This is a genomic window from Microlunatus ginsengisoli, assembly GCF_039537205.1.
GTDB classification, from domain to species: Bacteria; Actinomycetota; Actinomycetes; order Propionibacteriales; family Propionibacteriaceae; genus Microlunatus; species Microlunatus ginsengisoli.
The window spans coordinates 57,672-114,755 of the sequence record NZ_BAABAB010000044.1 but is presented as its reverse complement, the minus strand read 5'-3'; the positions used below and the strand labels follow the sequence as shown (position 1 = coordinate 114,755).

The following is a 57,084-nucleotide window of genomic DNA, read 5'->3' as shown; positions in this document are numbered from 1 at the left end:
CGGCCTCCTCCTCGGCGGCCCGCCGCTCGGCTTCGATCCGCTCCGCCTCGATCCGCAGCGCCTCCGCGCGCTCCGCCTCCAGCCGCCGTCGCTCCGCCTCCTCGGCGGCCCGGCGCTCGGCCTGGCGCTGCTCGGCGTCCCGTCGCGCCAGATCGGCCGCTGCCGCGGCCTGTCGCGCCTCCTCCAGCCGGTGCGCCTCGGCCCGCTCGGCCGCGGCCCGAGCCTCGGCCTGACGCACCAGCTCCGCCTCCGCCTCCGCAGCGGACTGGGCCGCGACGCCCGCGGTCGACGCGGCTAGCGACCGGACCGCGTCGAGCGCGTCCCAGCCGGGCTCGGCCGCGCCTGGACGACGCCCGGGCCGAGCCGCGGACGTACCCAGCTCGCCGACCAGCGCGCGATCGCTCACCCGCGCCGCCTCGGCGCGCGCATCATCCTCGGCCAGCGTCGCCTCGCCCTCACGGCCGGCCAGCCGCAGATCGGTGCCCAGATCGTCCAGCGCCAGCGCCAGCTGAGCGATCGCCGGTTCACCCAGCCGCTTGGTGAGGGCGCGAAGCGAGTCCACGAGCGCGCGCCGGACCACCAGCCCGCGCTCCGGCTCGCCGCCGCCGACAAGCCGGTCCGCGACGACCCGGTTCAAGGCGAACAACGGCTCGGCCAGCCGCGCCAGCAGTGCCGGGCTCAGCCGGCCCGCGTTTGCGAGCCGGCCGTCGACGACCCGGACGTACGCCTCCCGGGCCAGCTCGTCGTGGGTCAGCGCCGCGCTCACCTGGCCACCGGACCAGCGGCAGTCCGCCACCAGCCGATGCACGTCCATCGCCAGGTACGCGTCCGGTGCCGCGGCGAGACCACCCTCCACCAGCCGGTCCAGGGCCGCGTCGGCGAACGCGTTCGCGGGCCCGACGGTGCCGGCGTCGAGCGCGGCCCGGGACTGCACCGACAGCGCCCGGACGGCTGTAGCCGGCGACAGGTGCTCGACGATGTCGAGATGCTTGCGCAGCTGGTCCTGCCACTCGATCGTCGACGTCATGGTCCGGCCGGCGGCGTCGTGCACCCCGACCCCGAGCTGCAGCGCGGCCAGCTGGACAGCGGCGGTGAAGTAGCGGACGGCGTCGGCGACCGGCGTATACGGCCCGATCGGCCCGTGCTCGGCCAGCAGCTTGCCGGCGAGCACCACCGACTCCTGCGCGTCCGCGGCCGCGTCGCCGTACGCGTGCCCCTGCAACCGGTGCGCGGTCAGCTCGACCAGCGCGTCCCCGAGCTCGGCCCCACGCGACGGATCCGAACCCACCCAGCCACGGATCCGCTGGACCGACGACACCAGCTGCTTGGTGCGCTGTGCGTACGGATCCTGCGGTTGCTTCTGGCCCTGCTGCTTCTGCGCCATCGGTCCCTCTCCGGGAAGGGGTCGGTCGCGCCTACTGTTCCACAGCTGGGCATCCCGATCGGCGCAGATCTCGGCCCGGGCGTCTCAGCAGGGCCGGTGGTCACTCTTCACCCCCGACCGAACGCGTAACCCACCGGGAGATCACATGTCCGCGACGCCAGACCTCACTCCGACCGAGATCGACGCCCTGATCGCGACGATGGACGAGGCGGCCGACGCCTACATAAGCGGCCGCGCCCGGGACTACTTCCGGCTGATCCGGCAGGCCGAGGACTTCACCCTGATGCCGCCCTACGGCGGGGAGACCCGGCGCTACGAACCGGTCACGGACGAGGGGATCGCCGACACGGAGCGCTACTTTCCGTCAGGTGAAGCGACACTCCAGGTCGAGCAGACGTACGCGTCCGGCGAGCTGGTCGTGATCGTCGCCGTCGAACGGCAGCACGGCGTGCTCGACGGCCGCCCGGACCAGGATCTGTCGCTGCGCGTCACCCTCGTCTTCCGGCGCATCGCCGACGGCTGGGAGCTCGCGCACCGGCATGCCGATCCCCTGGTCCGCCCGATCTCGATCGACCACCTCGCCGCACTCGCGCGCGGTCTGGACGAGTAGCGCCCCGGGTCAGCCGGCGCGGTCCGCGGGCGCACCCAGGGCCGAGAGCACCCGGCCGAGCACCTCGTCCACCGGTCCCAGTCCGTCGACCTCGCGGAGCAGCCCGCGATCACGATAGATCGCGATCAGCGGCTCGGTCTGCTCGGCGTATGTCCGCAGCCGGACCCGGATCGTCTCGGCCTTGTCATCGGCCCGGCCCTCGATCTCGGCCCGCTTCAGCAGCCGGGACACCACCTCCTCGGTGTCGGCGACCAGCGAGACGACCGCGTCCAGGCCGGTGCCGGACTCGGCGAGCAGGGCGTCCAGCGTCGCCACCTGGCCGGCCGTCCGGGGGTAGCCGTCGAGCAGGAAGCCGTCCGCACAGTCCGGCTCGGCGAGGCGGTCCGCGACGATCCGGTTGGTGATCTCGTCGCTGACGTAGCCGCCGGAGGCCATGATCTCGCGCACTTGCCGGGCCAGCGGCGTGTCAGCGGTCTTCATCGCCCGGAACATGTCACCGGTCGAGATGACCGAGATGCCGATCCGCTCGGCGATCAGCGTGGCCTGGGTTCCCTTGCCGGCGCCCGGCGGGCCGACGATCAGCAGGCGCATCAGCTCGCCCTCGCCAGCAGGTGGCGCTCGTCGGGCCCCTGATAGAGCGACAGCGGCCGGATCAAGGCGTTTGACTCCAGCTGCTCCAGGACGTGTGCGGTCCAGCCGGCGATCCGCGCGGCCACGAAGATCGGCGTGAAGGTCAGCGTGTCGAAACCCATCAGGTGATAGGCGGGTCCGGACGGGTAGTCCAGGTTGGGCTTGATGTCCTTGCGCCGGGTCATCGCCTGCTCGAGCCCCTGATAGAGCTCGAGCACGTCCGGCCGGTCGTAGTAGTCGATCAGCCTCAGCAGAGCTGCGTACATGGTCGGCACCCGCGAGTCACCGTTCTTGTAGACCCGGTGGCCGAAGCCCATGATCTTGCGCCGCTCGGCGAGTGCCCGGGCCAGCCAGTCCTCCGCCCTGGCCGCGGCGTCGTCGCCGAACCCGATCTCATCGAAGGTGTGCAGCACCGCCTCGTTGGCCCCACCGTGCAGGGGACCCTTCAATGCGCCGATCGCTCCCGTCACCGCGGAGTAGTAGTCCGACAGGGTCGAGCTGATCACCCGAGCGGTGAACGTCGAGGCGTTGAACGAGTGCTCGGCATACAAGATCAACGACACCCGGAATGCGTCCACGACGACCTCGTCGGGAACCTCGCCGAAGGTCATCCACAAGAAGTTGGCCGCGAAGTCCAGGTCGGCGCGGGGCGCGATCAGCCCTTCGCCGCGCCGGCGCCGCTGGTCATAGGCAACGATGCCGGGGGTCAGCGCGAACAGGCCGACCGCCTTGTCCAGGTTGGCCTCTCGCGACGAGTCGTCAGCCGTCGGGTCGAGCGCACCGTACGCGCTCACGGCCGTCCGCAGTACGTCCATCGGGTGCGCGTTCAGCGGCAGCTCGTCGATCACGATCTTGATCGCGTCGGGCATCGCACGCCCGGCCCGTTCCTGATCGCTGAAGTGGGCCAGCTGCGATGCCGTCGGCAGCTCGCCGTGCCAGAGCAGCCAGGTGACCTCCTCTACCGAGGCTGCGGCGGCGAGCTCCTGCACCGGATATCCGCGATAGAGCAGGGAGTTCGTCTCCGGGTTCACCTTGGAGATCGCGGTCGTGTCGACGACCACGCCGGCGAGGCCCTTGCGGATCTCCGGCACCGGCCGTACGTCGGTGGGGGTTTGGGTCATGTCGCTCCTTTGCGGGAATCGGTCGGGGGAATGATCAGGTGTTGATGTGATCGTCGAGGGTGAAGCTGAAGACGTCGGAGTCGAAGCGGGAGTAGCCCTCGTAGTCGAGCAGCTCGTACAGCTCGGCCCGGGTCTGCATCCGGGGGACCTCGGCCTTCAGCGAGCCGTCGGCGCGCAGGGTGTCGAGTGCCCGCATCGCTGCCCCCATGGCGATCCGGAGCAACGAGACCGGATAGATCACGAGGTTGACGCCGATCTCGCGGAGCTGGTCGGCACCGAACAGCTCGCTCTTGCCGAACTCGGTCATGTTCGCCAGCACGGGTACGTCGAGTGCGGCCCGGACAGCAGCGAACTCGGACAGATCGCGCATCGCCTCGGGAAAGATCGCGTCGGCCCCGGCATCGACCAGCTGCCGGGCCCGATCGATCGCAGCGTCCAGCCCCTCCACCGCCCTGATGTCGGTCCGGGCCATGATCACCAGATCCGGGTCCCGGCGCGCGTCGGCCGCGGCCCGGATCCGCTGCAGTGCGGTCCCGGTGTCGACCACGGACTTGCCGTCCAGATGCCCACATCGCTTGGGATTCACCTGGTCCTCGATGTGCAGCGCGGCGACGCCGGCATCCTCGAAGGTCTGCACGCTGCGAGCCACGTTCATCGACTCGCCGAAGCCGGTGTCCGCATCGACGAGCACCGGAAGGTCGGTCATCCGGGCGATCTGCGCCGCTCGGGCGGCGACCTCGGTCAGCGTGGTCAGCCCGATGTCGGGCAGGCCGAGCTCGGCCGAGAGCACGGCACCGGAGATGTAGACGCCGTCGAAGCCCTTGCGCTCGATCAGCCTTGCGGACAAGGGATTGAACGCACCCGGGAACTGGAGCAACTCGCCCGACGCCAGTGCGGCGCGCAGCCGGCTCCGCTTCTCCGGGGGTGTGATCGCGCTGTACAGCATCAGAACAGCCCGCTCGGCGCCGGCACCGCGTCCAGCACGCCCGGCGGTGCGGTGACGGTCAGCTCGGCGACACCGTGGGCGTCGAGTTCGGGCAACTGTTGCGCAAGGGCGAGGAAACGCTCGATCTCCGCCTCGGCCAGCACGCCGTCGGCCAGGCTGCGGAACTTGGCCACGTACTGCTCCCGGCCGAAGGGTCGCGCCCCGAGCGGATGCGCGTCGGCCACCGCGATCTCGTCGGTGAGCGTCGACCCGTCGGTGAAGGTGACCACCACCCGGCCGCCGAACGCCTTCTCGTCGGGGTCGATCGAGTGATAGCGGCGGGTCCACTCCGCGTCCTCCCGGGTGGTGATCTTGCACCACAGCAGGTGGGTGTCCGGTCGGGCAGCCCGGCCGGGAGCGTAACTGTCGACGTGATGCCATCGCCCGTCCTGCAGGGCGACCGCGAAGATGTAGGGGATGGAGTGGTCCAGGGTCTCGCGGGATGCGCTCGGATCGTACTTTTCCGGGTCACCGGAGCCGGAACCGATCACGTGGTGGGTGTGGTGCGAGGTGTGGATCACGATCGAGACGACCTGGGCCGGATCGGACACCCGCGGATCGGTGCGCCGCATCCGCCGGGCCAGATCGATCAGCGCCTGCGCCTGATACTCCGCGGAGTGCTCCTTGGTGTAGGTGTCGAGGATCGCCCGCTTGGCCTCGCCCGCGGACGGCAGCACGACCTCGTACGCCTCCTCGGGGCCGTCCAGCAGCCAGGCGATCACTCCGTCCTCGCCCTCGTAGATCGGTGACGGGCTGGTCTGACCGCGCATCGCGCGGTCGACCGCCTCGACGGCCAGCTTCCCGGCGAGCGCAGGCGCGGACGCCTTCCAGGTCGAGATCTCGCCCTTCCGCGACTGACGGGTGGCTGTCGTGGTGTGCAACGCCTGACCGATGGCCTGATAGATCACCTCGGTGTCCAGGCCGAGTAGCGTGCCGATCCCGGCCGCCGCCGACGGTCCCAGGTGAGCGACGTGGTCGATCTTGTGCTTGTGCAGGCTGATCGCCTTCACCAGGTCGACCTGGATCTCGTAGCCGGTCGCGATCCCCCGGACGACCTCCGCGCCGCCGCAGCCCAGGTGCTGGGCGACGGCCAGGATCGGCGGGATGTTGTCGCCGGGATGGGAGTACTCCGCGGCCAGGAAGGTGTCGTGGAAGTCCAGCTCACGGACGGCGGTGCCGTTCGCCCAGGCAGCCCACTCCGGCGACACGCGTACGTCGGCGCCGAGCCCGAAAACGGTCGCACCCCGGCCGCCGGTCGAGGGCGGGTGTGCCAGCGCCTGCGCGCGGGCGGCGACCACCGGATCGCGGCTCAGCGACGCGGTCGCCACCGCGGCGTTGTCGATCACCCGGTTGATCACCATCGCCGTCACCTCGTCGCTGACCGGCACCGGGTCGGCCGCGACCTCGGCGATCTGCCAGGCCAGCTGCTCCTTGCGGGGCAGGCCTTCGGCCGATGAGTGGACGCGAACGAGGTGGGTCTGCACGGTTGTTTCTCCTTCTGTCTTGGTGCTATCGGGTCGGGCTCAGGCGACCTGTCCGCCGCGGAGGTGGCGTTCCACCGTGGCGACGAAGTGGGTCTTGCTCTTGTGGAGGTGGACGTGGGTGGCGTGCGCCGCCAGGCCGGCGTCTCCGGCGGCGATCGCCTCGACGATCAGCAGGTGTTCGCGGGAGGCCTCGACCAGCCGGTCGGGGTCGTGCCGGGCCAGCCGCCGGATCCGGGCCAGGTGCGTCCGGACGTTGACCAGCGCTGCGGTGAGATAGGCGTTCTCGACCGCGTCGTCGATCGCCTCGTCGAACTCGGCCACCAAGTCGTAGTAGCGGGGCAGCCCGAGCTCGCCGAGCCGCACCAGCTCCGGCGCGGCCCGGAATCGCTCGGCGAGCGCCAGGAAGACCCGCTTGTTGCCCCGCAGCGCCGCCAGTCGCGCGGCCTGGTCCTCCAGAGCCAGCCGGAGCTCGTAGAGCTGGTTGACGCGGTCGACGGACAGCTCGGTGACCACCAGGCCGCGAGCAGTCTGTGCCACCACGAGGCCGTCGTTGACCAGCCGGCTGAACGCCTCGCGGACGGGGGTCCGGGAGACGCCGAGCCGTTCCGCCTGCTCGACCTCGGCCAGCACGGTGTTCGGCGCGAGCTCGCCGTCGAGGATCTCCTCGCGCAGCTGCCGATACGCCCGATCGCTCGCTCGCACTGGGACCTCCTCGATGACGCGGCGGGCATCAATGTATACATCCAGACAAGCTCCGCGCAATGTGACGAAGGTCCCTTGCCGATCTGGCGCCTCTGTGTATACATTCTCGGCCAACCTGTGAGGCACGGCACTCGACGAGGAGAACGACATGGTCCACAGTCCAGGCAGCTATCAGCGGACGTACCACGCCAGTCTGGAGGACCCGGAGGCGTTCTGGCTGGCCGCCGCGGAGGCCGTCGACTGGGACGTCTGCCCGTCCCGCGCCCTGGACGAGAGCCGCGCGCCGCTCTACTCCTGGTTCCCCGACGGCCGGCTGAACACCTGTGTCAACGCCGTCGACCGGCACGTTGCCGCCGGCCGCGGGCAGCAGCCGGCGGTCGTCTTCGACTCGGCCATGACCGGCGTCCGGGGACGCTGGACGTACGTCGAGCTGCTCGAGCGGGTGAGCCGCTTCGCCGGTGTGCTGCGCGCGGCGGGAGTCGAGCGGGGCGACCGGGTGGTGATCTATCTGCCGATGATTCCGGAAGCGATCGTCGCCATGCTCGGCTGCGCCCGGATCGGCGCCGTGCACTCGGTCGTCTTCGGCGGCTTCGCGGCGCGGGAGCTGGCGGCCCGGATGGAGGACGCGAGGCCGGTCGCGCTGATCACCGCCTCGGGCGGGATCGAGCCGACCCGGGCGGTGGAGTACCTGCCGATCGTGGCCGACGCGCTGGCGCTGACCACCGGCACGATCCGGACCGTGATCGTCAAGGATCGCCCCGAGGTGGCCGGCTCCGCGGCGGACTTCGCCGCCAGCGGCGACGTGGCCTGGTTGGACTGGGACGCGGCCTACGCCGACGCCGGCCCGGCCGAACCGGTCAGCCTTCGCGCGACCGACCCGCTGTACATCCTCTACACCTCCGGCACGACGGCGAATCCCAAGGGGATCGTCCGCGACAACGGCGGACACGCCGTCGCGCTCGCCTGGAGCATGGCCAACATCTACGACGTCGGCCCGGGCGAGGTGATGTGGGCGGCCTCCGACGTGGGCTGGGTCGTCGGCCACTCCTACATCGTGTACGCGCCGCTGCTGGCCGGGGCGACCACGGTCATCTACGAGGGCAAGCCGACCGGCACGCCGGACGCGGGTGCGTTCTGGCGGGTGGTCGACGAGCACCGGGTGAAGGTGCTGTTCACGGCGCCGACCGCGCTGCGTGCCATCCGCCGGGAGGATCCGGACCTGAGTCATCTGGCCGGCCACGACGTGAGCGGACTGGACGCGCTGTTCCTCGCCGGCGAACGACTCGATCCGGAGACCTTCGCGTGGGCCGATGCGGGCCTGCACTGCCCCATCGTGGACCACTGGTGGCAGACCGAGACGGGCTGGGCGATCGCGGCCAACCCGCGCGGGATCGAGCCACTACCGATCAAACCCGGCTCACCCAGCGTGCCCGTCCCCGGATACCGGGTAGAGGTCGTGGACAGCAAGGGTCGCCCACGACCGGCCGGCACCGAGGGCAACATCGTGATCCGGCTGCCGCTGCCCCCGGGTTCGCTGTCCGGCCTGTGGGCGGGCGATGACGCCTATCGCAACGCCTACCTGACTGCATTTCCGGGCTACTACGCCACCGGTGACTCCGGCCACCTCGACGAAGACGGCTACCTGTCGGTGATGGGCCGCACCGACGACGTGATCAACGTCGCCGGCCACCGGCTGTCCACCGGCCAGCTCGAGGAGGCCCTCGGACACCACCCGGCCGTCGCCGAGGCCGCCGTGATCGGGGTCAAGGACGCGCTCAAGGGGCAGCGGGCGAGCGGCTTCGTCACCCTCAAGCACGGCGTTCGGATCGACGAGACGATCCTGCGCGCCGAACTGGTGAAACTCGTGCGTGATCATGTCGGTCCGGTGGCCGCTTTCAAGGACGTCGTGGTGCTGCAGCGTTTGCCGAAGACGCGATCTGGCAAGATTCTCCGCAAGACCATGCGTCAGATCGTCGACGGCGAGCCCGTCAGAGTCCCCCCAACGATCGAGGAGCCGGCGGTCATCGACGATCTCGTCGCCGCTGTCCGACGTCAGCATCATGACCTGCCGGCCGGTGTGTAGCCAGGTCACGTCTCGTCCGTTCGTGTCAGCTCAGAACCGCATCGCCCAACCACGGCAAGGAGGCCGCGTGTCAGAGATCAGCTCCCCACCGAGCACCGGTGGGATCGACTACATCGCCGTCCAACGATCGAGCGAGTTCACCCACCTGCGGACCAAACGCCGCGGCTTCGTGCTGCCTGTGACCGCGGCCGCGCTTGCCTGGTTCGGGCTGTACGTGATCTTGGGGACCTACTTCTCCGACTTCATGGCCACCCCGGTCTTCGGCCACGTCAACATCGGGTTGCTGCTCGGCCTGGCCCAGTTCGCCACGACGTTCGCGGTCACGATGATCTACGTCCGCTACGCCAACCGGGTGCTCGATCCGCCGGCCACCGCGCTCCGTACCGAGCTGGAGGAGCAGGCCGGAACGTCGCAGGGAGGTGCGGCATGAGCGAGAACAACCCCGTCCTCAACATCGCGATCTTCGTCCTGTTCGTCGGGGTGACGCTCGTCGTCGTGCTACGGGCCAGCCGCAACAACAAGACGGCGGCCGACTACTACGCCGGCGGCCGGTCCTTCACCGGCGGTCAGAACGGCTCCGCGATCGCGGGCGACTACCTGTCGGCCGCGTCCTTCCTCGGTATCACCGGGGCGATCGCCGTCAACGGCTACGACGGCTTCCTGTACTCGATCGGGTTCCTGGTGGCCTGGATCGTCGCCCTGCTGCTGGTCGCCGAGCTGATGCGCAACACCGGCAAGTTCACCATGGCCGACGTGTTGTCCTTCCGGCTGCGGCAGCGCCCGGTCCGGATGGCCGCGGCGATCTCCACCCTGGCAGTCAGCTTCTTCTACCTGCTGGCCCAGATGGCCGGCGCCGGCGCGCTGGTCTCCCTCTTGCTCGGGGTCAGCGGCCGGGTCGGCCAGTCCATCGTCATCGTGGTGGTCGGTGCGCTGATGATCTTGTACGTCCTCGTCGGCGGGATGAAGGGCACCACCTGGGTGCAGATCATCAAGGCCGTGCTGTTGATCACCGGCGCCGGCGTGATGACCTTCTGGGTGCTGGCGCTGAACGGCTTCAGCCTGAACCAGCTGCTGGACCAGGCCGTCCAGGTCGCTGGTGCCGACGTGCTCAAGCCCGGCAAGCAGTACGGCGCCAACCCGCTCGACTTCATCTCGCTCGGCCTCGCGCTGGTGCTCGGCACGGCCGGGCTGCCGCACGTGCTGATGCGCTTCTACACCGTGCCCACCGCCAAGGAGGCGCGCAAGAGCGTGGTCTGGGCGATCTGGCTGATCGGGCTGTTCTATCTGTTCACCCTCGTGCTTGGGTACGGGGCGATCTCACTGGTCGGCAGCGACACCATCCTGGCCGCACCGGGCGGGGTGAACTCGGCCGCACCGCTGCTCGCGCTGAGGTTGGGCGGCCCGATCCTGCTCGGGATCATCTCGGCAGTGGCGTTCGCGACCATCCTGGCCGTGGTGGCCGGACTGACCATCACGGCTGCCGCCTCGTTCGCGCACGACATCTACGGCAGCGTGATCAAGAAGGGCAAGGCCGATCCGGCCATGGAGGTCAAGGTCGGCCGGATCACCGTCGTGGCCATCGGCGCGGGCGCCATCCTCGGCGGGGTCGGCGTGCAGGGGCAGAACGTCGCCTTTCTCGTCGCGCTCGCCTTCGCCGTGGCCGCGAGCGCGAACCTGCCGACGATCCTGTACTCGCTCTACTGGAAGCGGTTCACCACCCGGGGCGCGGTCGCCAGCATGTACGGCGGCCTGATCAGCGCGGTGCTGCTGATCGTCTTCTCGCCAGTGTTCTCCGGCAAGAAGACGTCCGTCTTCGGGCCCGACGTCGACTTCGCGATCTTCCCGCTGAACAATCCGGGCATCGTGTCGATCCCGCTGGCCTTCTTCCTCGGCTGGCTGTTCTCGATCATCCCGTCGAAGACACCGGAGAGCGCCGAGCTCGCCGCCGAGATGGAGGTCCGCTCGATGACCGGCTTCGGCGCCGAGAAGGCGGTCAGCCACTAGCGCCGCGTCAGCCGATCCCCGGAAGTGGGCGCAGACGACACGTCATGCCGCGTCAATCTGCGCCTGCGCCCACTATCCGGGCCGAGCGGTCCTCAGCGTGCGCTCGTCAGGCGAGACCCTTCTGCTTCAGCCAGTCCCCTGCCACCTGGTCGGGATCCTGGTGGTCGTCGATCACGGCCTTGTCCAGCGCCACCAGGTCGTCGGTGGTGAGCGCGGCCTGGACCGCGTTCATCGCGTCGACCGCGGTCTGGTTGGATGCCACCTCCGAGCGCACCAGCGGGACGACGTTCTGCGGCAGGATCAGCGACTTCGGATCCTCCAGCTTCACGTAGCCGTTGTCCGCGATCGCGCTGTCGGTGGTGAAGAACGTGGCGACCTGGATCTTGCCGGCGTTCAGGTCGGCGACCTTGACCGGCAACTTGTCGTAGGGCTGGAAGGCCTTGAACTTGACGCCGTACACCTTCTCCAGGCCGGTCGGCCCGTACGGCCGGTCTTCCAGCTCGGACGGACCGCCCAGCGTCGAGCTGGACGCGATCTTGGACAGGTCGGGGATTGAGGTGATCCCGTTCTTGGTCGACGTGTCCTTGGTCACCACGTAGACGTCCTGATCGACCGCGGCCGACTTGTTCAGGACCTTCAGGTCGCTCGGCAGCGCCTTCGGCAGCGCCGCCTCGACCTCTTCGGCGGTGCTCGCCGTCGCGTTCTTGTCGAAGTAGAGCAGCAGGTTGCCGGTGTATTCCGGGACCACCGAGATCGACTTGTCCTGCAACGCCTTGATGTAGACCTCGCGAGCGCCGATGGCGTGCTTGGTCGACACGTCGAGGCCCTTAGCCTTCATGGCCTGGGCGTACAGCTCCGCGATGATCTGCGACTCCTCGAACCCGGCGGAGCCGACCACGATCGGGCCTGACGACCCGGAAGCCGAGCCTCCGGCCGACGGGGAGCCGGACCCCTCGGCCAGCGGATTGGAGCCGCCGCCGCACGCTGCGGTGAGCAGGAGGGCGGCGAGGCCGATACCGACGCCCGCGAGGCGCTTGCTGAGTTTCATGACGACTCCCGTCTGGAGGGGCTAATCCCTAGTCGACGACCAGGTTAGGTAGGTTGCGGCTGCCTGCGCACCCGCGTCTTGGCTCGTGGATGGGTCTTGCGCGCGGCGAACCAGCCGAGCAGGCCGAGGGCGAGATCGAAGAAGATGGCGAGTGCTGCGACCAGCACGGCTCCGGCGAACATCTGTGAGTAGTTCTGGGTGGCCTGCCCGCTGATCAGTAGCTGGCCGAGGCCGCCACCGGCGGCGAACCCGGCAACGGTGGCCGTGGCCACCACCTGCAGGGTCGCGACGCGTAGGCCGGAGATCACCAGCGGGAGGGCCAGCGGCCACTCGACCTTGCCGACGATCTGGCCGCCGGTCATGCCAAGCGCTCGCGCTGCGTGCACCGCCTCGTGGTCGGCGTTCTGGATGCCGACGGCGGTTCCGGTGAGGATCGACGGGAGGGCGAGAATCGCCAACACCCCGATGATCGGCCCCGAGCTGGTGCCGAGGGCCAGCACGGCCAGCACCAGCAGACCCAGGCTGGGGATCGCCCGGGCGGAGTTGCTGACGCCGACGACCAGATACGAACCACGGCCGGTGTGACCGACCACGATGCCGACCGGGATGGCGATCACCGCGGCGATCAGGACGGCCGCGATCGTGTAGTAGAGGTGCTGGAGCAGGAGCTTGGTGATGATGCCGTTCGGACCCCAGTTGGCAGGATCCAGCAGATAGCTGAACAGGCTCATGCTGCCCGCCTTCCCCGCGCCCACGGCAGGGTGCCCCGCTGGATCAGCAGGATGATGCCGTCGGCGACCAGGGCGAGCAGCAGGCTGAGCACCAGGCCGACGATGATCGGGGTGTAGAAGTCGCTCGACAGGCCGCGATCGAACAGCTGGCCGAGCGCTCCGCTGCCGACCACCGCCGCCACGCTGACCAGCGCGATGTTGGAGACGGTGACGACCCGGAGACCGGCGAAGATCACCGGCATCGCGATCGGCAGCTCGACCCCGAACAGCCGGCGGAGCCAGCCGTAGCCCATCGCCGCGGCGGACTGGTTCACGGTGGCCGGAACCGAGCGCAACCCGTCGACCACGCTGCGCACCAGCAGCGCGCTGGAGTAGACGGCCAGGGCGGCGGCCACGTTGACGGGGTTCAGGATCTTGGTGCCGAGGATCAGCGGCATCGCCACGAACAGTGCGAGCGAGGGGATCGCATAGATGACGCCGATCAGGGCGAGCAGCACATTGGCGGCGCGGCCGGTCTTGTGCACCAGATAGCCCAGCGGCAACGACACGATGAACGCCAGCAGCACCGGAACGATGGACAGCACGATGTGCTGCCCCAGCAGACTGAGGATGAGGTCGGCGTTGCGTCGAATCCAGGCCCAGTCGAGATTCATCGTGCGTCCGGTTCGTCCGCCGCGCGCTCGTCGGCCTCGAGCAGCTGGTCGGCGGGCGCTCGCTCGACCTCGTCCGCGCCCTCGGGTGGTACGTCGGTGGTCGGGGCCGCCTCGTCGGACGGGCCGTCGCCCTCCAGCGGTTCGGCCGCCGTCCCGGTGGAGTTCGCAGCCTCCTCCGCCGTAGCCGTGTCGTGCACCGCGGGTGTCTCATCCGCCCGCGTCTCGTCGGCCGGTCTCTCGTCGGCCGGTCTCTCGTCCGCCGGAGTCTCGTCAACCGGAGCGTCGTCCGCCTGAGCCGCCTCCACCGGGGTCGCCCCCGCCGGGGTCGCCCCCTCCGGGGCCGCCGCCGCCGGGGTCCCGGTCGTCGGGTCGTCCAGCGCGGCACGCGCCTCGGTCACCTGGGCCAGGATGTCGTCGGCGCTGACGACCCCGACGTACCGCCCGGTGTCGCGGCTGACAGCGACCGCGAGCCCGACCGGGGAGGTGAGCGCGGAGTCCAGCGCCACCCGCAACGTGTCGACCTGCGGATCGAACAGAGCGCCCATCCGCAGCACATGACCGCCGCGGGCCGGGTCGATCCAGCCCTGCGGTGCAGCGTCGCCGTCGAGCAACAGCACCGGGCCCTCGTTGCCGGCGCCCGAGGCGTCGCGGACGACCCGGACCGAGCCGAGCTCGACCGCCGAGGCGGGCATGAAGGAGAGCGCGCGATAGCCGCGGTCCTTGCCGACGAAGCCCTCGACGAACGCGTCCGCCGGTCGCTCCAGCAGCTCCTGTGGCGCTCCGGCCTGGGCGAGTCGTCCGCCGACCCGCAGGATCGCCACCTGGTCCCCCAGCTTGATCGCCTCGTCGATGTCGTGGGTGATCAGGATGATGGTCTTGCTCAGCTGGCGCTGCAGGCCCAGGAAGAACTCGTGCAGCTCGCCGCGCACCACCGGGTCGACCGCGGAGAACGGCTCGTCCATCAGCATCACCAGCGGATCCGCGGCCAGTGCCCGGGCCACCCCGACGCGCTGCTGCTGGCCGCCGGACAGCTGGGCCGGATAGCGCTCGCCGAGCTTGCGATCGAGCCCGACGGCGTCCAGCAACTCCCTGCTACGGGAGCGGATCTTGGTCTTGTCCCAGCCGAGCAGGCCTGGCACGGTGCCGATGTTCTCCAGCACCGTCCGGTGCGGGAACAGACCTCCGGACTGGATCACATAGCCCATCTGGCGGCGCAGCGTGGTCCGCCGCCTGGACTTGAGCGGCTCGCCGTCCCAGACGATCCGGCCGGAGCTGGGCTCGAGCATCCGGTTGACCATCCGCAGCGTGGTGGTCTTGCCGCAGCCCGACGGTCCGACGAAGACGGTGATCTTGCCGGACGGCACGACCAGGCTGAGGTCCGACACGGCATGCGTGCCGTCCCGATAGGTCTTGCTCACGGATTCGAACTCGATCACGTGCCGTCCCCTGCACCTCGCGCCGGCGCATTCGGCGCCGACTCGTTCCCCACGACCCTAACCAGACATACAGACAGTTCACGGCGACTCCCCGTTTCAAACGGGCTGTCGGCGCCAGCGTCTAGGGTGTGAGCACGCCTGGCGGACAGACCACCGGGCGAGGAGGTCTGCCCGTGTTGGTCGTCCCCGTCGTGGTCGCGCTGGCCGTATCGGTGGTCGGTGTCGCCCTGTTCGCGCGCGCGGTCGCGGCGATCGTCGGCGTGGTCAGGCTGGGTCAGCCGCTGCCGGGCCGGCGTGACCGCCCGGGCGATCGCTGGAAGCACATGCTCGCCGAGACGCTCGCGCACACCCGGATGCGGCAGTGGAATGCGATCGGCATCGCCCACTGGTTCGTCTTCATCGCCTTCGGGGCGCTGTTCTTCACCCTGATCACGGCTTACGGGCAGCTGTTCGACCCGACCTTTGCGTTGCCGATCATCGGCCACTGGGTGGTGTACGAGTGGCTGGCCGAGCTGATCGCCTGGGCGGGTCTGGTCTGCATCCTGTTCCTGATGGTGACCCGGGCGCGAAAGGGCACCGCCCGGGCCTCCCGCTTCTTCGGCTCGCGCACCTGGCAGGCGGTCTACGTCGAGTTCACCATTCTCGGCATCGTGCTCTGCGTCCTGTTCCTCCGCGCGATGGAATATCAGCTGCTCGGGGACGAGACCAGCCGCTGGCACTTCCCGTTCACCTGGTTCCTGCTGCCGCAGGGGATCGCCGCGGCGAGCCTCGAGGCCGGCATCGTGGTGCTCGCCGCGGTGAAGATCGTCATCTCGATGGCCTGGTTCGCGGTGCTCGGGCTGAACCTGACCATGGGTGTGGCCTGGCACCGGTTCACCGTCTGGCCGAACATCTGGTTCAAGCGCGAGTCGTCGGGCCGCCCGGCGCTGGGTGCGCTGCAACCGATCACGGTCGACGGCCAGCCGCTCGACTTCGCCGAGATCGAGGACCTCGACGCCGACGCCGCGCTGGGCGTCGGCAAGCTGGAGGACTTCACCTGGAAGGGTCTGCTGGACTTCACCAGTTGCACCGAGTGCGGCCGTTGCCAGAGCCAGTGTCCCGCGTGGAACACCGACAAGCCGCTGTCACCGAAGCTGCTGGTGATGGGCCTGCGCGAGCACGCGTACGCCAAGGCGCCGTATCTGCAGGCGGCCGAGACGGCCCGGGCGACGCTGCCGCAGTCGGTTCGCGACGAGGCCGCTCGGCCGCTGGTCGGGCCGATCCAGGTGGAGAACGGGTCGGCGGGGGTGATCGACCCCGACGTCTTGTGGTCCTGTACGACCTGTGGCGCCTGCGTCCAGCAGTGCCCGGTCGACATCGAGCACGTCGATCACATCATGGACATGCGCCGGTTCCAGGTGCTGATGGAGTCGGAGTTCCCGTCGGAGCTGAACGGTTTGTTCAAAGGCCTGGAGAACAAGGGAAACCCGTGGAACTCCAACCCGCGGCAACGGCTGGACTGGGCGAAGTCGCTGACGTTCGACGTGCCCGTGGTCGGTGAGGACGTCGAGGACCTGAGCGAGGTCGAGTACCTGTTCTGGGTCGGCTGTGCCGGCGCCTACGAGGACCGCGCGAAGAAGACCACCCAGGCCGTCGCCGAACTGCTGCATACCGCTGGCGTCCGGTTCGCGGTGCTCGGCCGCGGCGAGACCTGTACGGGCGACCCGGCGAGACGCGCCGGCAACGAGTTCGTCTTCCAGCAGCTGGCGATGGAGAACGCCGAGACGCTCAAGGAGGCCGGCGCCACCAAGGTCGTGGTGACCTGCGCGCACTGCCTCAACGCGCTGAAGAACGAATACCCGCAGCTCGGCGTGGAACTGGAGGTGGTGCATCACACCCAGCTGCTGAACCGCCTGGTCAGGGACGGAAAGCTGACACCGGTGGCGGCACCCGACGCGGGCGTCGGCGGACGGACGATCACCTACCACGACCCGTGCTACCTGGGCCGGCACAACCAGGTGTACGACCCGCCGCGCGATCTGCTCGGCGCCCTGCCCGGCACTCGCCTCACCGAGATGCCGAGGCATCGCGAGCGCTCCTTCTGCTGCGGCGCGGGTGGGGCGCGGATGTGGATGGAGGAGCGGATCGGGACCCGGATCAACGCCAACCGCACCGACGAGGCGCTGGCCACCGGAGCCGACACCATCGCCACCGGTTGCCCGTTCTGCCGGGTGATGCTGTCCGACGGGCTGACCGCCAGGCAGGCCGACGGCAGCGCTGCCGAGACGACCGAGGTGCTCGATGTCGCCCAATTGCTGCTGGAGTCGGTGCGGCGCGGCTCGAGCTGACCCTCGCCCCACCCTCTCGCCGGCGGCAGCCGGGCCCGCGCCAACCCCGGGTCTCACGTGGCCCATGCACGCGGTGGCCGTGCACCCCTGTCCCGCGCACCCCGGTGCACGTCAGGCAGGGCAGCCACACCGCCCAACCGCTTCCGGCGGCCGAAGTCCCAGCGAGACGCCTAGCCCACGGCGGGCACCCAGCCCCGTGCACGTGGCCCAGCCCCCGTGCGTGGCCCAGCCCCCGTGCGGGCGACCAGCCCACGTGCGCGCCGCCCAGCCCACAACGCGACCGAAGCCGTACTTCGCGCATCCAACTGCGACTTCGCTCACCTCCGCCGGTGAGCGAAGTCGCGTTTCAGCGCGCGAAGTCGGAGACGGCGACGTCGGAGGCGGGCCCGCTATCGCTCGGCGGCGCGGCCGCATCGCGTACGAGACTGGGCTAGCTCGTGGCCGCCATGGTCGTTGGCGCCGCTCAGTGGGCGCCCCCATCCCTCACGTGAAACCAGCCGTTCCGCATGCCCACTTCGCGCATCGCGGCGCGACTTCGCTCGCCGTCGCCGATGAGCGAAGTCGCGTTTCGGCGCGCGAAGTCGCTGACCGGACGCGTCGGCAGGCGATCCATTGCGGTAGGCCCGCCATCGAACCAGGACAGTGGACCCCGGGGGCCCGCCCAACGTCTGCCTCCCACTTCGCGCGGCCCAGCGCTACTTCGCTCGCCGTCGAAGGCGAGCGAGGTCGCCGTTCGACGCGCGAGGTGGTGGTCTGTTCTGAAGGATCAAGTGTGTCGAGTCGCGCATCGAATCCGGAGGCCCGCCAGGAGCGATCAGCAAGCGGCCGGCTACTGCGCGAGCCAAGGTGGATCGACGACAACCCCGAGCGATTCCGACTTCTTCGACGCCGCAAATGGGCCCCGACGGTTCATCTACCGACATGGTGAAGAACGGGCGGCCAATCCCGGAACGCTGTCCCCGGCGACCAGCATCGAGGCCCAAAGAGGGGCGAGTGTGTCCCATCGGCAACCGATCAGTGCGCCGCTGCGGCGGCGACACGCGACAGCCCAATGCGCTACCTGAACAAATCTGACGCCACACAGTGTTGATACTGACGTCACGTGATGTCACACTGATGTCATGAACCTCGACAGCTACGTGGACACCGTCCGCAACGGAGTGACCAACGCCGCCGCGCTTGCCGACGAGCAGACCCAGTCGATCGCCGCGCGGCTCGGCGCGACCATCGACTCCTCCGCCCGCCTCGCCCTGATCGAGGCCCTGTCCGACGCGGCCGGCGTGATCAGCGCCGATCTCGCCCCGGGCTCGGTGGAGCTCCGGATGGCGGGCGCCGACCCGCAGTTCGTGGTCACCGCGGCACCGCTCAGCGGTGAGCCGACGATGCTGCTGCCCGATCAGGAGCAGGACGACATGCCGACCGAGTCGTTCCCCGAGTCGACCGAGGACGAGCCCGTGGCCCGGATCAGCCTCCGGCTGCCGGCGTCGGTGAAGACCCGGGTCGACGAACTCGCGGACGAGGCCGGCATTTCGACCAATGCGTGGCTGGTCAGGGCGATCACCAACGCAATCGAGTCCCCGCGCGACGGCGTGCCGCAGCCGCCGAACGCGCCGCGGCCGCCGGACTTCGGTGGCATCTTCGGTCCCAACGGGCCGTTCGGCCAGCACGGCGTGTTCGGCCCGAGCGGGCCGTTCGGCGACCGCCGCGGCCGCCAGCAGCGAGACGACGTTCGGCGGATGGCGCGCGAGCAGGGCTGGAAGTCGGCTCACGGCGTCCAGGGGTGGGTCAAGTGAGCGCGCACTCCTTCGTCTTCGAAGGTGTCCGCCGGATCAACCTGGTCAACTTCGGTGACGGTTCGATCGTCGTCGAGGCAGGTCCGAACGAGCAGGCCGTCGAGGGCACGATCAGCGCCGCGGAGGACGTGATCGACGCCGTGGAGATCCGGCAGGACAACGACCAGCTGCGGATCGAGGCGCCGGTGCGGGGCTGGCGCGCGCTGCCGGTCCACCTGCGGCTGGGCGTTCCGCCGGGGCTGGATTATGCGATCACCTCGGGCGGCGCCGACATCCGGATCGGCACCGAGGCGGGCCGGGTCCGGGCCAAGTCGGGGTCGGGCGACATCACGCTCGACGTCACCCACGACGTGCAGGTCACCAGCGGCAGCGGCGACATCTCCATCGCGGCCGTGCGCGGCGAGTCGGCCAGCGTCGGGAGCGGGTCGGGAGACGTCCAGATCGGTGAGGCATTCTGCCCGCTGATCGCCAAGTCCGGCTCGGGTGACGTCACCGTGCACACCCTGCACAGCACCCAGCTCCGGGCGAGTTCCGGCTCCGGCGACATCTCGGTTCCCTCCACCCGCGGGTCGCTGGACCTCCGGTCGGCCTCCGGGGCGATCGTGGTCGGTGTCGCCGACAAGCTGCCGGCCTGGCTGGATCTGCACTCGGTCAGCGGCGACGTACGGATCGCGATGGATGCGACCGACGCCCCGGGCCAGGGCGAGCCGTTCGTCTCGATCAAAGCACGGACCGCCTCCGGCGACATCGCCGTCTACCGGGCCTGACGAGAAGTCCCCGCCGCGTGCTCAGATCTGGGTGCGGTGGAAGTTCAGGTGGGACCGGCTCGGGGTCGGGCCGCGCTGACCCTGGTAGTGCGAGCCGTAGACCGCCGACCCGTACGGGTGCTCGGCCGGTGAGGACAGCCGGAAGAAGCAGAGCTGGCCGATCTTCATCCCCGGCCACAGCTTGATCGGCAGGGTGGCCACATTGGAGAGCTCCAGCGTGACGTGCCCCGAGAAGCCCGGATCGATGAAGCCGGCGGTGGCGTGGGTCAGCAGGCCGAGCCGCCCGAGGGAGGACTTGCCCTCCACCCGGGCGGCGACGTCGTCGGGAAGCGTGACGACCTCGTAGATCGACCCGAGGGCGAACTCGCCCGGATGCAGGATGAACGGCTCGTCGTCGCTCGGTTCCACCGGACGGGTGAGCTCGGACTGGTCCTCGGCGGGGTCGATGTGCGGATAGCGGTGGTTCTCGAAGACCCGGAAGTAGCGGTCCAGCCGTACGTCGATGCTGGACGGCTGGACCAGCTCGGGGGTGTACGGCTCCAGCCCGATCCGACCGGACTCCACCTCGCGCTTGATGTCGCGGTCCGAAAGGAGCATGGGGAGAATCTAGTGGGACTCCGCGCGGCCGGGTCAGGCCGGGATCGCCTCGGCCACGAGCGCCGCCTCGGCCGGCGTCGGGGAGAGCAGCCGGCGACGGTGCACGGCGAACAGGGAGAGACCGATGCCGAAGGTCAGCAGTTCACTGATCGTCATCGACCAGATCACCCCGGTCAGACCGAACACGGCGTTCCCGATCAGCAGCACGGGGATCAGCAGCAGACCCTGGGCCACCGCCATGATGGTCGCCGGGAGCGCCTGACCGGTCGCCTGGAACAGCGTGATGACCAGTCCGGTGAAGCCGTTGAACAGGGCGGACACCAGCATCGCGGTGAGGATCAAGACCCCGACGCCGCTGACATCGGGGCTGTCGGTGAACAGCGTGAAGACGCTGCCGCGGAAGAGGAACACCGGGGTGGCGAACACCGCCACGATGGCGGCGATCCACAACGCGCTCTGGCCGATTGCGCCGCGGAGCCGATCGGTCGCCCGGGCGCCGTACGAGGCCGCGAGCAGCGGCAATGCGCCCATGAACACGCCCATGGCGAGCATCTCGGGCAGCTGCACGATCCGCAGGGCGACACCGAACGCGGCGAGCACGCCGTCTCCGTAGGCCACGGCGACGTTGTTGAGAAGCAGCGAGCTCAGCACCAGGAAGCCGCTCATCAGCAGCTCGGAAAGGCCGACCCCGAAGACCTCCTTTGCGGTGGCGAGATCAGGTCGGAACCAGCGCACGCCGATTCGGATCACCGCGCTGCGCCGCCACAGGTGCCAGACGAAATAGCCGATGGTGACCAGGTTGGACGCCACGGTGGCGAGACCGGCTCCGGCGACACCCCAACCGAGCAGGAGGATGAAGAGCACGTCGAAGACCAGGTTGGCGACGGTCGAGGCGATGATGCCGATCATCGAGGCCTTGGTGGCGCCCTCGGCCCGGACCAGCTGCTCCATGGCGAACGCCAGCACCAGCACGGGCGCGCCGGCAAAGAGGAGCCCGACGTACAGGGCCGTTGGAGCGGCCGCGCTCGCATCCGCCCCGAGCAGGCCGACGATCGGCCCGAGGAACAGCAGACCGGCGGCGGCCACGGCGACCCCGGCGATGACCGAGCCCCAAACGGTGAACGCGCTGAGCCGCTTGATCCGGGCCCGGATCGGTTCGGCGCCGTTCGCATCGGTCGTCTCCAGCTCGCCGAGCAGCCGCGACACCGCGGTCCCGCCGCCGGTCCCGAAGACCCCGCCGACGGCCATCAGCAGCGCGAACACCGGCAGACCGAAGGTGAGCGCGGCCAGCAGCGCGGTGGAATGTAGCGAGCCGATGAAGCCGGCATTGACGATGTTGTAGCCGACGCCGACCGAGACGGCCGCCATCATCGGGATGCAGAGGTGGATCAGCGCGCGCCCGATCGGGGCGTGCTGGAGGTAGTAACGGTCGTCGTGTGCGGACATGGCGACCCTCCTTTCAGAGTCGGGGAGTCCTCGTCGGACTCGATTTCGGGCGCGCGACAGCCCCGGTCGGCGGTGGTGCGCATGAGTTGTCTGTCAGCGATATCGGGCGTACGAACGCCCGGCGGGTCAGGAGGACGCGGCCAGGTGCCGGTCCAGCCTGCTCAGCAGTGCGATCAGGGTGCGACGTTCCTCGTCGGTGAAGCAGTCGATCCTCGACTCGATCGCACCCCAGGTCCGCTGCTCGAAGCCCTTGACCAAGGCCCGCGCCTTGTCGGTCACGTGCAGGGTCTTGCGCCGCGAGTCGGACGGATCCGTCCGCCGTTCGAGCCAGCCGTCGCGTTCGAGTCCCTGCAGCAGGCTCGACACGCTCGCCGGCCTGGTGCCGGTGATCTCCGCTACGTCGCGCTGGATGATCCCCCGGTCCTCGTTGGCCTCGATGTAGCCGACGATCCGGGCTTGATGCGGCGTCAGGCCGCCGAAGTCGGTCTCGGTGCCGATCTCCATGGTCTGACGCAGTCTCACCGCGACCCGGCCCAGCAGCTCCGAGACCGTGGGCTGGCCACGTGACTCATCCATAGCTCGAGACTAGTAGTTAGGTATCTAACTGTCAAGGTTCTAACTGTTAGGAACCTCACCATCGTCGGGTCAGTCGCGGCGGATCTCCAGCCAGTGGTCGCCGAACGAGACGATGCTGCCGGGCTCGACCGTGATCGCCTCGCCGGGTGCGCACCGGCGGGACACTCCGCTGACCGTGGTGACGGTGGATCCGTTGGTCGAGCCGCGATCGACGACGTAGAGGCCGGCACTGCCGATCCCGAGCTCCAGGTGGGACTTCGAGACCGTACGCGTGGTGTCGGCGATCTTGATCAGGGCCGCGTGCTCCTCGCCGGGGCGCGGCTGCGGGTTGCGGCCGAGCAGCACGAGCCCCTCGATCTCCAGCTCGCGGCCGTCGTCCAGCACCGCACGCCAGCGCCAGCGCCCACCGCTCGCCTCCTGCGCACCGGCCGCGGCGCCGGTCGCGGGCGGCGCAGCGGACCCCTGTGACCACGGACGATCCGGCGACTGGATCGGTGGCTGCTTGCCGCCGCCGAGAGGTGCGGCGGGGACGTACGCGCCCGGCCGGGTCGGCCCGGTCGGCGAGACCGCCACACCGGCCGGCGGTGGCGACGGCTCTGCCTGTCGCGCCGGCGGCCGGCTCGGGGGTGCCCCTGGCGGCGGCGGCGTCAGCGAGGGCGGCGGCGTCAGTGAGGGCGGCGTCAGCGAGGGCGGCGTCAGGGGCGGCGGGGCAAGCGGCGACATGACCTGCGGCGGTGGGGTCGGTGCCGGCGGTGCCGGCTGCGGCGGCTGGGCCGAAACCGGCGGGGTCGGATAGCCGCTCGCCGCCGCGTCCCTCTCCGGCTTGGCCGGCATGGCGTGGCGGGCCTGGCCGCGCAGCCGAGCGCCCTGGCGCTCGCGAATGACGACCGAGTTCACCGCGAGATCGTGCCAGCCCTGCCGCCGCGGCTGGCGGACCAGGAAGATCACCATCAGCAACAGCCCGATCCCCGTCAGGGCCAGACCGGTCAGGATCAGTTGGCGGAGCAGGAAACGCCCCCAGCCGATCGGGCGTCCGTTGGACAGGCCGACGAGTTCGAGGTGCATCAGGCGCATCCCGGGACCGGCACCCCGGACAGCGAACATCCACCACACCAGGACGGCCCAGCCGAGGAGGAGGACGAACGTCACCCACCCGACGGCCGTCGGCGCCAGGTTCGTGCGGAGGATCACCACACCGCCCAGCAGCGAGATCACCACCGGGACGACGTTGTCGATCAGATAGGCGACGAACCGGGTGCCGAGCGGACCCGGCGCGACGCCGGGCGGCAGCCCGGCGATGCGTGCCGGTGCGGCTTGGTCTGCCATCAGGCTCCTCGTCCCCCTCCGTGTCCCCGAACCGGGCTCCGGGTCAGTCGACCGCCTCGACGGTGATCGTCACGCCCTCACCGAGCTCGAGGGTGGCTCCGATCGGTACGGGTATCGGTTGTCCCGGCGGAAGCAGTCCCCGATTGCCGTTCGGACCGGGATCGGTCACGAATGTGCCGTTGGTGGAGTGGAGGTCGGTGACCACGACCTGCCAGTTCTCGGGCACCACCTGCAGATGCGTCCGGCTGATGTCCTGCGCCGGGCTGGCCAGCGCGACCAGGCGCGGCAGTGGGGCGGTCGAGCGCTGTTCGCTCGGTGCGCGGCCGAGCAGGACGGCGCGATCGAGGTCCACCACCGTCCCGTCGGCCGCCCGCAGCCGAGCCAGGAGTGGAGCCGGGATCAACTGCGGTGGACCCGGCGTGATCGGCGAGCGGCACACCCGGCAGACCGAGCTACCCGGCGCGTTCGGATGGCCGTTGGGGCACCGGACGGCTTCGACCAACGGGCCGCCCCGACCCTGGTCCGGCCTGCCCTGGCCTGGCCTGCCCTGGTCACCGCCACCCGGGCCGCCCGTCGACAGCGCCCCCTCGGCCTCGGCACTCCCCATCAGCTGCGTGTCGTCGTTCTCCATCTCGAACTGCTCGACGCTGAACTGAGGCGCGCCCGCGGTCGACCCGCCCACCCCGCCCGGCGGGGCGAAGGCAGACGCACCGGACGCGCCGACGGCTGCCGCGGCGCCCACCGGTCCGGGCTGCGGTCCCCATGGGCTGTCCAGGCCGAACCCGGGAGAGGCGCCGGTCTGCGCCGACTCGTCGCTGCGCTCCGATTCGAGTGGAGGAAAGTCCGGGCCGGTGTCGTCCTCCGCGAGGTCCGGACGTCTCCCGGTCTGCCCCGACCCGGTCTGCCCCGACCCGGTCTGCCCCGACCCGGCCGGCGTCTCGGACTGGTCGGACTCCCCGGACTCGACAACGGCCTCGTCCGGCGCCGTCACCGCGGAGTCGGCCGCGAGGCCCGCCTCGGCGGCCGGCGCATCGTCGGGCCCCGCCCCAGCGGCTGCCGGCTCGGATGCCGCGCCTGTCGTCGCGGCACCGGCACTCGCGGCTCCGGCTCCCGCGGCTCCGGCTCCCGCGGCTCCCGCGGCTCCGGCACTCGCGGCTCCGGCACTCGCGGTCCCGGCACTCGCGGTCCCGGCACTCGCGGTCCCGCCGACCACGGCCGGGGCGCTTCGCAGCAGCGGTTGCGGCGAGCGGACGACGGCGTCCTCGTCCGCGCTGACGGAGACCGCGCCGACCCGGACCACCCCCACCGACAACGGCAGCAGCTCCCCGTTCGGGGTCTGACCGCGGAGTCCGAGCCGGACGTTGGTGACGTGCCCGAGACCCACCTCGTTCCAGGTCACGATGCCCTCGCCGCTGGCGAGCGGCTGGCTCGAGTCGGGGTCGATCAGCTGGATACCGCCGCGCACGAGCGTACGCATCCCCGCCTGAGACCAGAACACGACGGCCAGGTCGGGCAACTCGGTGATGCCGTAGCCCGCCAGCCGGTCCACCAGGTCGCTCATCGACGCCGACGCGACGACATCGGACCACAGATCGGCGATCATCTCCGCGCGACCGGATCCGGGCTCGAGCACGACCATCGAGGTCGGGCCGGCGATCAGATACCAGTCGCCGGGGACGTACGTCGCGCGCCAGGGCGCGACGACGCCTGGCTGGGCCATGAGCACACCGACCTTCCTGACGGGAACTGACTCACGACGATATAGCGCCGCGTCGCCGCGGGACAGCGCCTACCGGGACTCGGCTCCCCGATCGGGTGCCAGGTCAGCCCGCCCGGGGACGCCACGGCTTGATCCACTCGGTCTCCGGCCATCCTTCCGCACCGGCCATCAGCTCATACATCGTCGCACCGTCGATGTGCTCGCGGATGATGTCGGCGTGCCCGGCGTGCCGGGCCAGCTCCTCGACCAGGTGCAGCAGGATCCAGCGCGCCTGATAGCCGTCGGGATTTCGCGGATACCACGGAGCGGGCGGCAACTGGACCCGGACCGCCAGGTCGTCCAGCGCTGCCACGGCCGCTGCCGTCTCCTCCCCCACCGCATCGAGCTGGCCGGTCAGCGAATCGACGGTGTCCGCCTCGGTCAGCGCGAACGAGTCCGTGTAGGCATCCTCGCCCATGCTCGGCCGACCCTGCAGGATGTGAATCCAGCCGCGTTCGGTGAAGGCGGCGTGTTTCATCAGCCCGCCGATACTGAGCGCGCTGCGGGTGGGCGTGGCGCGCAACTGGTCGTCGGTGAGGCCGAAGGCCGCGTATTTCAGGCCGTCGCGCTGCTGGATCAGATAGGCCAGCAAAGCTTCGGGCTCGGTGCTGGTCGGCGGCGGGTTTCCCGGCATGGTCTCGTCCTTCCCCGGAGAGTACGTCGGGTCAACCCTGGCAGCAGCCGCCGACAGTTTTTCGCGCCGTCCTCGCCGTCAGCGCGCCGAGATTACTGTTCGTGCTGGAGTCGGACCGGACTCCTCGGCGGCCGGAGCGGAGTAGATGACGAACCCTGGGAAGGCAAGCCGCGACCGGCGTACCGGCGCTGCCGGGCTGGCGGCGGGGCTGGCGCTCGGACTGGCGGCGAGCGGCTGCGTAGCGACGGCCGGCGCTCCCGCGGACGGCGGCGACGACGAGACGGCCCCCTCGGTCTCGTCCGCCCCGACCAGCGTCGCGCCGCAGACGTCGATCAGCGCCGAGTTGCCGGTACCCAGCCTGCCGTCACCGAGCCTGCCGACCGTTGCGACCAGCGAGCCGGGGCCGAGTTCCTCGTCCCGCCCCCGCCCGAACGGCCTGCGCGCCCGGATGGTGATCATCAGCGGGTCGTCGGGCAGGGTGTCCTGGCGCGTCCGGGTGCCGGAGTTCTCCGGTGCACCGGTCGCCGCCGAGGTGAACAAGCGCGTCCGCGCGGCCGTGGCCGGTCCGATCCAGCGGGCCCGGCGCGAGGGTCGCCGAGACCACGGGATCAAGCGCCGGCTGGACGGCGAGGGCACGGTGGTCACCAACGACGGACGTACGGTCCAGGTGCGGGTGATCTACGGCGACTACCTCAGCGGCACCGCTCACCCCGCCGACTACGTGACGACGACCGTCGTCGACGTGGCCCGACGTCGCCCGATCACGCTGGACCAGGTGTTCGCGCACCCCACCGCGGCGTACGGGGAACTTCGCGGTCAGATCCTCGCCGCAGCCGGCGAGCAGTCCTCGACGATCGACCGATCAGGGCTGAGCGCGACGGCCGCCAACTGGGCCAACTGGCAGAGCGACCGGACCGGCATGGTCTTCACCTTCGCCGACGGGCAGCTGGGTAGCCGCGGGTTGCGCCAGTACGCGGTGCCGTGGTCCGCCGTCGGGCCGCTGCTGACCGGCTACGCGACGAGGGTGCTGGCACCGCGCTGAGGACCGTCAGGACGCGAGGTCGTCGGGCTCGGCGCAGTGATAGCGGCCGATCGGGATCACCGTCGGGGTGTTGGAGACCGGGTCGGTGATGATGACCGCGTTCATCGCGAACACCTCCCGCATGGTGTCGGCCGTGATCACCTCGCCGGGCGTGCCCTGACCGCTGATCCGCCCGTCGGACATAGTGATCAGATGGTCGGCGTAGCGGCAGGCCAGGTTGAGGTCGTGCATGACGATCACGATCGTGGTCCCGCGCCGGCGGTTGAGATCGGTGAGGAGATCGAGCACCTCGACCTGATGGGTCAGATCCAGGTAGGTCGTCGGCTCGTCGAGCAGGAGCAGATCCGTCTCCTGGGCCAGCGCCATCGCGATCCAGACCCGCTGCCGCTGCCCGCCGCTCATCTCCTCGATCGGCCGGGCGGCCAGGTCGAGCGTGTCGGTCGCGGTGAGCGCGTCGGCGACGGCCCGGTCGTCGGCGGCGGACCACTGCCGGAACCAGCCCTGGTGGGGATAGCGGCCACGGCCGACCAGGTCGGCAACGGTGATCCCCTCGGGCGCCAGCGGCGACTGTGGCAGCAGGCCCATCACCTTCGCGACGTCTTTGGTCTGCCAGCTGTGGATGCTCTTGCCGTCCAGCAGCACCGTCCCGCTGGTCGGGCTGAGCAGCCGGGCCAGGCCACGGAGCAGGGTGGACTTGCCGCACCCGTTCGCACCGATGATCACGCTCACCTTGCCGGTCGGGATCTCGACGTCGAGATCGCTGACGATCTGCCGATCGCCGTAGCCGAGCCCGAGCTCCACCGCCGATAGGGTGTGCCGCTGGACGGGCGTGTCCTGGAGCACCATGGTCAGCCTCCTTGACCGATCTTGTTCGAGACCACGAGCAGATAGAGCAGGTAGGGAGCGCCGATGCAGGCCGTCAGGATGCCCACCGGAAGCTGGACCGGCAGCAGGTGCTGTCCGACGAAGTCGGCGGACAGCACCACCAGGGACCCGACCAGGGCCGCCGGGACGAGCGCGATTCCGGTGCCGTGGGTCAGCCGCCGCGCGATCGGGCCGGAGAGGAAGGCGACGAACCCGATCGGCCCTGCCGCGGCGGTGGCGATCGACGCGAGGCCGACGCCGAACACGACCAGCAGCAGCCGGGACCGCTCGACCCGCACGCCGAGGCCCGCCGCGGTGTCGTCGCCGAGTTGCAGCCCCGAGAGCGCCGAGCGTGCCCACAGCGTCAGCGGAACGAGTACGACCATCAAGGTCAGCAGGGTGCGCATGGTCGTGTCGGACGTGCCGTTGAGGCTGCCGGTCAGCCATTGAAGGGCGACCTGGGCGTCCCAGACCGAGGCCCGGGTCATCAGGTAGTCGATGACGGCGGCCATCATCGCCCCGATCCCGATGCCGACCAGGATCAGCCGATAGCCGGCGACCCCCTGCCGCCAGGCGAGGGCATAGATCAGCAGCGCGGTGACCAGAGCCCCGACGAACGAGAATGCCGAGACCGCGAACCCGCCCAGACCGAGCATCAGGATCGCCACCACCGCGGCGGCGCTGGCGCCGGCGGTGATGCCGATGATGTCGGGGCTGGCCAGCGGGTTGCGCATCATCGACTGGAAGATGGCGCCGGACAGGCCGAAGCAGGCACCGACCGCGATCCCGGTGACAGCCCGGGGCAGGCGGAGCTCGTACACGATGAAGTCGCTCGCTCGGGTGCCGCGCCCGGTCAGCGAATAGATCACCTGCTTGACGGTCAGCGGGAAGTCGCCGATCACCAGAGCCGCCAGGAACAGCCCGATCAGGACGGCCGCGAACGCGAGGCTCACCATGATCGTCCTGCGGCGCAGACCGAGCCGCACGCGGCGGACGGAGTCGACTCCCGGCGCCGTGGCCGGGATTGCGGCCGGCCGGTCGATCGTCGCGGTCACAGCTCGGCCAACTTCTTGCGGCGGACCAGAGCGATGAACACCGGCGCGCCGATCACGGCGGTGACGATCGCGACCTGCAGTTCGCCGGGGCGGGCGACAACCCGGCCGATGATGTCGGCCGCCAGCAGCAGGATGGGCGCGAGCAGCATGGAGTACGGCAGCGCCCAGCGATAGTCCGGCCCGACGATCATCCGGGCGACGTGCGGGATGGTCAGGCCGATGAAGCCGATCGGGCCGCAGGCGGCGGTCGCCGCGCCGCAGAGCAGCACCACGGCGAGCGCCGACACGGCCCGGGAGAACGCGACGTTGGCGCCCAGGCCGCGCGCGACGTCCTCGCCGAGCGAGAGCGTGTTGAGCACCCGGCCCAACAGCAGGGCCAGAGCACAGCCCACCAGAAGGAAGGGCGCGACCCGGACGACGACGCTCATGTCCCGGCCCGAGAGCGAGCCGACCTGCCAGAACCGGAACTGGTCGAAGGTCGCCTGGTCCAACAGCAGGAACGCCGTGGTGACCGAGCTGAACGCCGCGCTCAGCGCCGCACCGGCCAAGGCGAGCTTGACCGGTGTCGCGCCGTCGCGGCCAAGCGAGGCGATGCTGTAGACCACGACCGACGCGATCGCGGCGCCGAGGAAGGCGAACCAGACGTAGCCGAGGATCGAGCCGACGCCGAGAAACGAGATCGCCAGCACGACGAACAGCGCCGCGCCGGCGTTGACGCCGAGGATGCCGGGATCGGCCAGCGGGTTGCGGGTGACCCCCTGCATCACCGCACCGGCGAGGCCCAGCGCCGCGCCTACGAGCAGGCCGAGGATCGTCCGTGGCACCCGCAGCTCGACCACGACGATCTGGTCGGTGCTGGCGGGGTCGTAGTCGGTCAGCGCCTGCCAGACCGTGTGCAGCGGGACGTCCCGGGTGCCGATCGCCAGGCTCAGGAAGCAGAGCACCAGCAGGGCCGCCGCCGCGCCGAACAGGCCCGCGACGCGCACCGGGGCCCGGGTGGGACGTACCCGCATCTCCCGGCTCTCGGCCCGGGTATGCGGAGCCGCCGCCACACTCATAAGGGCAGCCTAACCTGATTTCGAAGGGCTCCCCAACCCGTGCGTTCTGCGCCAAGACTCCGGCCGTGGCCGGGTTAGAGGGCCACTCACCCGGCCGGGGTCCGAGCCCAATTTCCGGCCGCGGCGGGGTTCTTGGGGCCTCACTCGCACGATTGGCGCCGAATTTCCCGCCGCGGCGGGATTTTCGGGGTCCCACGTCCGCCCGGGTCCGAAATATCCGGCCACGGCGGGGTTCTTGGGGTCCACTCGCCCGGTCCGGGCCCGCATTTCCCGCCGCGGTCGGATTCTTGGGGTCCACTGGCGGGGTCCGGGACCGCAATTCCCGCCGCGGCGGGAGTTCGGGGCTCCTCACCACGCGCGGTTCTGAACCGAATCCGGCCATGGCGGGATTTTCGGGGTCTACCTCGCCCGATCTGAGCCCAGATTCCGGCCACGGCGGGGTTCGGGCCACGTCGCCCGGTCCGAACCCGAGAATCTCGCCGCGGCGGGATTTTCGGGGGCCTCGCGCCCAGTCCGGGGCCGAGTTTCCCGCCGCGGCGGGGTTTTCAGATCAGGCGCCGGGCTGAAGGATCGGCCGCAGGTCCTCCACGACGGCGGGGTCCTCGATCGTGGAGGGTACGGCCCCCGGCAACCCGTCGGCGATCTCGCGCATGGTCTTGCGCAGGATCTTGCCGGACCGGGTCTTCGGCAGCGCGGCGACGATGTCGATCCGGCGCAGCGCGGCGACCGCGCCGATCTCGTCGCGGACCAGCGCGACCAGTTCGGCGGCGATCTCGTCGGGTGGCGTGTCGATGCCGGCCTTGACCACCACCAGCCCGCGCGGCAGCTGGCCCTTCAGCTCGTCGGCGACCCCGATCACGGCGCACTCGGCCACCGCCGGATGCGAGGCCAGCACCGCCTCCATCGACCCCGTCGACAGCCGGTGACCAGCGACATTGATCACGTCGTCGGTCCGGCCCATCACGAACACGTACCCGTCCTCGTCGAGATACCCGCCGTCCCCGGTCAGGTAGTGACCGTCGAATGTGGTCAGGTAGCCGTCGACGAACCGCTGGTCGTCGCCCCAGACGGTGGCCAACGTCCCCGGCGGCAGCGGCAGCCGGACGCAGATGGCACCGTCGGTCCCGGTCGGTACGGCGTCGCCGCTGCCGTCCAGGACGACCACCTCGTAGCCGGGCACCGGCATGCTCGGTGAGCCGGCCTTGATCGGCAGCTCCTCGACTCCGCGCGGGTTCGCGGCGATCGGCCAGCCGGTCTCGGTCTGCCACCAGTGGTCCACCACCGGAACGGCGAGCTTCTCCCCCGCCCAGGCGTAGGTGTCGGGGTCCAGCCGCTCACCGGCGAGGAACAGCGTCCGGAGGCTGGTCATGTCGTGGTCGGCCATCAGCGCACCGTCCGGATCGACCTTGCGGATCGCGCGGATCGCGGTCGGCGCGGTGAACATGGTCTTCACCCGGTGTTCGGCAACCACCCGCCAGAACGCGGCCGCGTCGGGCGTGCCGACCGGCTTGCCCTCGTACAGGATCGTGGTCGCGCCGACCAGCAACGGGGCATAGACGATGTAGGAGTGGCCGACGACCCAGCCGATGTCGCTGGCGGTGAACATGACCTCGCCCGGCCCGATGTCATAGATCGCGCGCATCGAGTAGGCCAGCGCCACCGCATGGCCGCCCTGGTCGCGGACGATGCCCTTCGGCTTTCCCGTGGTGCCGGAGGTGTAGAGGATGTAGAGCGGGTCGGTCGCCTCGACCTCGGCGCAGCTGGCGGGTTCGAACGCGCCGGGTCGCATCAGCGGGGCGAAGTCGATGTCGCGCGGCTCGACCAGGTCGGCGCGCAGCTGCTCGCGTTGGAAGACGATGCAGTGCTCCGGCTGATGCGCGCTGCGGGCCAGGGCCGCCTCCAGCATCGGGTGGTACGCGATCGTCTTCGCGCCCTCCAGCCCGCAAGACGCAGACACGATCAGCTTCGGCCGGGCGTCGTCGATCCGGCTGGCCAGCTCTGCCGGCGCGAAGCCGCCGAAGACCACCGAGTGCACCGCGCCGACCCGGGCGCAGGCGAGCATGGCGATCACCGCTTCCGGCACCATCGGCATGTAGATCACCACCCGGTCCCCCGGCCGGATCCCGAGCTGGATCAGGGCGCCGCCGAACTGGGCGACCCTCTCCAGCAGCTCCGCATAGGTGTACGTGCGGCGTTGCCCGGTGATCGCGGAGTGGAAGACCAGCGCGGGCCGATCGGCCGCACCGCTGATCACGTGCCGGTCGAGCGCGTTGTAGCAGGTGTTCAGCCGGCCGCCGCGAAACCATCGATAGATGGGTGCTCGGTCGGCGTCGAGCACCCGCTGCGGCGGACGGAACCAGTCGATCGCCGCCGCCTGTTCGGCCCAGAACGCCTCGCGATCGGCGATGCTGCGTGCGTACTCCTCGGCGTAGGCCCCCATCGGCTCTTCTCCTCGGCGCTGCGTGGTGCTGGATCGGCTCTGCTTCGCATCCTCGCACCCGAACGCGGGCGCCCGTCAGGGCTGATCGGCCTTCGCGGTCGGCGCGGGTGCAGCCGGGGCCGCCGGCTTCGGGTTGGGCCAGACCAGGCAGAGCAGGATCAGCGCGATGGCGACGACGCCGATGCTGCGGGTCACGGTGAGGAAGGCGGTCCGCTCCAACGACCCCTCGGCCGCGGTCGCCCAGATCACCGGCGGGGCAACCAGCACCACCGCGCCGAGCAGCCCCCAGGCGAGCCGGCGACGCCGGTCGGCGGCGGGGTCCGGCGACGGGTCGTCGCGCCGGGGCGTGCGCCGCAGCCACCAGCCGAACCAGACCGCCAGCACCAGCATGCCGAGCAGTCCGCTGCCGAATTGGAGCCACTTGTACACCGGAAGACCGCCGACCACGTCGTTCAGCGCCGGCATCCGGGTCGTGCCCCAGCGATCCGCGTGGGTGAACGCGTCCCACAGCACGTGGCTGGCCGCACCGATCAGGACGGAGACCCCGGCCGCGACACACCGTCCGGGGTCCAGCGGGGTCCGGGGCGGCAGCCGCAACCGCAGCCACGCCGGGGAAGCGTCCGCCAGCGGCACCCGGAGCAGGAGCTCCCAGGCGATCCACAGCCCGATGCCGTTGATCAGGTCGAGAGTGATCGGGCCGTACCAGGCGTGCGAGACCTCCGAGGTCCGAGCGGGCGCCGGCAAGAAGTACGGCAGGTCCGGGATCATCGCGCCGATGGCCAGCGCGGCCGGCACCAGCCAGCGTCCGGGACGGCCGACGGTGAACGGCAGGATCGCCGCGACGTGGGCGGGAGTGAAGGGCATGGCGGGTCAGTTCGCGACCGGCAGCGCGGGAGCCGTCGCCGCGCCGGGCCCGGCCGGACGGTAGGTCGTGACGATCTTCGCCCGGCCGGCCTGCCACCACAGCAGCGCGAAGGCAACCACCTGTACGGCCGCGTCCACGGCGAACTGACCGGGGCTGCCCTTGGAGTCGGCACCGATGAACGCCTGGTCCCAACCGCCGAAGCTGATCACCGCGAAGAACGCGGCGATGTTGTTCACGGCGTGAACCGCGATCGCCGCCTCCAGCCCGCCGGTCCGCCACGTGAGCAGGCAGCAGGAGAGAGCGAAGATCGCCAGGCTCGCCAGGATCCACGGATCCGGGCTGCCGTGGGCGGCGCTGAACGCGACGACCGACACGATCGTGCCGCCGATCAGGCTGAGCACCGGCCGGGGGAACCAGGAGCCGACGTTCTGCAGGATCCAGCCCCGGAAGAAGTACTCCTCGCCGGCGGCTTGGAACGGCGTCATCACGACGACCAGGACGAGCAGCAGGACCCACTCGGCCGGACGATCGGAGTTCGCCGGCTGTTCGAGCAGCAGATTGGAGCCGATGTACAGCACCCAGACCGGGACGACGACGATCAGGCAGCGCAGCAACCAGCGCCAGCGAAACCCTCCCGCGACCGAGCTGACGAACTTGGGCCGGATGTGGTGGACGGCCCAGATCGACAGGCCGGCGGCCGGGATGAGCGCGATCAGCCCGAGGTTGGTGTAGAAGAACCCGGCGGCGTCGATCTGCATGGACGCCAGCTTGGTGAACTCGCGCTCGAGCCACTGTGGATAGTCCCGGCCGCCGGTCGCGATCAGGCCGAAGGCCAGGAACGGGATCACTGCCAGCACTTGGGCCGCGATGGCGATCACACCGGCCAGCAGCAGCGAGAGCAGCGGGCGCCACCAGCGCCGGCGCGGTCCGCGCAGCATTTGCGGGTACGTCCGCTCGCCGTCCGGCATGGCGCCTTCGGTCAGCGGGGACGCGATCGGCGCGGGCGCGTACCCGGCCGGCGCCGGCGCGTATCCGGCGGGCACGGGCGCGTACCCGGCCGGCACGGGCTCGTACCCGGCGGGCACCGGCGCGTACCCGGTGGACACCGGCGGCGGCGCGCCCGGCACCGGCGGGTAGGACACCGGCTGCTGAGGGATCGGAGACCAGTACGGCGCGCCGACCGGGTCGTCCGGATCGATCGGCGGTGGGTACGTGTCGCTCATGGTGCTGTCATTCTGACCGGTCGGCCCAACTCCTCGGCTCAGGCTCGTGCCGGAATCGCGACGAGTCCGCGCCCGGGGCCGGCCGGCGCCCCGCCTCACACCCCGACCGCTGCCTCGCACCCTCCACCCGCGGTGTGGAGCGGCAGCCAGGGGTGTGAAGCACCCGACCCGCACCGGCGACCGACCCGCTGCAACCCGTTCGGCCGGCGCCGGACACCGGAGAAGCAACCAGCCGCCCGCCGGAACGGCGAACGGCTGGGTGGCGCTTCGGGCTGCTGGTCAGCCGGCCCGGTTGGCCTGCTGCTCGCTCTGCGGCACCGAGTGGGTCTGCGGAGCCTGCGTCTCGCCGGTGGTCAGCTGCGGGCCCGCCGGCGGCTCGCTCGGCCCCTCGCCGATGCCGACCTGACGGCGGGTGCTGACGATCACGGCACCGACCACGATGGCGAGCGCCGCCAGGGCGATGGCGTAGCGCCAGCCCGACGGGGTCGAGCTGAGCGGGGACAGCGCCACCACCGCCGGCGCGATCAGCACCGCGACCAGGTTCATCACCTTGATCAGCGGGTTGATGGCCGGACCTGCGGTGTCCTTGAACGGGTCGCCGACCGTGTCGCCGATGACGGTCGCGGCGTGAGCCTCGGAGCCCTTGCCGCCGTGGTTGCCGTCCTCGACGAGCTTCTTGGCGTTGTCCCACGACCCACCGGAGTTGGCCAGGAAGACCGCCATCAAGGTGCCGGTGGCGATCGCACCGGCCAGATAGCCGGCCAGTGCCGGTGCGCCGAGCCCGAAGCCGACCGCGATCGGTGCGAAGAGCGCCAGTAGACCGGGCGTGGCCAGCTCACGCAGCGAGTCCCGGGTGACGATGTCGACGACGCGGCCGTACTCGGGCTTGGTCGTGCCTTCCATGATGCCAGGGATCTCGCGGAACTGCCGGCGCACCTCGTACACCACCGCGCCGGCGGCCCGACCCACCGCGCTGATGGCCAGCCCGGAGAACAGGAACACCACGGAAGCGCCGAGGATGATGCCGACCAGGGTCGGTGGGGCGAACACGACTGCCTGCAACTCGAAGGCGTTGTAGTTCTGCACCAGCACGGTCCGGATGGCGTCGGTGTAGGAGCCGAACAGGGCCGTCGCGGCCAGCACCGCGGTCGAGATCGCGATGCCCTTGGTGATCGCCTTCGTGGTGTTGCCGACCGCGTCCAGCTCGGTGAGGATCTGCGCGCCCTCGCCGTGCACGTCGCCCGACATCTCGGCGATTCCCTGGGCGTTGTCGGAGACCGGGCCGAAGGTGTCCATCGCCACGATCACGCCGACCGTGGTGAGCAACCCGCAGCCGGCGAGCGCGATCGCGAACAGCGAGATCACGCCGGCGCCACCGAGGACATACGCCCCCAGCACGGCGGCCCCGATGACGACCGCGGTATAGACCGCGGACTCCAGGCCGACCGAGATGCCCGACAACACAACGGTGGCCGCCCCGGTGAGCGAGGTCTTCGCCACGTCCTGCACCGCCCGATGCTCGGTGCCGGTGTAGCGGCCCGTCAGCGACAAGATGATGATCGCCAGGACGATGCCGATGATCACCGAGCCGATCGCCACGATCCGCGGGTCGTCGATCGGGCCGCTGAAGTTCACCTCGTCGGGACGCAACCCGAGGTCAGCGAACCGGGACGGCAGGAACGCGAACGCCGCGATGGCACAGAGCACGGCCGAGATCGCGGCCGACAGATAGAACGAGCGGTTGATCGTGCGCAGGCCGTTCTCGCCCGCGCGCGGCTTCGTCAAGAAGATGCCGATGATCGCGGTGATCACGCCGATGGCGGGCACGATCAGGGGGAAGACCAGGCCGTACGCGCCGAAGGCGGCCTTGCCGAGGATGAGCGACGCGACCAGGGTCACCGCGTAGGACTCGAACAGGTCGGCCGCCATGCCCGCGCAGTCACCCACGTTGTCGCCGACGTTGTCGGCGATCGTCGCCGCGTTGCGCGGATCGTCCTCGGGGATGTTCTGCTCGACCTTGCCGACCAGGTCGGCACCGACGTCGGCCGCCTTGGTGAAGATGCCGCCGCCGACACGCATGAACATGGCGAGCATGGCGGCACCGAAGCCGAAGCCCTCCAGGATGGTCGGCGCGTCGCTCTTGAAGATGAGGACCACGATCGAGGCACCGAGCAGACCGAGGCCGACGGTGGCCATGCCGACGTGGGCACCGGTGCGGAAGGCGATCTTCATCGCCGGGTCGCGACCGGCGTCGCGAGCCGCGGCCGCGACGCGCACGTTGGCGCGGACCGCGAGCCACATGCCGAGATAGCCGATCAGGCCGGAGAATACCGCGCCGGCCAGGAATGCCACCGAGCGCGCGATCCGCAGCGTCCACGTGCCGAAGCCGCCGTCGCCGTGTGCCGGCAGGAACAGCAACAGCACGAACGCCGCCACCGCGAACACGGCGAGCGTCCGGAACTGGCGGCCGAGGTAGGCGCTCGCGCCCTCCTGTACGCCCTGCGCGATCAGCCGCATGTTCTCCGTGCCGTCACTGGCGGCCAGCACCTCGCGTCGGAAGTAGAACGCCATCACCAGCGCCAGCACGGCGATGACTCCGACGACCGCGACGAAGGTGAGGTTCTTTCCGGACAGTTCGACTGCCATCGGATATATCGACAGGGTTGGAACCTGGGACATCCATTGTCCTCTCAAGACAAGCTGCGGCCTCACGACTTTCGGGGCGCGCCAGGGCGTGAGTCTAGCCAGACTCACAGACAGTTATGTACAGCCCCGCTGACTTCGCTCTACAATTCGCGCTCGCCGATCTGGATCTGCCCTGGTCCGGTGCATGTCCGTACCAAGTTTGCGTCGATCGCCCGGCCGCGCTGTCCGACCATCGTGGCAGGCTGCAATCGTGACTGTGCGCGCGGAGCCGACCCCCCGCGTGGGGTCCGTCGATGCGCTCGCTGCCCACCTGACGACCGCGGGGCACCGGGTGCGCCGGTTCTCCTGGCCCGCGCGGTCCGGCCACACCGCCGACTGGCCGTCGTGGGTGCCCGCCGAGATCGTGACCGGGCTCGCGGCCGCGGGCATCGCCGCCCCGTGGCGACACCAGGTCGAGGCGGCGGAGGCGGCCGTCGCAGGCCGGCACGTCATCCTCGCCACCGGGACCGCGTCCGGCAAGTCGCTCGGCTTCCTGCTGCCGGTGCTGGCGGCGACGTACGGCGGTGCGGACAGCGTCGGACCGCGGCCGCCAGGCGATCGGCCGCCCGCGCGCGACCCGCTCGACCGGCTCGACCTCGGCCCGGTCGGTCCCCGTCCGCACACTGCGCTCTATCTGTCGCCGACCAAGGCGCTGGCCCACGACCAGTTCCGCGCGGCCCGCGCGCTCGGTCCGCGGGGGTGGCGGATCGCGACCCTCGACGGCGACACCGAGCCGGCGGCGCGGGACTGGGTCCGCGACTGGGGGACGTACGTCGTGTCGAACCCGGACATGCTGCACCACTCCGTTCTCCCCCAGCATCGGCGGTGGGCGCCGTTGCTGCGCGGGCTGCGATATGTCGTCGTCGACGAGGCGCACCGTTATCGCGGTGTCTTCGGGGCCCAGGTCGCGGCCGTGCTGGCCCGGCTCCGCCGGCTGGCCCACTACTACGGCGCCGACCCGGTGTTCGTGCTGGCAGCGGCGACGATCGCGGAGCCGGCGCAGACCGCGGCCCGGCTGCTCGGCGTACCGGCGGACCGGATCGTCGTGGTGGACCGGGACGATTCGGCGCGGCCCGCCCGTGAGCTGGCACTGGTCGAGCCGGCGGGGGACGCCGACGAGCTCACCGCCGAGTTGCTCGCCCGCTGCGTGGACGAGGGCCGGCAGACGCTCGCCTTCACCCGGTCGCGGCGCTCCGCCGAGGCCGTCACCCTGGCCGCCCGGCGGCGGACCGTGTCCGCCGCGCGGATCGAGGCCTATCGCGCCGGCTATCTGGCCGCCGACCGGCGCGCGATCGAGTCCGACCTGCGCAGCGGCGAGATCCGTGGCGTGGCCAGCACCAACGCCCTCGAGCTGGGGATCGATGTGGCGGGTCTCGACGCCGTGCTGATCGACGGATATCCCGGGACCCGGTCGAGCTTTTGGCAGCAGGCCGGACGAGCCGGCCGTGGGGACGCCGACGCGCTGGTGGTGCTGGTGGCCGGCCGGCATCCGCTCGACCGATTCCTGGTGGAGCATCCCGAGGTGCTGCTCGACCGGCCGGTCGAGGCGACCGTGCTCAACCCCGCCAATCCGTACGTCCTGCGCCCGCACCTGCTGGCCGGCGCCCAGGAGCTGCCGTTGGGGACCTCCGACGAGCACTACTTCGGCCCGTCCACCTCGGGTCTGATCGCCGAGCTGGCCCGCGGCGGTGCACTGCGCCGGCGCCCCAACGGCTGGTTCTGCACCGGCGGCGCAGCCGCCCGGGAGATCGATCTCCGCGCGGCCGGCCGGCGGCTCGACATCGTCGAGCAGCAGACGGGTCGGGTGCTCGGCGTGGTGGACGAGTCCGGCGCCGACCTGTGTGTCCACGAGGGCGCGGTGTACGTCCATCGCGGCGACACCTATCTTTGTCTCCCGGCCGAGGACGACGAGCCTGAGGTGCTGGTCCGCGCGGCGCAGCCCGGCTACCTCACCTCGCCGCGGCGGGAGACCGAGGTCCGCATCCTTGCCGAACGCGCGCGGCGCGCAGTAGGCGCCGGCTGGGCGGCGCTGGGCGAAGTGGAGGTGCACAGCCGGGTGACCGGATACCTGCGCCGCGACCCGGAGACCGGGACGGTCTGGGACCAGACCCCGCTGGACCTGCCCACCCGCACCCTGCGGACCACTGCGGTCTGGTTCACCCTCGACCCCGGCCTCGTGCCCGACGAGATCAGCCTCGCTCGACTGGACGCCACCGCGCATGCCGCCGAGCATGCGTGGCTCGGCCTGTTGCCGGCGTATGCCGGCTGCGACCCGTGGGACGTCAACGGCGCCAGCGCGGTCCGGCATCCCGACACCGGGTTGCTCACCCTGATCCTGTCCGACGCACTGGCCGGCGGCGCCGGCTTCGCCGAGCACGGCTTTGCCGTCGCCGAGCGATGGCTCCGAGCGACCGCCGACCTGCTCCGCGGCTGTGACTGCGCGGCCGGCTGTCCGGGCTGCATCGTCTCGGCGGCCTGCGGCACCACCGGACGGCCGCTGGACAAATCCGGTGCGGCGCTGCTGCTGCAGATCGGTGGCGTTTGACCGCGATGCCGGGAGCGAGCGCGATACTGGACCGGTGATCCCCATCGCACTGATCCTGTTGGCGATCGTGATCTTGTTCTGCGTTGCGGTGGTGGTGAGCAACCCGGTCGCGGTGACCCTCTCCGTGTTCGGCCTCGAGATCCCGCTGCAGACGCCGGCCGTCTTCTTCACCGGCGCGGCGACCATGCTGGTCACGATCGTCGCGCTGTGGCTGCTGCGCGTCGGCGTCCGCCGCGAGCGAGCGCGACGCAAGGAGCTCAAGACGCTGAAGAAGGCCGCGAAGGCCGACGCCAAGGCCACCGCCGCGACGAGCACGGCCGCCACCGGCTCGACCGCGTCCGGCTCGACCGCGTCCGGCTCGACCGCGTCCGGCTCGTCGGCCGCCCGACCGCCGGTCGACAGCGGGCCTGTCGTTCCGCAGCAGTCCGCCACCGGGCAGGCCGGGATCCCACCGGCCGGCGCGCGGCAGACCGGAGACGGCCCGACCACGACCGCCGCGGACCGGGAAGCTTTGCTGGCCGAGGTCGATGACGCGACCCGCGACGACCCGCCCCGCTGAACCCGTCACGACGACGTCGCTCCCGCGTACGCCACCGCTTCGACCGAACGTGGCAGCCCCGGCAGGCCGGCCAGCCTCGACCATCCGGTGCTCACCCGCACCCGGGCGGTGACCACGAAGTCGAGCTGGTCGCCTACCTGACTGCAACTCAGGAGCCGGCCACCGTTGGCGGCGGCGACGGTCCGTGCCCGGGCGCACACCGAGCCGCCGCGCTCGAACTCCACCGCGCCGCCGAGAGCGGCCAGATCGGCAGCCTGCTGGGCACGGTGCTCGGCAACCAGATAACCGCCGAGCACCAGCCCGGCGATGGCCAGGCTGATCACCACCGCCATCACGGCGACCACGACGAACGTCGCCGCCCCCCGCTCCGACCTGATTCGCCGTGCCATCACCCGACCTCCGCAGGCATCACTCGACCCCCGGCTCGCTGGTCGCTTGCGCCTGGGCCCGGAGCACAACACTCGGGGTGAGGATGCCGAACGGGTCCGTCCGCAGACTGGCCGCCACCCGCGTCGTCGGACCCGATCGGGCGATCCGTACGGCCGTTCCGCGCGGGGCGGCGGCCTCTGCCCGCTGCACCCCGGCCCGGTCTCCCCGGGCCGCCTGCCTCGCGACCGCGCCCGCGGTGTCGACCAGCCTGAGCTGGAGCACCAGCATCGAGACGCCCCAGCAGAGCAGGAGCATCATCGCCACCGCGCCGGTGATGGCGACGGCCAGCTCGGCCGTCACCATCCCACGCTCCCGACGGGAACCTCGGCTCGTCCTCATCGCCCCGCCGTCAGCCCTTCAGGCCCCAGGCCGACACCGCGTTGATGATCTTCAGGATGATGCCGGTGATCAGATCCTTCGCCGGCCCCTTGACCACGAACAGCAGCAGCAGCCCGGCGAGCGAGACGGCGACCACCACGCCGACCGCCCACTCGGCGGTCACCATGCCGCGATCACCGAGCCGCCGGGCCAGACCGGTCGCGCCGACGGGCGAGGGCACGACGCCCAGGTCGAGGTCGCCCGGGTCGAGGTGGCCGGCGTCGAGGTCGAACGGCCCGGCGTCGAGCTGGAACCGATCGGTGATGTCCACGACCTCGGCGCCGGAGCAGTCCAGGTTGTTGATCATGGGTGTTTCCCTTCGTTCACAGGCGCCTCGTGGCGCCGCCATCCGATCTGGATGCACCTGGACACTCCCGATCGGGACACGAATCGTTCACCCTCGCGAAAATCTGTGGATGACGCTTCGGACCGCTCCGAACCTGTGGACAACTCCGGCCGCCGACGGGCTCAGAAGATGTCCGGGACGGCGGCCAGGAAGGCCGAGATCGTCGCCGGCAGCACGCCCAGCAGGATGAAAGCCGGGATGAAGCAGAGCGTCATCGGCAGGACGCAGCGCACGCTGACCGCCTTGGCCGCGCTCTCCACCGCTGCCGCCCGGCGCAGTCGTGCCTCGTCGGCATAGAACGTCAGCGTCTCCACCATCCGCGTCCCGGACTCGACCGCTCGCGCGAGGTCGACGGCCGCCTCGCCCAGTTGCGGATGTCCGCGCAGGGCTCGCCAGGCGTCGACGTCGGACAGCCCGACGTCCACTGCCCGAACCACGTACCCGAGGTCGTCGGCGACCGGACCGTCGAACACCGCAACGACGGCCGCGGTCGCGTTCCTGGCCGGCAGCCCGGCCGCGAGACAGGCCGCCAGCAGGTCGAGCGCCTGCGGTGCGTCCATCACCAACCGCCGGTTCCGGCGCCGCGTCGCCGCCGGCTCCAGCAGACCGAGACAGATCGCGCCGGCAGCGGTCGCGACCGGCGCGACGATGACGAGCAGAGCGAGCGGCACCGTGGGCAACAGCGATGTCGCCACCACCGCCGCGACGAGGGCCAGGGCGGCCGCGACCAGCACCCGCCGGCCCCGCGAAGGTGCGTCGAACCGGCCGGCCAGCACACCGCGCCAGCCGGGTGCGCGCCCAGCACGCTGCCACGGCGGGAGGACCGGCGGCTCCACGCCGTCTGGGTGCTCCCCGGCGGTCGCTGCCGCCGGCGCGTCCCGGCCGGCGCGGCTGGTCCGGTGCCCCGCCCGTCCGCGCCTCAGCCGACGGTCCCTCGCCGGTGCCAGCCAGCACAGCACGGCAACCGCGGCGAACACGGCCGACAGCGCTGCCGCCGTCCAGCCGCTCATCACCGCTCCATCGGTACGTCGGTGGCGGTCCGAGCGAGCCGGTCGATCCAGAGCACTCCGATCGCGGCCGCCGAGACACCGGCCAGCAGGCAGCCCCAACCCACCGGACCGGCGACCAGGAACTGCAGCGGCCGGCCGCCGATCAGATAGCCGAGCCCGATCCCGCAGACTGGCAGCGCCGCCATGATCTTGCCCGTGGCCCGGGCCGACGCGATCTCGCCGGCGACCAGCCGCTCGACCGCGAGGTCGGTCGCGAGCGCCGCGGCGACCCGTTCCAGCGCGGGCGCGAGCGGCGCTCCGGTTCGGGTCGACACGCTCCACGCCCGCGCCAGCACCAGTAACCCGGCCTGGCCCGGCCGTCCGGATCGCTCCCGCCAGTGCGCGACCGGATCACCGCCCAGATCGAGCAGCGCGGCCGCGGTGGCGAGGACCGGGCAGTCGGTCGCGGTCACCCGGACCGCGTCGGCCGGGATCCGTCCGACCCGCAGCTGCCCGGCGAGCACCCGGCACGCATGGGCGACCTCCGCCCGCGCCCCGGCCGCCCGGCGGCTCCGGCGACGCAGTCGGAACAGATGCCAGCTGGTCGATCCGGCGATCGTCGCGGCCGCCGCGGCGACGGCGCCCGCCGAACCGGCCACCAGGGCGCCGCCCGCGAGCACCGACGCGACGATGAGCGACCCGATCGACCAGCGGGCCAGTCGCCCGCGCTGGCGATCCGGTGCGGCCTCGACCGCGTCGAGCCGCCGCGCCAGCGTCCGGCCCGCGGGGGGTGGCACCGCCAGCACGACAGCGATGACGACCAGCAGGGCGCACAGCAGCGTCATCCCAGCAACCTCTCCAGCCGCTCGCCGCCAGGCCCGATCCGGGTCCGGCCGTCGGGACCGAAGATCAGCGCCGGCACCGTGCTGACCAGCCCGCCCACGGGATCGCGATCGAGCACGCTGATCCCCTCGACCCGTCTCGGTCCGCCGTCGCGTCGGGAGATGTGGACGACGGCGTGCAGCGCGGACGCGACCTGGGCATGCAGCGCCTGCCGGGCCATGCCACCGAGCGCCGCCAGCGCCTCAAGCCGAGCCGGGACGTCCGCGGCCGAGTTCGCGTGCACGGTCCCGCAGCCGCCCTCGTGGCCGGTGTTCATGGCCGCGAGCAGATCGGCGATCTCGGCACCTCGGACCTCGCCGACGACGAGTCGATCCGGCCGCATCCGCAGCGAGTGCCGGACCAGGTCCGTCAGGGTGATCGCACCGGCGCCCTCGGTATTGGCCGGCCGGCCCTCCATCCGCACCAGGTGGGGATGGTTCGGCGCGAGCTCGCGCGAGTCCTCGACGACGACGATCCGTTCGTTCGCCGGCACCAGCCCGAGCAGAGCTGCCAACAGGGTGGTCTTGCCCGAGCCGGTGCCTCCGCTGATCAGGTAGGCCAGCCGGGACGCCACGATCCGGCGCAGCACCTCGGCTCCCGCCGCGGTCAGCGAGCCGGACTCCACGCAGTCCGCCAGGCTGAACGACGTCCGCGCCGGCACCCGCAGCGACAGGCAGGTGCCCGGCGCGGCGACCCCGGCGAGCACCGCGTGCACCCGGGTGCCGTCGGCGAGCCGTGCGTCGACGAACGGCGAGCCGTCGTCCAGCCGCCGGCCCACCGATGCGGCCAGCCGCTGGGCCAGCCGGCGTACCTCCTCGTCGGTGCCGAACCGCACGGGTCGCGGCTCCAGGCCCCGGCCGCGGTCGACGTACACCTGGTCGGGTCCGTTCACCAGCACATCGGTGACTCCGGGCTCGCGCAGCAGGGGCTCGAGCGGACCGGCGCCGACGCTGCCGCGGCGCAGCTCCTCCAGCGTCTCGATCAGGGCGCGGTCGCTGACCGGACGGCCCTCGGCCCGCATGGCCTCGGCGACGTCCTGCGCCGTCGGCGGGCGTCCGAGTCCCACCAATCTGCTCCGCAACCGGTCCAGGTCGGCGGAGCGGTCGATCGCCGACGGTGCGAGCGGGACGGAGGTCTCGACCATGCTCATGCCGCCGACGCCTCGGGCCAGACCACGGTGCTCAGCACCGTGCGGCAGGCGCGGGCCAGCTGGCTCCGCGCCGCTCTCGCGGGCGGCGTCCCGCGCTGCGCCGCCAAGGCGAGCGCCGGGTCGTCCTCGATCGCGGCCAGCAGCGCGGCCTCGAAGCCGTCGGCGGCGTCCGCAGCCGGCAGCCCACCGGCCCGCGGCCGACGAAGCAGCAGGTGCCAGTCACCGCACGAGGACGCCAACCGGCCGTGCGTCTCCCGACCCGCTGCCACCCCGCGTACGTCCGCGGACACGAGCAGCAGAGCGGAGTCGGCGAGCCGCAGCGCGGCCGGCGACAGCTCCGAGGCCGTCCGCCCGAGGTCCAGCACGACCAGCTCGTGGCTCCGGCTGCCGGACGACACGACGGCGGCCATGGCTTCCGGGGTCGGGAGCTGCGACCGCGCCGGGACGACGCCGCGCGACATGGCGACCAGATCCATCCCCTCGAGCCGCGGCAGCTGCCCGCGCAGATCGCCCAGGTGGCCGCGGGCGCCGAGCAGTCGCGGCCAACGCCATCCCGGCTCCCGCTCGGCGCCGACCAGCAGATCGATCCCGCCACCCAACGGATCGAGGTCGACCAGAAGCGTGCGCCGTCCGGCGCGCGCGGCGACCACGGCCAGTGCGGTGGACAGCGTCGAGGCCCCCACGCCGCCGGATCCGCCGGCAACGGCCAGCACCCGGCCCCGCGCGGTCGACCGGCCCAACGCGTCGGCGAGCGTCGCGGTCAGCCGGATCGCGTCCGCGGGCAGCCGCAGCACCGGCGCGCGCAGCCGCCTGGACAGCTCCGCCAAACCCGGCACCGGGTCGGCCAGATCCAGCAGCAGCAGCTGGGACCGCCGCGGCAGCTCCTGCTCGGTCAGCCGGTGGGCCTGATCGGCGCCGATCATCACGACGGCCGCCGCCGCCCAGCGGGCGCGCGCCGCCCCGACATCGGCGGCCAGCTCGGGCTCCACCCCGGCCGCCGCGCAGACGGCCAGCGTCTGGTCCAGCAGCGCGTCGTCGGCGGTCACCAGCAGAGCGGAACGCACAGAGATCTCCATATCCCCACATTGCGGAGCGGGCGGCCGATCGTGCCGCCCGAGGAGCCGAGCTGTGGACAACCCCGAATCGGGCCGCCGGCTGTGGACAACCCGGCCGAGAACATGATCTTGAAAGAGTTGATCTTGACCCGCAGGCGGATCGCCGGGCTATCCGCTCGGGCGGGCTCGAATCATCAGGATCTTCTTTGGTGCAAGGGCTTTTCAAGCCGCCGTCGGGACGGTAGAAATGTCTCCAAGGAACTCTGACTCGTCGGTTTTGAGTGCGTGTCGAGAGTTGGCTCTGGGTGCCGCATGGCGCCCAGACGCGCCTCTCCCACGTAGTCGTTTTCGCACGAGCCAGTGTCCTGCACAACTGCACCGAGCACCCACGCGGCGATCACCCATCCACGACGGGCCGTTGCGTACAAGGCTTGCCTTGGCCAACACACCAGAATGCACGCTTGGTCACTCGGAGTCGACGTGCAGACGCGGCGCCCGCAATCGCGGGCGCCGAGTCACGTCCGGGGCAGTTTGCTGCAGCGCCCGAGTTCTCTCACCGCCCGGGATCGCTCACCGCACGAGCGGCGAAGCCGAGACGCCGTACGTGACCGCCCGCGCGCAGTGCACGAGCCAGGCCCGCACCCCGCTCACGGTGCCCGAGGCGTACCCGTCCAGCGCGTGCACGTACCCGGCCGGGTCCGCGGCATGCCCGGACTCCACCACCACCACCCCGAGCGGATCGACCCCGGTAGCGATCAGCACCATGTGCTCGACGGCGCGAGCGACCAGGCCGTCGGCCGACCCGAACGGCGCCACCACCGCGAGCTCCGCGTGGGCGATCGCCGCCAGCAGCAGCGCCGGCGCCTCGGTCGGCCGGCAGAGCAGCTCGGCCAGCGCCGCGGTCCGCCGCCCGGCTTCGCCGTCGTCACGCAGCCGGCCGAGGGCGTCGTCGCCGACCTCGCCGTGCGCGGCCAGGGCGTGCGCGCGGGCCAGCGCCTGGCCGGGCGAGACCAGCACGAGCGCGCTCAGCGCCGGCAGCTCGCGCGCCAGGCGGACCGCACCGGGCAACCAGCGGTCCGGATCGCCGGTCAGCGCCGCGCTGGCGCGCGCCGCTGCCAACAGCGCCTGGGCCGACTGCTCGGCGCTGACGACGCGGAGCCCGCGATCCCGCAGCAGGACATCGACGCTGTCCCGAGCCGCCGCCAGCTCCGAGGGCACACCTTCCAGCCGGGCCAGATCGACGAGCGGGTCGGTGGACACTCGATAGAGTCTGGCTCATGCAACGCACGCCCCGCCCGCCGTACCCGACGGCCGCCGTCGACTGGCTGTTGGGCGAACGTCCGGCGCGGGTGCTGGATCTCGGCTCGGGCAAGGGCGGCTTCGCCCAGATGCTGGCCGCCGCCGGGCACGAGGTGTTTGCCGTCGACCGCAGCGCCCGGGTGTGCGCAGAGCTGCGGGAGCGGCTGCCGGACGCGCGGATCACCGCCGCCCGGGTCGAGGCGCTTCCCTTCCTGTCCTGCCACTTCGACGTGGTGACCGCCTCGCAGACCCTGCACCATTTCGCGCCGGGGCTGGCACTGACCGAGATCGCGCGGGTGCTGAAGCCCGGCGGACGGATCGCGGTGGCCTACAACAGCCGCGACGACACGGTGCCGTGGGTCAAGCGGCTGCTGGCGATGACCAGGGCGGCGGACCCGGAGGCGATGAGCGGCGACTACGGGCAGCACTCGGTCGCCACCCTGGCCGACAGCCCCTATTTCACCGGCCTGGAGCGGCGCAACTTCCGCAACTGGATCCCGGTGACCCGGGACGGCCTGCTGACGATGATCGAGCGACGACCGGGGACCGCCAGGCTCGACCAGAGCACCCGGCAGGCGCTGCTGGCCGAGGTCGGCCAGCTGTACGACACGGTGGCCCGCCCGCCGGAGCCGTTGCTGCTGCCCTTCCAGGCCGCCTGCTGGAGAGCGGTGGTCGACCACTCCCAGCTGGCCATCAGCGACGACCCGGACGCGGTCGAGATCAAGTTCTGACCCCACGGGTCCGCCCGGCCGCATCGGCGAGCGCGAACCCACCAAGAACAGGGCGCAACGGGGTCGCAACGGGGCCTTACTAGGGTTGACCCGAGGAGTCGCCGTCGACCGCCCGGGCGCTCCTGTCTGCTCAACACTCGAGGAGGAACTGGTGAGCCCTCAAGACGCCGGCCATGAGACCCTGTCGAATCTGCTGCACGAGGAGCGCCAGTTCGACCCGCCCACCGACCTCGCGGCGAGCGCCAACGTCACGCGGGCGACGTACGAACAGGCCGCCGCCGACTTCGAGGGCTTCTGGGCCGAGCAGGCCAAGCGACTGAGCTGGGGCACCGAGCCGACCCAGACCCTGGACTGGAGCGGCGCCCCGTTCGCGAAGTGGTACGCCGACGGCACCCTGAACGCGGCCTACAACGCGCTGGACCGGCACGTCGAGGCCGGCAACGGCGACCGGGTGGCGTTCTTCTTCGAGGGCGAGCCGGGCGACACCCGTGAGATCACCTACGCCCAGCTCACCGACGAGGTGAGGCAGGCGGCGAACGCCCTGCTGGAGCTGGGCGTGAAGACCGGCGACCGGGTCGCGATCTATCTGCCGATGATTCCCGAGGCCGTGGTCGCGATGCTCGCCTGCGCCCGGATCGGGGCCCCGCACACGGTCGTCTTCGGCGGCTTCTCCGCCGACGCCCTCGCCTCGCGGATCACCGACTGCGGGGTGGAGGTCGTGATCACCGCTGACGGTGGCTACCGGCGCGGCTCGCCCGCCGCGCTGAAGCCCGCTGTCGACGAGGCCCTGAAGAGCTGCCCCGACGTCCGCAACGTGTTGGTCATCCGGCGCACCGGCCAGGAGACCGCGATGACCGAGGGCCGGGACCTGTGGTGGCACGAGTACGTCGGCAAGCAGTCCACCGAGCACACCCCCGAGACGTTCCCCGCCGAGCACCCGCTCTACATCATGTACACCTCCGGCAGCACGGGGAAGCCGAAGGGAATCCTGCACACCACCGGCGGCTATCTGGTCGGCACGGCGTATACGCACTGGGCGAGCTTCGACCTGAAGCCCGAGACCGACGTGTTCTGGACCGCCGCCGACATCGGCTGGGTCACCGGCCACTCCTACCTCGTCTACGCGCCCTTGGTGAACGGCGCGACCAGCATCATGTACGAGGGCACGCCGGACACCCCGCACAAGGGCCGCTGGTGGGAGATCATCGAGAAGTACCGGGTGACCATCCTGTACTGCGCGCCGACCGCGATCCGGACCTTCATGAAGTGGGGCTCCGACATCCCGGACGGCTTCGACCTGTCCAGCCTCCGGGTGCTGGGATCGGTCGGCGAACCGATCAACCCCGAGGCGTACGTCTGGTATCGGCACTTCATCGGCGGTGACGAGACGCCGGTGATCGACACCTGGTGGCAGACCGAGACCGGCATGCACATGATCGCTCCGATGCCCGGGGTGACCGCCGGCAAGCCCGGCGCGGCGATGACGCCGGTGCCCGGGGTAGCGGTCGAGGTGGTCGACATGGACGGCAACCCGGTCGGCAACGGCGAGGGCGGCTATCTCGTGGTGACCAAGCCCTGGCCCGCGATGCTGCGCACCATCTGGGGCGATGACCAGCGCTACGTCGACACCTACTGGTCGCGCTACGACGGCATGTACTTCGCCGGTGACGGCGCGAAGAAGGACGAGGACGGCGACATCTGGCTGCTCGGCCGGGTGGACGACGTGATGAACGTGTCCGGCCACCGGATGTCGACCACCGAGATCGAGTCCGCCCTGGTCTCCCACCCGAAGGTGGCCGAGGCGGCGGTGGTCGGCGCGGCCGACGAGACCACCGGCCAGGCGATCGTCGCCTTCGTGATCTTGCGTGCGGACGCCGGTGACGGCGGCCCCGACGTGGTCAAGGAGCTCCGCGACCACGTGGCGAAGGAGATCAGTCCGATCGCGAAACCGCGACAGATCATGGTCGTCGAGGAGCTGCCCAAGACCCGCTCGGGCAAGATCATGCGCCGGCTGCTGCGCGATATCGCGGAGAACCGCGAGCTCGGCGACGTGACCACCCTGACCGACTCCTCGGTGATGAACCTGATCAAGGAGAACCTCGCCGGCCAGCCGACGCAGGAGTGAACCGGTTCGGCGGTCGAGGGTAGGTCCGGCGCGGTGAAACGCATCGTGCTGTTCGGGCGCAGCTCGGACGAGGACGTGACGACCGTCGCCGAGATTCTCCGCCAGGAGACCGTGGGCGGCGTGCTGATGCTCGCGGCCGCCGTGCTCGCGCTGGTCTGGTCGACGATCGACTTCGCCTCCTACGAGCACCTCCGGCACGTCCAGCTCGGCCCGATGAGCCTGCAGCACTGGGCCGCCGACGGGGCACTGACGATCTTCTTCTTCGTCGCCGGCCTCGAGCTGAAGCGCGAGCTGACCGAGGGCTCGCTGGCCCGACCGAGCCAGGCACTCGTGCCGATCGTCGCCGCGCTCTGCGGGATGATCGTTCCGGCGCTGCTCTATCTGTCGCTGAACCTGGCGGCGCCGTCGGGGAAACCGGCGGGCTGGGCGATCCCGATGGCGACCGACATCGCGTTCGCGCTGGCGATCTTGGCGGTGGTCGGCCGGTCGCTGCCGGCCAGCATGCGCGCCTTCTTGCTCACCCTGGCGATCGTGGACGATCTGGGCGCGATCATCGTGATCGCGACGGTGTTCACCGAGCACGTGTCGCTGCTCTGGCTGCTCGCCGCGCTGGTCGTCGCCGGTCTGTGGTGGCTGCTGCAGAACCGCCGGGTGCCCGGTTGGTGGTGGTGGCTGCCGCTCGGCGTCGCCTGCTGGTGGTGCATGTATCGCAGCGGGGTCCATCCGACCATCGCCGGCGTCCTGCTCGGGCTGCTCACCCGGGGCTCCGCCAGCGACCCGACCGCGCCGCTGGACCGTTGGGAGCACCTGTGGCGGCCGATCTCGGCGGGTGCGGCTGTCCCGCTGTTCGCCTTCTTCGCCGCGGGCGTGCCGATCTCGATGGCCGCCCTCGCCGGCAGCGTCACCGACCCGGTCGCGATCGGCATCGTCGTCGGCCTCGTCCTCGGCAAGATCATCGGCATCTTCGGCGGATCCGTGATCACGGCCAGGTTCACCCGGGCCGAACTGGCCGAGGATCTGAGCTGGCGGGAAGTCTTCGACGTGTCGGTGCTGGGCGGAGTCGGCTTCACGGTGTCCCTCCTGGTCGCGGAGCTGGCGTTCGAGACCGAACCGGTCACTCAGGAGCACGCCAAGACCGCCGTCCTGGCCGCGTCCCTGATCGCTGCCGTGCTGGCCACCGTCGCACTGCGGGTCAGAAGGCGCCGCGGCGGGTATGGACTGGCTCGGACACCGTCCGAGCCGGACGGCTAGGCTTCGCGAAGAGCAACGGAAGGAGTCGGCGATGGCAACACCCAAGGTCGGCGACATCATCAAGGACATCAGCGACGATGTGAAGCTGCTGATCCGCGACGAGGTCGAGCTTGCCAAGGCGGAGCTGATCCCGTCGGCCAAGCAGGCCGGGCTGGGAGCGGGCCTGTTCGGCGCCGCCGGCTACTTCGCGATCACCGCGATGCTGCTGCTGTTCTTCGCCGCGGCGTACGGCATCGCCGCGGCGGGGCTTCCGGTCTGGGCCGGTTTCGTGATCGTCGGCGGCGCGCTGCTGGTGCTGGCCGCCATCTTGGCCCTGATCGGCAAGACCCGGGTCGACAAGGTCACGCCGCCGGAGCGGACCATCGCGACCGCGACCGAGACGATCGACGACGTGAAGACGGCCGCCAAGAACGCGCTGGCCGCCGCCAAGGCGCCGCAGATCGAGGGCAAGGTCGTCGAACAGCGCGCCTTGCGCTGATTCCCGACATCGAGATCGACGGGCCCTGGCGGCACGTCGACGTCGCCGCCAACGGGGCCCGCTTCCACCTCGCCTGCGGGCCGGGTTTTGCGAGCAGCCGCCGGATGGTCGTGCTGCTGCACGGCTTCGCCGAGTTCTGGTGGGCCTGGCGGCACCAGATCGTCCCGCTGGACGCGGCCGGGTACGCGGTCGCCGCGATGGACCTCCGTGGCTACGGTGCGAGCGACAAGACTCCCCGGGGGTACGACGCCAGAACCACCGCCGGCGACATCGCCGGCGTGATCCGCAGCCTCGGCCATCGGCAGGCCGTGCTCGTCGGCCACGACTGGGGCGGGATGGCGGCCTGGGCCGCATCCGCGTACGTCCCCGAACAGGTCCGTGCGCTGGTCATGATCGCCTCGCCCCATCCACTGACCTACCCGTGGCGCCGGGCCGGCCGCGAGCTCGCCTGGGCCCAGCTGCCGGTGCTACCCGAGCGCAGGATCGTCGCCCGCAGCGGTGCGTACGTCGAGCACCTGCTGCGCTCCCGCGCGGCGCCCGGCCGGGACTGGCTGCCGGACCAGGACGCCCGCCGCTATCGGGACGCGCTGATGCTCTGGCCGAGCCCGCACTGCGCCCTGGAGTACCAGCGGATGTTCGCCCGCGACCGGCTGCGGAGCGCCGGGCGCGAGCTGCGCCGGGCGCTCCGGCGCGGCACCACTGCTCCGCTGCTGTCGATCCACGGCCGGGAGGATCCGGTGCTGCCGCTGGTCGCGATGACCTCGGCGCAGCGCTACGTCGCCGGCCCGCACCGCGTGATCCAGCTGCCCGGCGTCGGTCACCTCCCCCACGAGGAGGATCCGGACGCCGTCACCGACGCACTGCTGGGCTGGCTCAGCGCACTCGAATGAGCGCGCGTCAGGCCAGCGCGATGATGCGGGACTCCCACGGGGCGAGGGTCGATCCGGTGGAGTCCGGGTGGGTGGCCAGCAAGACTTCCGCCCCCGCCGTCGACGGGATCGCATCCAGCGGCAGCTGTGCCGGCGACGAGGAGCAGTTGGCGAGCACCAGCAACCGCTGGTCGTCGAGGGTCCGGGTGAACGCCCAGAGCTGATCATGGTCGGCCAGCAACAGCTCGAACCGGCCCTCGACGACCACCGGATGATCATGCCGGAGCGCGATCAGCTTGCGGTAGTGGTGAAAGACCGAGTCCGGGTCGGCGACGGCAGCGGCGGCGTTGATCGTCACGTAGTTCGCGTTCACCGCCAGCCAGGGGATGCCCTCGGTGAACCCCGCGTGGGTGCTCGCGTTCCACTGCATCGGCGACCGCGCATTGTCCCGGCTCTTGATCTTGATCGACTCCATCACGGCCTCGGCCGCCAGGCCCAGGCTGACCGCCTCGGCATGGTAGTTGATCGACTCCAGGTCGGCGTAGTGCGCGATCTCGGAATAGTAGGTGTTCGTCATGCCGAGCTCTTCGCCCTGATAGACGTACGGCGTTCCCTTGTGCAGATGGAGAATCGTGCCGAGCGTCTTGGCCGAGGTCGCCCGATGTTCGGGATGATCGTCACCGAACCGGGACACCGCGCGGGGCTGGTCGTGGTTGTTCCAGTACAGCGAGTTCCAGCCGGCGTCGGCCAGACCCTCCTGCCAGTCGGCGAGGTTCCGCTTCAGCAGCGGCAGTCTGAGCTCCTCCAGGTCCCACTTCGCCCCGCCCAGTTTCTGGTCGAGGTTCACGTGCTCGAAGGTGAACACCATGTTCAGCTCGTTGCGGGCCGGGTCGGTCGCCCGCCGCGCCACCTCGATGGTCGAGCCTGGCATCTCGCCGACGGTGATCAGGTTCTGTGCGCTCAGCCCGACCGCGGCGTTCATCTCGGCCAGGAACTCGTCCAGCCGGGGTCCGTTCGCCACGATGTCCATCCCGGGGGCGAGCCGGCGACCCGGCGGCACGACGCCGTCGACCAGATCGCCGGTGGGCTTGGAGATCAGATTGATCACGTCCATCCGGAAGCCGTCGACGCCGCGCTCGACCCACCAGCGCATCATCGCGTAGACGGCCTGCCGGACCTCCGGGTTCTCCCAGTTCAGGTCCGGCTGCTTGGGGCTGAACAGGTGCAGGTAGTACTCCCCGCTCGCCTCGTCGTATTGCCAGGCCGAGCCCGAGAAGGCAGCCTCGTGGTTGGTCGGCTCTGCCCCCGAGGTGCCCGGCTCGAAGCCCTCGCGGGCCGGGCGCCACCAATACCAGTCGCGCTTCGGCGAGTCCGGATTCCGCGCCTCCACGAACCAGGCGTGCTCGTCGGAGGTGTGGTTGACCACCAGGTCCATCACCAGCTTCATCCCACGCTCGTGCAGCAGCCCGATCAGGGTGTCCAGATCCTCCAGCGTGCCGAACAGCGGGTCGACGTCTTGGTAGTCGCTGATGTCGTAGCCGTTGTCGTCCATCGGCGACGCATAGACCGGCGAGAGCCAGACCACGTCCACGCCCAGCTCGGCCAGATAGTCCACGTGCTCAGCGATTCCGGGCAGGTCACCGGTGCCGTCGCCGTTGCTGTCGGCGAACGAGCGCGGATAGATCTGATAGACGACGGCCGACCTCCACCAGTCGTCCGGGCGGGTCTCAGGGGCGCTGAACTCGGTCGCGGTCACGGCTCACGATCCTCCCACGAGCGCTTCCGCCCGAGCCTCGAGGTCAGCCACCTCGGCCTCCACGTTCGCCCGCGCGGCGCGCTCCAGCCGGAAGCCCTTGGTGGTGTGGAACAGGTTGCCGGTGAGCAGCTCCGTCATGATCGCCAGCCGGCCGGGGACGAACACCTCGTCCGGCACGTGGCCGTACTCCGCACGGACGGCCGCGACGTAGGCCGCGTACTCCTCCGGCGTCCCGGCCAGCACGGCGAGATCGGCGTCGCAGAGCAACTCGCCCTCCGGATCGTGCGGCTTGGGCCGATGGGTCGTGGTCAGCCGGACCAGCCGAGCCACCTCGTTGATGTCCTCCTGCTCCAGCCCCGCGCGACCCAGCTCGCGCCGCACCAGCCGGGCCGACGCGTCCTCGTTGGACAGCTGGCCGGGTGGAATCGCATAGACCGCGTCGTGGAACCAGGCCGCCAGCCGGACCAGGAACAGGTCGTGGTCGTCGGCGAACTCGTCGATCCGGCGCAGCACGGCGGCCAGGTGCCGGACGTCGTGGTAGTGGCGGTGCTTCTCCCGGTATCGCCGCAGCAGGTCCCGGCCGAGTTCGGTCTGGTGCGGCAGCAGCCGGTCCCACTGCTCGATCAGCTCCCCCTCCAGCCTGTCGAGCCCAGGGCCGTCGAGCTCAGGGCCGTCGAACTCAGGGCCGTCGAGCTCAGGGCCGTCGCGCGTCGCGTCGATGGCGGGGTCAGTGGGCATCTTGGCCTCCGGAGGTGTCCGAACGATCGGTCAGGTATCTGGCGGGAACGGTGACGAACGGGGTGTCGTCCCAGTCGGCCTGCCAGCCGGCCAGCCCGAGCAGGCCGTCCAGCAGATGAGCCGTGAGCCCCCAGATCAGGTGGCCGCCGACCTGGAACGCCGGTCCGACGTACCCGGACGGGTGGGTCACCCGCACCCGCTTCGCGGGATCGAGCAGATCGGCGACGGGCACGACCACCACCGAGGCGACCTCGCGCGGATCGGCGGGACCGACCGGACTCCGATTCTGCCACCAGCCGACCACCGCGGTCACATCGAAGCCGCTGACCTCGACGTGCGCCGGCGGCAGCGAGCCGAGGATCCGGATCCCGGTCGGGTCGACCCCGGTCTCCTCCTGGGCCTCGCGGAGGGCGGTGACGGCGAGATCGGCGTCACCGGGGTCGGCCGCCCCGCCGGGGAACGCGATCTGGCCCGCGTGCGTCCGCAGGCTCGCGGCGCGCTCGACGAACAAGATCTCCGGCCCGCGCGGGCCCTCCCCGATCAGCATCAGCACGGCCGCGGCGCGCGCGCCGACCCCCGGCCGCAGGGCGACGGAGGCCGCCAGCCGTTCGTGGTCGTCGAGGGCATCCAGCAGGGAATGCAGCCAGTCCGGTGTGCTCAACTCTCGACCCGCTCGCTCACGTGAGCTTCACGCCCAGGTGCTGACGGACCAGGTCGCGAATCTGGTCGGCCGAGGTGAACGCGCCGGCGTGCCGGAACACGACCTTCCCCTCGGCGTCAACGAACAAGGTCTGCGGCGGACCACCGGCGACCTTCAGCGGGCCCGCCAGCGTACGATCCGGATCCGCGAGCTGCGGATAGCGCCACTTCGACAGCTGGGCCCACTCGATCGCGTAGTCCGGCCTCGGGTCGTCGTAGTCGATGCCGATCAGGCTGAGACCCGCGTGCGGCGAGTTCGCGATCTCGGTGAGGTAGGGCGCCTCCTGCCGGCACGGCAGGCACCACTGGCCCCAGACGTTGATCAGCATCGGGGTGCCGCGCAGGCCGGCCAGTCGTACGTCCCGGCCACCCCCGAGGCAGCCGACGGCGACATCGGGCAGGCCGTTCGGTTGCGGCGCCACGGTCGGGTCCGAGGCGGGACAGTCCTGGATGCCCGCATCCGCCTTCATCTCGGCCAGGGTCGCAGGTGCCACGGCGCTCGTCGGGACGTCCCGCGGGGTGTCGCCCGCCGAGGTCTGGGTGCAGCCGCCGAGCAGCAGCACGGCGGGGAGCGCAGCCGCCCCGAGCCGCGCGATCGGCCTGCTCATCCGCGCGGCTCGCGGACCAGCTTGGCGGCCTTCACCGGATCGATCTCGCCCTCTCCGTAGGCCGGGCAGAGCCGGGCCACCGGGCAGGCTCCACAGGCCGGGTTCCGGGCATGGCAGCGGCGCCGGCCGTGCCAGATGACGTTGTGGCAGAGCTGGGTCCAGTCCTTGCGCGGGAACAGCGCGCCCACCTCGAGCTCGATCCGGTCCGGCTCGGTCTGGGTAGTCCAGCCGAAGCGACGCGACAACCGGGCGAAGTGGGTGTCGACGGTGATCCCGGGCACGTCGAACGCGTTGCCCAGCACCACGTTCGCGGTTTTCCGCCCCACCCCCGGCAGCGTGACCAGGTCCTTCAGCGTGCCCGGCACCTCGCCGTCGAACCTGGTGACCAGGGCGTCGCCCAGCTTGATCAACGTATCCGTCTTGGCCCGGAAGAATCCCGTCGGCATGATCAGGGCCTCCAGCTCGGCGCGGTCGGCGCCGGCATAGGCCGCTGCGTCGGGACAGCGGGCGAACAGCGCCGGGGTGATCGAGTTGACCCGCTTGTCGGTGGACTGGGCCGACAGGATGGTCGCCACCAGCAGCTGCAGCGGAGTGCTGAAGTCGAGCTCGCAGTGCGCGTCGGGATAGGTCTCGGCGAGCGTTCGGTTGATCAGCCGGGCCCGCCGGACCAGCGCCGTCCGGCTCGCGCCCGGCGCTGCGGCGGGGGTCGTACGGCGGTCCACGGCCCCAGCCTAGTTGCTGCCGCCGGCCCGGGTCGGCCCGAGAAACACCTAGTCGACGGCCGGAAACGCCGCGGTCGTGTGGCATCTGCCACAGCACAGGGGCGAGCGGTAGCCTTACCACCATGCCCGCTGGTAATAGATTCTCCG

General features: G+C 71.0%; 50 protein-coding genes and 1 pseudogene (1 of these 51 cut by a window edge). 15 read left to right on the top strand and 36 right to left on the bottom strand.

What is annotated here, in order from left to right:
* Positions 1–1,384, bottom strand: partial view of a hypothetical protein gene (locus ABD747_RS22455; RefSeq protein WP_344808852.1) — the 5' end (the start) only. 1,919 nt of this gene lie to the left of the window's left edge; the window shows 1,384 of its 3,303 coding nt (coding positions 1–1,384); its start codon is at positions 1,382–1,384; its stop codon lies beyond the left edge, outside the window.
* 145 nt (positions 1,385–1,529) lie between these two features.
* On the opposite strand from ABD747_RS22455, the gene ABD747_RS22450 reads away from it, so the two are divergent.
* A complete protein-coding gene (locus ABD747_RS22450; protein ID WP_344808850.1) occupies positions 1,530–1,994 on the top strand; it encodes a nuclear transport factor 2 family protein in 465 nt (154 codons plus the stop codon).
* Between the two features lie 9 nt (positions 1,995–2,003).
* On the opposite strand, the gene ABD747_RS22445 is transcribed toward ABD747_RS22450, so the two are convergent.
* The 5 genes from ABD747_RS22445 to ABD747_RS22425 are packed head-to-tail and all read right to left on the bottom strand — an operon-like array spanning position 2,004 to position 6,916.
* Entirely contained in the window at positions 2,004–2,585 is a 582-nt protein-coding gene (locus tag ABD747_RS22445) for an adenylate kinase (RefSeq protein WP_344808848.1), read from the bottom strand.
* Positions 2,585–3,745 (bottom strand): bifunctional 2-methylcitrate synthase/citrate synthase, encoded by a 1,161-nt coding sequence (locus tag ABD747_RS22440; RefSeq protein ID WP_344808846.1) that lies wholly within the window; start codon positions 3,743–3,745, stop codon positions 2,585–2,587. The genes ABD747_RS22445 and ABD747_RS22440 overlap by 1 nt, the downstream gene beginning before the upstream one ends.
* 34 nt (positions 3,746–3,779) lie before the next feature.
* Positions 3,780–4,691 carry a methylisocitrate lyase gene (gene prpB, locus ABD747_RS22435; protein ID WP_344808844.1) on the bottom strand — a complete coding sequence of 304 codons (912 nt, stop codon included), beginning with the start codon at positions 4,689–4,691 and terminating at the stop codon, positions 3,780–3,782.
* Positions 4,691–6,214, bottom strand: a complete 1,524-nt coding sequence (locus tag ABD747_RS22430; protein ID WP_344808842.1) for an MmgE/PrpD family protein — start codon at positions 6,212–6,214, stop codon at positions 4,691–4,693. The genes prpB and ABD747_RS22430 overlap by 1 nt, the downstream gene beginning before the upstream one ends.
* Before the next feature lie 39 nt (positions 6,215–6,253).
* Positions 6,254–6,916 carry a GntR family transcriptional regulator gene (locus ABD747_RS22425; protein ID WP_344808840.1) on the bottom strand — a complete coding sequence of 221 codons (663 nt, stop codon included), beginning with the start codon at positions 6,914–6,916 and terminating at the stop codon, positions 6,254–6,256.
* Between the two features lie 148 nt (positions 6,917–7,064).
* Between ABD747_RS22425 and ABD747_RS22420 the strand changes: the two genes are divergently transcribed.
* The 3 genes from ABD747_RS22420 to ABD747_RS22410 all read left to right on the top strand — a co-directional run bounded on the left by ABD747_RS22420 (position 7,065) and on the right by ABD747_RS22410 (position 11,003).
* Complete coding sequence (locus ABD747_RS22420) at positions 7,065–8,999, top strand: AMP-binding protein (RefSeq protein WP_344808838.1); 1,935 nt, start codon at positions 7,065–7,067, stop codon at positions 8,997–8,999.
* Positions 9,000–9,066: 67 nt separating this feature from the next.
* Positions 9,067–9,429 carry a DUF485 domain-containing protein gene (locus ABD747_RS22415; RefSeq protein WP_344808835.1) on the top strand — a complete coding sequence of 121 codons (363 nt, stop codon included), beginning with the start codon at positions 9,067–9,069 and terminating at the stop codon, positions 9,427–9,429.
* Complete coding sequence (locus ABD747_RS22410) at positions 9,426–11,003, top strand: solute symporter family protein (RefSeq protein WP_344808833.1); 1,578 nt, start codon at positions 9,426–9,428, stop codon at positions 11,001–11,003. Before ABD747_RS22415 ends, ABD747_RS22410 begins: the two co-directional genes overlap by 4 nt.
* A gap of 106 nt (positions 11,004–11,109) precedes the next feature.
* On the opposite strand, the gene ABD747_RS22405 is transcribed toward ABD747_RS22410, so the two are convergent.
* Genes ABD747_RS22405 through ABD747_RS22390 form a run of 4 tightly spaced genes read right to left on the bottom strand, consistent with a single transcriptional unit; the run spans position 11,110 to position 14,871 of the window.
* Entirely contained in the window at positions 11,110–12,051 is a 942-nt protein-coding gene (locus ABD747_RS22405) for an ABC transporter substrate-binding protein (protein ID WP_344808831.1), read from the bottom strand.
* 44 nt (positions 12,052–12,095) lie between these two features.
* Positions 12,096–12,782 carry an ABC transporter permease gene (locus tag ABD747_RS22400; protein ID WP_344808829.1) on the bottom strand — a complete coding sequence of 229 codons (687 nt, stop codon included), beginning with the start codon at positions 12,780–12,782 and terminating at the stop codon, positions 12,096–12,098.
* Positions 12,779–13,435: an ABC transporter permease gene (locus ABD747_RS22395; RefSeq protein WP_344808827.1), complete on the bottom strand. Its 657-nt coding sequence runs from the start codon at positions 13,433–13,435 to the stop codon at positions 12,779–12,781. The genes ABD747_RS22400 and ABD747_RS22395 overlap by 4 nt, the downstream gene beginning before the upstream one ends.
* Positions 13,432–14,871 (bottom strand): ABC transporter ATP-binding protein, encoded by a 1,440-nt coding sequence (locus ABD747_RS22390; protein ID WP_344808825.1) that lies wholly within the window; start codon positions 14,869–14,871, stop codon positions 13,432–13,434. The genes ABD747_RS22395 and ABD747_RS22390 overlap by 4 nt, the downstream gene beginning before the upstream one ends.
* Positions 14,872–15,044: 173 nt before the next feature.
* Between ABD747_RS22390 and ABD747_RS22385 the strand changes: the two genes are divergently transcribed.
* From ABD747_RS22385 to ABD747_RS22375, 3 genes are all read left to right on the top strand, one after another.
* Positions 15,045–17,198, top strand: a complete 2,154-nt coding sequence (locus tag ABD747_RS22385) for a (Fe-S)-binding protein (RefSeq protein ID WP_344808823.1) — start codon at positions 15,045–15,047, stop codon at positions 17,196–17,198.
* Between the two features lie 1,121 nt (positions 17,199–18,319).
* Positions 18,320–18,991, top strand: a complete 672-nt coding sequence (locus ABD747_RS22380) for a hypothetical protein (protein ID WP_344808821.1) — start codon at positions 18,320–18,322, stop codon at positions 18,989–18,991.
* Positions 18,988–19,758 carry a DUF4097 family beta strand repeat-containing protein gene (locus ABD747_RS22375; protein ID WP_344808819.1) on the top strand — a complete coding sequence of 257 codons (771 nt, stop codon included), beginning with the start codon at positions 18,988–18,990 and terminating at the stop codon, positions 19,756–19,758. The genes ABD747_RS22380 and ABD747_RS22375 overlap by 4 nt, the downstream gene beginning before the upstream one ends.
* A gap of 21 nt (positions 19,759–19,779) precedes the next feature.
* Here the strand turns inward: ABD747_RS22375 and dcd are convergent, their stop codons facing one another.
* The 6 genes from dcd to ABD747_RS22345 all read right to left on the bottom strand — a co-directional run bounded on the left by dcd (position 19,780) and on the right by ABD747_RS22345 (position 26,096).
* Positions 19,780–20,355: a dCTP deaminase gene (gene dcd / locus ABD747_RS22370; RefSeq protein WP_344808817.1), complete on the bottom strand. Its 576-nt coding sequence runs from the start codon at positions 20,353–20,355 to the stop codon at positions 19,780–19,782.
* Between the two features lie 33 nt (positions 20,356–20,388).
* Positions 20,389–21,801, bottom strand: a complete 1,413-nt coding sequence (locus ABD747_RS22365; protein WP_344808816.1) for an MATE family efflux transporter — start codon at positions 21,799–21,801, stop codon at positions 20,389–20,391.
* Positions 21,802–21,927: 126 nt separating this feature from the next.
* Complete coding sequence (locus tag ABD747_RS22360; protein WP_344808814.1) at positions 21,928–22,377, bottom strand: MarR family winged helix-turn-helix transcriptional regulator; 450 nt, start codon at positions 22,375–22,377, stop codon at positions 21,928–21,930.
* A gap of 69 nt (positions 22,378–22,446) precedes the next feature.
* On the bottom strand, positions 22,447–23,703 hold the full coding sequence (locus tag ABD747_RS22355; RefSeq protein WP_344808812.1) for an RDD family protein: 1,257 nt from the start codon (positions 23,701–23,703) through the stop codon (positions 22,447–22,449).
* 43 nt (positions 23,704–23,746) lie between these two features.
* Positions 23,747–25,423: an FHA domain-containing protein gene (locus ABD747_RS22350; RefSeq protein ID WP_344808810.1), complete on the bottom strand. Its 1,677-nt coding sequence runs from the start codon at positions 25,421–25,423 to the stop codon at positions 23,747–23,749.
* 103 nt (positions 25,424–25,526) lie between these two features.
* On the bottom strand, positions 25,527–26,096 hold the full coding sequence (locus tag ABD747_RS22345) for a DinB family protein (protein ID WP_344808808.1): 570 nt from the start codon (positions 26,094–26,096) through the stop codon (positions 25,527–25,529).
* A 145-nt stretch (positions 26,097–26,241) separates the two neighbouring features.
* Between ABD747_RS22345 and ABD747_RS22340 the strand changes: the two genes are divergently transcribed.
* Positions 26,242–27,138 (top strand): hypothetical protein, encoded by an 897-nt coding sequence (locus ABD747_RS22340; RefSeq protein WP_344808806.1) that lies wholly within the window; start codon positions 26,242–26,244, stop codon positions 27,136–27,138.
* Between the two features lie 6 nt (positions 27,139–27,144).
* Here ABD747_RS22340 and ABD747_RS22335 read toward each other — a convergent pair whose 3' ends face one another.
* The 7 genes and pseudogenes from ABD747_RS22335 to ABD747_RS22305 all read right to left on the bottom strand — a co-directional run bounded on the left by ABD747_RS22335 (position 27,145) and on the right by ABD747_RS22305 (position 37,322).
* Positions 27,145–27,984 carry an ABC transporter ATP-binding protein gene (locus tag ABD747_RS22335; RefSeq protein WP_344808804.1) on the bottom strand — a complete coding sequence of 280 codons (840 nt, stop codon included), beginning with the start codon at positions 27,982–27,984 and terminating at the stop codon, positions 27,145–27,147.
* 2 nt (positions 27,985–27,986) lie between these two features.
* Positions 27,987–29,057: a FecCD family ABC transporter permease gene (locus ABD747_RS22330; RefSeq protein WP_344808802.1), complete on the bottom strand. Its 1,071-nt coding sequence runs from the start codon at positions 29,055–29,057 to the stop codon at positions 27,987–27,989.
* A complete protein-coding gene (locus ABD747_RS22325; protein ID WP_344808800.1) occupies positions 29,054–30,115 on the bottom strand; it encodes a FecCD family ABC transporter permease in 1,062 nt (353 codons plus the stop codon). Before ABD747_RS22325 ends, ABD747_RS22330 begins: the two co-directional genes overlap by 4 nt.
* A gap of 550 nt (positions 30,116–30,665) precedes the next feature.
* Positions 30,666–32,567 (bottom strand): annotated as a pseudogene (locus ABD747_RS22320) (AMP-binding protein); the annotation flags it as partial.
* Positions 32,568–32,630: 63 nt separating this feature from the next.
* Entirely contained in the window at positions 32,631–33,419 is a 789-nt protein-coding gene (locus ABD747_RS22315) for a DUF4184 family protein (RefSeq protein ID WP_344808798.1), read from the bottom strand.
* A gap of 6 nt (positions 33,420–33,425) precedes the next feature.
* The gene (locus ABD747_RS22310) at positions 33,426–34,643 is read right to left on the bottom strand and encodes a CPBP family intramembrane glutamic endopeptidase (RefSeq protein ID WP_344808796.1); all 1,218 of its coding nucleotides are present in this window, start codon (positions 34,641–34,643) and stop codon (positions 33,426–33,428) included.
* Positions 34,644–34,922: 279 nt separating this feature from the next.
* Entirely contained in the window at positions 34,923–37,322 is a 2,400-nt protein-coding gene (locus ABD747_RS22305) for a sodium-translocating pyrophosphatase (RefSeq protein WP_344808795.1), read from the bottom strand.
* A gap of 217 nt (positions 37,323–37,539) precedes the next feature.
* Here ABD747_RS22305 and ABD747_RS22300 point away from each other — a divergent pair, with 217 nt between their 5' ends.
* Together ABD747_RS22300 and ABD747_RS22295 are read left to right on the top strand one after the other, a co-directional pair.
* Positions 37,540–39,873, top strand: a complete 2,334-nt coding sequence (locus tag ABD747_RS22300) for a DEAD/DEAH box helicase (protein ID WP_344808793.1) — start codon at positions 37,540–37,542, stop codon at positions 39,871–39,873.
* Positions 39,874–39,907: 34 nt separating this feature from the next.
* Entirely contained in the window at positions 39,908–40,432 is a 525-nt protein-coding gene (locus ABD747_RS22295) for a hypothetical protein (protein WP_344808791.1), read from the top strand.
* Positions 40,433–40,437: 5 nt separating this feature from the next.
* Here the strand turns inward: ABD747_RS22295 and ABD747_RS22290 are convergent, their stop codons facing one another.
* From ABD747_RS22290 to ABD747_RS22255, 8 genes are all read right to left on the bottom strand, one after another.
* Positions 40,438–40,821: an Rv3654c family TadE-like protein gene (locus ABD747_RS22290; protein ID WP_344808789.1), complete on the bottom strand. Its 384-nt coding sequence runs from the start codon at positions 40,819–40,821 to the stop codon at positions 40,438–40,440.
* A gap of 19 nt (positions 40,822–40,840) precedes the next feature.
* The gene (locus ABD747_RS22285) at positions 40,841–41,164 is read right to left on the bottom strand and encodes a TadE family type IV pilus minor pilin (RefSeq protein WP_344808788.1); all 324 of its coding nucleotides are present in this window, start codon (positions 41,162–41,164) and stop codon (positions 40,841–40,843) included.
* Positions 41,165–41,210: 46 nt separating this feature from the next.
* A complete protein-coding gene (locus ABD747_RS22280; protein ID WP_344808786.1) occupies positions 41,211–41,546 on the bottom strand; it encodes a DUF4244 domain-containing protein in 336 nt (111 codons plus the stop codon).
* 161 nt (positions 41,547–41,707) lie between these two features.
* Positions 41,708–42,595, bottom strand: coding sequence for a type II secretion system F family protein (locus ABD747_RS22275; protein ID WP_344808784.1), 888 nt, complete (start codon positions 42,593–42,595; stop codon positions 41,708–41,710).
* On the bottom strand, positions 42,595–43,419 hold the full coding sequence (locus ABD747_RS22270; protein WP_344808782.1) for a type II secretion system F family protein: 825 nt from the start codon (positions 43,417–43,419) through the stop codon (positions 42,595–42,597). The genes ABD747_RS22275 and ABD747_RS22270 overlap by 1 nt, the downstream gene beginning before the upstream one ends.
* Positions 43,416–44,606: a TadA family conjugal transfer-associated ATPase gene (locus ABD747_RS22265; RefSeq protein ID WP_344808780.1), complete on the bottom strand. Its 1,191-nt coding sequence runs from the start codon at positions 44,604–44,606 to the stop codon at positions 43,416–43,418. Before ABD747_RS22265 ends, ABD747_RS22270 begins: the two co-directional genes overlap by 4 nt.
* Positions 44,603–45,682, bottom strand: a complete 1,080-nt coding sequence (gene ssd, locus ABD747_RS22260) for a septum site-determining protein Ssd (RefSeq protein ID WP_344808778.1) — start codon at positions 45,680–45,682, stop codon at positions 44,603–44,605. Before ssd ends, ABD747_RS22265 begins: the two co-directional genes overlap by 4 nt.
* A gap of 549 nt (positions 45,683–46,231) precedes the next feature.
* Positions 46,232–46,921 (bottom strand): oxidoreductase, encoded by a 690-nt coding sequence (locus ABD747_RS22255; protein ID WP_344808776.1) that lies wholly within the window; start codon positions 46,919–46,921, stop codon positions 46,232–46,234.
* 17 nt (positions 46,922–46,938) lie between these two features.
* Between ABD747_RS22255 and ABD747_RS22250 the strand changes: the two genes are divergently transcribed.
* The 5 genes from ABD747_RS22250 to ABD747_RS22230 all read left to right on the top strand — a co-directional run bounded on the left by ABD747_RS22250 (position 46,939) and on the right by ABD747_RS22230 (position 52,435).
* A complete protein-coding gene (locus ABD747_RS22250) occupies positions 46,939–47,691 on the top strand; it encodes a class I SAM-dependent methyltransferase (RefSeq protein WP_344808774.1) in 753 nt (250 codons plus the stop codon).
* 151 nt (positions 47,692–47,842) lie between these two features.
* Entirely contained in the window at positions 47,843–49,816 is a 1,974-nt protein-coding gene (acs, locus tag ABD747_RS22245) for an acetate--CoA ligase (protein ID WP_344808772.1), read from the top strand.
* Positions 49,817–49,849: 33 nt separating this feature from the next.
* Positions 49,850–51,067 (top strand): Na+/H+ antiporter NhaA, encoded by a 1,218-nt coding sequence (nhaA, locus tag ABD747_RS22240; protein WP_344808770.1) that lies wholly within the window; start codon positions 49,850–49,852, stop codon positions 51,065–51,067.
* A gap of 31 nt (positions 51,068–51,098) precedes the next feature.
* Entirely contained in the window at positions 51,099–51,545 is a 447-nt protein-coding gene (locus ABD747_RS22235; RefSeq protein ID WP_344808768.1) for a phage holin family protein, read from the top strand.
* 104 nt (positions 51,546–51,649) lie between these two features.
* Positions 51,650–52,435, top strand: coding sequence for an alpha/beta fold hydrolase (locus ABD747_RS22230; RefSeq protein WP_344808766.1), 786 nt, complete (start codon positions 51,650–51,652; stop codon positions 52,433–52,435).
* 7 nt (positions 52,436–52,442) lie between these two features.
* On the opposite strand, the gene ABD747_RS22225 is transcribed toward ABD747_RS22230, so the two are convergent.
* From ABD747_RS22225 to nth, 5 genes are read right to left on the bottom strand one after another with little or no spacing between them, the layout of a single operon-like run.
* Positions 52,443–54,170, bottom strand: coding sequence for a glycoside hydrolase family 13 protein (locus ABD747_RS22225; RefSeq protein ID WP_344808764.1), 1,728 nt, complete (start codon positions 54,168–54,170; stop codon positions 52,443–52,445).
* A 3-nt stretch (positions 54,171–54,173) separates the two neighbouring features.
* On the bottom strand, positions 54,174–54,908 hold the full coding sequence (locus tag ABD747_RS22220) for an HD domain-containing protein (protein ID WP_344808762.1): 735 nt from the start codon (positions 54,906–54,908) through the stop codon (positions 54,174–54,176).
* Complete coding sequence (locus ABD747_RS22215) at positions 54,898–55,569, bottom strand: NUDIX hydrolase (RefSeq protein ID WP_344808760.1); 672 nt, start codon at positions 55,567–55,569, stop codon at positions 54,898–54,900. The genes ABD747_RS22220 and ABD747_RS22215 overlap by 11 nt, the downstream gene beginning before the upstream one ends.
* Positions 55,570–55,585: 16 nt before the next feature.
* Positions 55,586–56,215, bottom strand: coding sequence for a TlpA family protein disulfide reductase (locus ABD747_RS22210; protein ID WP_344808758.1), 630 nt, complete (start codon positions 56,213–56,215; stop codon positions 55,586–55,588).
* Positions 56,212–56,937 carry an endonuclease III gene (gene nth / locus ABD747_RS22205; protein WP_344808756.1) on the bottom strand — a complete coding sequence of 242 codons (726 nt, stop codon included), beginning with the start codon at positions 56,935–56,937 and terminating at the stop codon, positions 56,212–56,214. Before nth ends, ABD747_RS22210 begins: the two co-directional genes overlap by 4 nt.
* Positions 56,938–57,084: the final 147 nt, after the last annotated feature.

What these genes read in the sequence shown, in the direction of transcription:
- ABD747_RS22335 (WP_344808804.1), bottom strand. Translation starts at nt 27,984, where the DNA reads ATGGTGCTCCAGGACACGCCCGTCCAGCGGCACACCCTATCGGCGGTG.
- ABD747_RS22450 (WP_344808850.1), top strand. Translation starts at nt 1,530, where the DNA reads ATGTCCGCGACGCCAGACCTCACTCCGACCGAGATCGACGCCCTGATC.
- ABD747_RS22440 (WP_344808846.1), bottom strand. Translation starts at nt 3,745, where the DNA reads ATGACCCAAACCCCCACCGACGTACGGCCGGTGCCGGAGATCCGCAAG.
- ABD747_RS22235 (WP_344808768.1), top strand. Translation starts at nt 51,099, where the DNA reads ATGGCAACACCCAAGGTCGGCGACATCATCAAGGACATCAGCGACGAT.
- ABD747_RS22445 (WP_344808848.1), bottom strand. Translation starts at nt 2,585, where the DNA reads ATGCGCCTGCTGATCGTCGGCCCGCCGGGCGCCGGCAAGGGAACCCAG.
- ABD747_RS22395 (WP_344808827.1), bottom strand. Translation starts at nt 13,435, where the DNA reads ATGAATCTCGACTGGGCCTGGATTCGACGCAACGCCGACCTCATCCTC.
- ABD747_RS22410 (WP_344808833.1), top strand. Translation starts at nt 9,426, where the DNA reads ATGAGCGAGAACAACCCCGTCCTCAACATCGCGATCTTCGTCCTGTTC.
- ABD747_RS22340 (WP_344808806.1), top strand. Translation starts at nt 26,242, where the DNA reads ATGACGAACCCTGGGAAGGCAAGCCGCGACCGGCGTACCGGCGCTGCC.
- ABD747_RS22270 (WP_344808782.1), bottom strand. Translation starts at nt 43,419, where the DNA reads ATGACGCTGCTGTGCGCCCTGCTGGTCGTCATCGCTGTCGTGCTGGCG.
- ABD747_RS22285 (WP_344808788.1), bottom strand. Translation starts at nt 41,164, where the DNA reads ATGGTGACGGCCGAGCTGGCCGTCGCCATCACCGGCGCGGTGGCGATG.
- ABD747_RS22420 (WP_344808838.1), top strand. Translation starts at nt 7,065, where the DNA reads ATGGTCCACAGTCCAGGCAGCTATCAGCGGACGTACCACGCCAGTCTG.
- ABD747_RS22280 (WP_344808786.1), bottom strand. Translation starts at nt 41,546, where the DNA reads ATGATCAACAACCTGGACTGCTCCGGCGCCGAGGTCGTGGACATCACC.
- ABD747_RS22250 (WP_344808774.1), top strand. Translation starts at nt 46,939, where the DNA reads ATGCAACGCACGCCCCGCCCGCCGTACCCGACGGCCGCCGTCGACTGG.
- ABD747_RS22405 (WP_344808831.1), bottom strand. Translation starts at nt 12,051, where the DNA reads ATGAAACTCAGCAAGCGCCTCGCGGGCGTCGGTATCGGCCTCGCCGCC.
- ABD747_RS22230 (WP_344808766.1), top strand. Translation starts at nt 51,650, where the DNA reads ATGGTCGTGCTGCTGCACGGCTTCGCCGAGTTCTGGTGGGCCTGGCGG.
- ABD747_RS22220 (WP_344808762.1), bottom strand. Translation starts at nt 54,908, where the DNA reads ATGCCCACTGACCCCGCCATCGACGCGACGCGCGACGGCCCTGAGCTC.
- ABD747_RS22325 (WP_344808800.1), bottom strand. Translation starts at nt 30,115, where the DNA reads ATGAGTGTGGCGGCGGCTCCGCATACCCGGGCCGAGAGCCGGGAGATG.
- ABD747_RS22345 (WP_344808808.1), bottom strand. Translation starts at nt 26,096, where the DNA reads ATGCCGGGAAACCCGCCGCCGACCAGCACCGAGCCCGAAGCTTTGCTG.
- ABD747_RS22355 (WP_344808812.1), bottom strand. Translation starts at nt 23,703, where the DNA reads ATGGCAGACCAAGCCGCACCGGCACGCATCGCCGGGCTGCCGCCCGGC.
- ABD747_RS22360 (WP_344808814.1), bottom strand. Translation starts at nt 22,377, where the DNA reads ATGGATGAGTCACGTGGCCAGCCCACGGTCTCGGAGCTGCTGGGCCGG.
- ABD747_RS22350 (WP_344808810.1), bottom strand. Translation starts at nt 25,423, where the DNA reads ATGGCCCAGCCAGGCGTCGTCGCGCCCTGGCGCGCGACGTACGTCCCC.
- dcd (WP_344808817.1), bottom strand. Translation starts at nt 20,355, where the DNA reads ATGCTCCTTTCGGACCGCGACATCAAGCGCGAGGTGGAGTCCGGTCGG.
- ABD747_RS22275 (WP_344808784.1), bottom strand. Translation starts at nt 42,595, where the DNA reads ATGAGCGGCTGGACGGCGGCAGCGCTGTCGGCCGTGTTCGCCGCGGTT.
- ABD747_RS22265 (WP_344808780.1), bottom strand. Translation starts at nt 44,606, where the DNA reads ATGAGCATGGTCGAGACCTCCGTCCCGCTCGCACCGTCGGCGATCGAC.
- ABD747_RS22400 (WP_344808829.1), bottom strand. Translation starts at nt 12,782, where the DNA reads ATGAGCCTGTTCAGCTATCTGCTGGATCCTGCCAACTGGGGTCCGAAC.
- ABD747_RS22305 (WP_344808795.1), bottom strand. Translation starts at nt 37,322, where the DNA reads ATGTCCCAGGTTCCAACCCTGTCGATATATCCGATGGCAGTCGAACTG.
- ssd (WP_344808778.1), bottom strand. Translation starts at nt 45,682, where the DNA reads ATGGAGATCTCTGTGCGTTCCGCTCTGCTGGTGACCGCCGACGACGCG.
- ABD747_RS22365 (WP_344808816.1), bottom strand. Translation starts at nt 21,801, where the DNA reads ATGTCCGCACACGACGACCGTTACTACCTCCAGCACGCCCCGATCGGG.
- ABD747_RS22380 (WP_344808821.1), top strand. Translation starts at nt 18,320, where the DNA reads ATGAACCTCGACAGCTACGTGGACACCGTCCGCAACGGAGTGACCAAC.
- ABD747_RS22315 (WP_344808798.1), bottom strand. Translation starts at nt 33,419, where the DNA reads ATGCCCTTCACTCCCGCCCACGTCGCGGCGATCCTGCCGTTCACCGTC.
- prpB (WP_344808844.1), bottom strand. Translation starts at nt 4,691, where the DNA reads ATGCTGTACAGCGCGATCACACCCCCGGAGAAGCGGAGCCGGCTGCGC.
- ABD747_RS22290 (WP_344808789.1), bottom strand. Translation starts at nt 40,821, where the DNA reads ATGGCACGGCGAATCAGGTCGGAGCGGGGGGCGGCGACGTTCGTCGTG.
- ABD747_RS22210 (WP_344808758.1), bottom strand. Translation starts at nt 56,215, where the DNA reads ATGAGCAGGCCGATCGCGCGGCTCGGGGCGGCTGCGCTCCCCGCCGTG.
- ABD747_RS22310 (WP_344808796.1), bottom strand. Translation starts at nt 34,643, where the DNA reads ATGAGCGACACGTACCCACCGCCGATCGATCCGGACGACCCGGTCGGC.